This is a genomic window from Nocardioides bigeumensis (assembly GCF_039531755.1).
Classification (GTDB): Bacteria; Actinomycetota; Actinomycetes; order Propionibacteriales; family Nocardioidaceae; genus Nocardioides; species Nocardioides bigeumensis.
Map to the genome: position 1 here is coordinate 517,185 of NZ_BAAAQQ010000011.1, position 46,080 is coordinate 563,264.

Consider the following 46,080-nt stretch of genomic DNA (forward strand, 5'->3'; position numbering starts at 1 on the left):
CGCAGTTCGACGAGTGGGACCGCTACGACTTCGACGAGGACGGCGACTTCAACGAGCCGGACGGCTACCTCGACCACTTCCAGGCCGTGCACGCCGGTGAGGGCGAGGACGCCGGGGCCGACCCCGACGCCATCTGGTCGCACCGCTGGTACGTCAACGGCGACCAGTACGGCGTCACGGGCCCGACCGCGCGCGACGGCGAGAACCTCTCGGGAGGCGCGCAGATCGGCGACTCGAGGTACTTCGTCGGCGACTACACCGTGGAGCCGGAGAACGGCGGCCTGGGCGTCTTCGCCCACGAGTTCGGCCACGACCTCGGCCTGCCGGACTTCTACGACACCAACGGTGGGGAGAACGGCACCGCGTTCTGGACCCTCATGTCGTCCGGCTCGTGGCTCGGCCACGGCGAGGCCGCCGACCAGGGCATCGGCACCACTCCCGGCCTGATGGGTCCGGAGGAGAAGCTCTTCCTCGGCTGGCTCGACTACAGCGAGGTCGACGCGGGCGAGAGCGGCACCTACACGCTCAGTCCCTCGCAGAACACCGTCGACGGTCAGGACCAGGCCATCAAGGTCAACCTGCCGCCGTCCTCGCGGACCGACGACTACGTCGTCCCGCCCGCCGGCGACAACGTCTGGTGGTCGGGTCGCGGTGACGACCTCAAGCACACGCTGACCCGCGTCGTCCCTGCGGGCGGCTCGGTCACGGTGAGCGCGGACCTCTGGTACGACATCGAGGACGGCTACGACTTCCTCTATGCCGAGTACTCCGCCGACGGCGGGAACCACTGGACCCAGCTCGGCAAGCCGATCACCGGTGCCGGCACCAAGTGGGCCTCGAAGAAGTGGTCCTACAAGTCCGGCGGCGCCGAGACGCTCTTCCGGTTCCGCTACGCCACCGACGGTGGCGTCAACGAAGCAGGCGCGTTCCTCGACGACATCACGGTGAAGTCGTCGGCGGGCACGGACGTCGACGGTGCGGAGACGCCCGCCGAGGAGAGCGCGTGGACGGCGTACGGCTGGGCGCACTCGACCGGGACCGAGACGGTGAACTCCGAGCGCTACTACCTGCTCGAGAACCGCCAGTACGTCGGCTACGACGCGACGCTCGCTGAGGGTCCCTACCAGTTCTCCGAGGCGTTCACCCGGCCGAACTGGGTCGAGTTCTTCAAGTTCCAGGACGGCATGCTCGTCTGGCTGGTGGACCAGGGCTACACCGACAACAACGTCAGTGAGGCCGGCCGGCTCGGCATCGGCTACGCCCTCCCGGTGGACTCGTTCCCGAACTCGCTCACCTACGAAGACGGGACCAGCCCGAGCAACCGGCGGGAGCCGTTCGACGCGACCTTCGGCCTCGACACCGTCGACCCCACCTGCCTGCACAAGCAGGTCGCGACCGACAAGAAGGGCACCACCTTCGAGACCGTCGCGGCCTGCGCCGGTGGGGTGCCGCAGAAGAGCACCTTCGTAGACTCCGCACCGGACGCGTACTACGACGCCGACGCACCGCAGAACTCGGTGAAGATCCTCGGTACCGACCTCACGGCCGAGGTCGTCGACGAGCTCGACACCGGCTCGATCGTCGTCGACGTCGACTACCCGGCAGCCGGCTGAGCAGCCGCAAGAACGGCACGTAGACAGGAGGGGTCCCGCGCCTGACACGGCGCGGGACCCCTCGCTACGTGCGGGTAGCATTCGCGACGACCGTCGGCAGAACGAACCGAACAGGGAGACACACGTGAGTGGGACCGGACTCCACGGCGTGGACGAGCAGAAGCCCCGCGGCGGGCGTCTCCCCCGCAAGCAGCGGCGCGTCCAGCTCCTGGAGTCGGCGCTCGACGTGTTCGTCCGGCAGGGTTACCACGCCGCCGCGATGGACGACATCGCCGAGCGCGCCGGCGTCTCCAAGCCGGTGCTCTACCAACACTTCCCCGGCAAGCTCGAGCTCTACCTCGCGCTGCTCGACGCCTCCTGCGAGCTGATCGTCGACAACTGTCGCGCGGCTCTGGAGTCCACCCATGACAACCGCCTCCGGGTCGAGGCGACGATGGACGTCTTCTTCACCTACGTCGCCGGCGACTCCGGTGCCTTCCGGCTGGTCTTCGAGTCCGACCTGACCAACGAGCCCGCGGTGCGCGAGCGCGTCGACCGCGTGACCAACGAGTGTGCGGCGATGATCGCCCACGTGATCCGCGAGGACACCGGCCTGCCCGACGAGGCCTCACAGCTGCTCGCCGTCGCCCTCGTGGGAATGGCCCAGGTCAGCGCGCGGTTCTGGCTCTCGGAGAAGGGCGCCATCCCCCAGGGCGCAGCGGCCTCGCTCGTCGCAGGTCTGGCCTGGCGCGGAATTCGCGGCTACCCCCTCACCGACGAGCCCGACAAGCCCGAGAAGCCCGAGAAGCACGAGCAGCACTGAGCACCACCCACCGAGCTCACCCACCCGAGCTCACCCACCCGAGCTCACCCACCCAGCCAGCCCAGAAGGAGTCCACGTGGAGGTCAAGATCGGCATCCAGCACGCCCCGCGCGAGCTGACCGTCGACTGCCAGGAGGACCAGCAGACCGTCGAGTCGAAGGTCACCGCCGCCCTGCCAGACGGCGTGCTGAGCCTCACCGACACGCGGGGTCGCAAGATCATCGTGCCCGGCGACCGGATCGCGTACGTCGAGATCGGTGGCGGCGTCACCGGAACCGTCGGGTTCCGCTCCTGATCCTCCGCTCCTGATCCTCCACCCCTGATCCTCCACTCCTGATCCTGTGGGCCTGGTCTTCCGACCCTGATCAGCCGGCCCGGTCTCTTGGGGTGGCCCCGCTAGGGTGGTGCCTCGCCCATGGACACCCAGACCTTCGTCAGCCTCGGCCTCGTCGTCCTGTTCGTCATGTTCGGTGGTGTCTTCGCCGCCACGGAGATCGCGCTCGTCTCCTTGCGCGACAGCCAGATCACCCAGCTCTCGCAGCAGGGTCCGCGCGGCGCCCGGGTGGCCGAGGTGGCGCGCAACCCCAACCGCTTCCTGGCCGCCGTGCAGATCGGCGTCACGGTCGCCGGCTTCTTCTCCGCGGCGTACGGCGGCTCGACCTTGGCGCCCGACGTGGCGCCGTACCTCGAGAACCTCGGCCTGCCCGAGGACGCCGCGTCCACGACCGCGCTGGTCCTGATGACGCTGCTGATCGCCTACCTCTCCCTGGTCCTCGGCGAGCTGGTGCCCAAGCGCCTCGCGCTGCAGAAGGCCGCGCCGTTCGCGACGCTCGTCGCACCACCGCTCGACCGCTTCGCCACGCTGATGCGCCCGGCCATCTGGCTGCTGTCGGTCTCGACCGACGCGCTCGTCCGGCTGCTGGGCGGCGATGCCACCGCGACCAGCGAGGAGGTCTCGGAGGAGGAGCTGCGCGAGCTCGTCTCGACGCACGAGGGCCTGCGAGACGAGGAGAAGCGGATCGTCGGCGACGTGTTCGCGGCGCGCACCACGTCCCTCAAGGAAGTGATGCGCCCGCGTGGCGAGGTCGACTTCGTCGCCGCCGACGAGCCTCTCGTCGAGGCGGCGCGGCGGATCCGCGACCTCCCGCACTCGCGCTACCCCGTCATGGACGACGGCTTCGACGACATCGTCGGCTTCCTGCACGTGCGCGACCTGCTCGGCGTCGGCGACGACGACAGGCGGGTGGTGCGCGACGTCGCGCGCGAGGTGCTGCGGCTGCCGTCGACCAACAAGGTGCTGCCGACCGTCGGGGTGATGCGTCAGCGCGGCATCCACCTCGCGGTGCTGGTGGACGAGTACGGCGGCACCGACGGCATCGTCACGCTCGAGGACCTGGTCGAGGAGATCGTCGGCGAGATCCGCGACGAGTACGACCCGCCCGAGGCGGCCGAAGGCGCCCACGGTGTCTCGTCGTACGACGCCGGCCTGAGCATCGAGGACTTCGCCGAGCTCGCCGGCGTCCACCTCCCCGACGGCGACTACGAGACGGTCGCGGGACACGTCATCTCCCAGCTGGGCCGGATCGCGGAGGTCGGCGACGCCGTCGAGGTCGTGAGCAACGGACGGGCCTACCGCATCGAGGTCGCCGCGACGGCAGGCACCCGGCTGACGCGGGTCACGTTGGTGCCGGTCACGCACCCACAACCGGACACCCAGGGCGCCTGATCGCCGATCGACCCTCACACCCGTACAGGTGTTGGAGAACCGCCTGGACCCAGCGATGCTCGAAGAATGGACATGAACCTGCTCGCGGCGAACGCCAACAACTGCAAGGACGCCTGGAGCATCGGCGCCCTCCTCGTGCTGCTGCTGGGCGGTGTCATCATCGGACTGCTGGGCAAGTTCCTGGCGCCCGGCAACCGGGACAACATCCCGCTCTGGCTGACGATCGTCTGCGGCATCGTCGGCATCCTCCTCGGCAACCTGCTCTACACCTCGCTCGGCGGGAGCTGCGAGACGAAGGGCGTCGACTGGTTGCGCCACTTCGTCCAGATCCTCACCGCTGCGGTGCTGGTCGTCATCGCCGCCACCGTCACCGGTCGGTCGAAGAGCCGGGTCCTCTAGGGGTTCAGGCCCAGCCGGGCCATCCGCTCGGCGTGCCGCTCGGTCAACCGGTTGAACATCCGCCCGATGGCGGCGAGGTCGAGGCCCGGACGGTCGATGCCGCCGGCCAGCAGCGCGGTGAGGGCGTCGCGCTCGGCGGCGACCCGCTGCGCCTGGCTCAGCGCCTCGCCCATCAGCCGGCGACCCCACAGCGCCAGGCGGCCGCTGAGCCTCGGGTCGGCAGCGATGCCGGCCCGGACCCGGTCGACCACGAACTCCGACTGACCCGCGTCGGCGAGGGACGTGATGATCAGGTCGCGGGTGTCGGCGTCGAGGTATGCCGCGATCTCGCGGTAGAAGTCGGCGGCGAGCCCGTCGCCGACGTACGCCTTGACCAGGCTCTCGTACCAGTCCGACGGCGCGGTGTGCTCGTGGAACTCGTCGATGGGCTTGCGGAACGGGGTCATCGCGAGGAACGCGTCGGCGCCGATCTCGGCCAGGCGGGCCCGCAGCGGCTGCAGGTGACCGAACTCCGCGGCCGCCATCGCCGACAGCGCGACCTTGTCCTCGAGGTTGGGAGCAAGCTTGGCGTCGTCGGCGAGCCGCTCGAAGGCCGACAGCTCGCCGTAGGCGATCACCGCGAGCAGGTCGACCACGGCCTCGCGGTACGCCGGGTCGTCGAACGCGCGCGAGCCTGACGACACGGCTGATTCGACCGGAGATTCAGCCATGCCTCGACCCTACCGATAGACTGACACTCGACAGTGCCGCCCACTCGCTCGCGGGCGGCCCCTGCGATCAACCCGTGCGACACCCGCCCCAGCAGCTTCGGGGGTTGCGGCGTCGCGGCATGTGCGCGGCTGAGGAGCTCAGCCGCAGACGACGATTCGGCTGCATCTGGCTGACCTTCACCGAAAGCGACATAGCGATCACTACCTTCCGAGAGCTCGGGGTGCTCCCCGAGATTTGCGACGCGCTCGAACGCGCCGGCATCACCACCCCCTTTGCCATCCAGGAGATGACCCTGTCGGTCGCCCTGATGGGCACCGACCTGATCGGCCAGGCCCGCACGGGCACCGGCAAGACCCTGGCCTTCGGCATCCCCGTCCTGCAGCGCTCCGTCGCCCAGCACGACCCCGACTACGCCGAGCTGCCGCAAGGCAAGCCGCAGGCGCTCATCGTGGCCCCGACCCGCGAGCTCGCGCTCCAGGTCTCCAACGACCTCCACCTGGCCAGCAAGGACCGCGGCCTGCGCGTGCTGACCGTCTACGGCGGCGTCGGCTACGACACCCAGCTCGACGCGCTGCAGGCCGGCGTCGACATCGTCGTCGGCACACCGGGCCGCCTGATCGACCTGATGAACCGCAAGGCGCTCGACATCTCCCACGTGCACGCGCTCGTCCTCGACGAGGCCGACGAGATGCTCGACCTGGGCTTCCTGCCCGACGTCGAGCGGCTGCTGCGCCAGACGCCCGAGACGCGCCAGACGATGCTCTTCTCCGCGACCATGCCGGCCGCGATCGTGGCCCTGGCACGCACGCACATGCGGCACCCGATGAACATCCGCGCGGAGTCGTCCTACGACACCACGATGGTCCCGGCCACCGCGCAGTTCATCTACCTCGCCCACGACCTCGACAAGCCCGAGATCATCGGACGCGTGCTGCAGGCCGAGGACGCCGGCAAGATCATCGTCTTCACCCGCACCAAGCGGGCCGCCCAGCGGGTGGCCGACGACCTCGCCGAGCGCGGGTTCGCCACCTCGGCGCTGCACGGCGACATGGCCCAGATCGCCCGCGAGAAGGCCCTCACGAAGTTCCGCGAGGACAAGCTGCGGGTGCTCGTCGCCACCGACGTGGCGGCTCGCGGCATCGACGTGGCCGGCGTCTCGCACGTCATCAACTACAGCTGCCCCGAGGACGACAAGGCCTACGTCCACCGCATCGGTCGCACCGGCCGTGCGGGCGCCTCGGGCATCGCGATCACCTTCGTCGACTGGGCCGACCTGCACCGCTGGAAGATGATCAACAAGACCCTCGACCTGCCCTTCGACGAGCCGGTGGAGACCTACTCCACCTCCGAGCACCTCTTCCACGACCAGGGCATCCCGCCGGGCACCAAGGGTCGCATCAAGGACCCGGAGCCGCAGGCGGAGAAGCCGCGCAGCGACCGCTCCGGCCGTGGCGAGCGGTCCGGTCGTGGCGGCGAGCGGACGAGCGAGCGTCCTGCGCGCAACCGGAGCCGCAGCCGCACCCGGAGCGGTCAGCCGCTCGACGGCGGGAGCGCGGCGCCCGTGACCGCGTCGGTCGCGACTGTCGCAGCGGAGGCCGGCGACGGCGAGTCGCGTCCCGCGCGCAGCCGCAGCCGCCGACGCCGCCGCAGTGGCGGCGCAGGCGGCGAGGGAAAGCCCGCAGCCGCCGAGACCGCCTGAGCCTGGGCGGTCCGGCGTCGTTCAGGCGACGACGACGACCGTCGTCCCGAGCTCGGCGAAGTCCCACATCGCCTTGGCGTCCTTGGTGCGCTGCCTGATGCAGCCGTGCGAGGTGGGCGTGCCGAGCTGCCCGGGCGACTGCACCCGGTCGCCGTCCAGCACCGGGATGTCGTGGAAGCCGATGGCCGCGCCCGTGTCGCCGTACGCGAACCGGACGAACCACCTCATCGAGCCCGAGTCGAGGATGCCGGTGGCGTTCTCGGACCGGGAGTAGACCGTGTGGGTGCCCTGGTCGAGGTTGTCGTAGAGGCTGCCGGACACGAGGTAGGTGCGCTTGACCTCCCCGTTCTCCCCCACGAGCCAGACCCGCTGGCCGCCCTCGCTGAACACCACCCGACGGCCCTCACCGGAGTCGTGGGGCAGCATCCGGGCCGCGGCGTTGCGCTCCACCGAGCGGACGCCCAGGGCGGGGTTCGCGGGCTCGGGCGCCGCTGACTCCGACGGGTCGGCGGCGCGAGGCTTGTCGTCGGCGGCGACCGCGGGCGACTCGCCGTTCGGGATCACCCCGATGCCGCCGAGCACGGAGGTCAGCGTCACCACCAGCGCCGAGACCAGCAGCACGATGCGGCCGTAGCGGGGGCGTACGTCGTCGCGCCGGTGCGAGGTCATCGGCGCTTCCCCCTCCGGACCAGCGCCTCCGCGACCTCGCGGTAGGCCTTGGCGCCCTTGCTGGACCGACTCGTGCGCAGGATCGAGCGACCCTCCGCGGGCGCCTCCGCGAACTTGATGGTCTTGGGGATGGGCGGCTCGACGACCTCGAGGTCGTAGGTCTCGGAGATGGTCTCCAGCACCGTGCGGGCGTGGTTGGTGCGGCCGTCGTACAACGTCGGCAGCACGCCCCAGACCTCGAGGGAGCGGTTGGTGAAGCGGCGCACGTCGTGCACCGTGTCGAGCAGCTGACCCACCCCGCGGTGCGACAGCGTCTCGCACTGCAGCGGGATGAGGACACCGTCAGCGGCGGTCAGCGCGGCGACGGTCAGCACGCCCAGCGACGGTGGGCAGTCGAGCAGCACCCAGTCGTAGTCACGACCACCCGTGCGCAGGTCGTCGAGGACCGCCCTGAGCGCCTGCTCGCGTCCGGTGCGGGTCAGCAGCTCGGCCTCGGCCCTGGCCAGCTCGATGGTGGCCGGCATCAGGTCGACGCCGTCGTCGGTCGCGACGATCACCTCGGCCGGGTCGAGGCCCTTGGTGAGCACGTGGTGGACCGACAGCTCGAGGTCCTCGGGGTCGATCCCGAGCGAGAACGTCAGGCACGCCTGCGGGTCGAGGTCCACCAGGAGGACCGAATGCCCGAGCTCGGCCAGCGCGGCGCCGATCGACGCGACGCTGGTCGTCTTGGCGACGCCACCCTTCTGGTTGGCGACGGCGAGGGTGATGGACATCGGGATCATCATGCCGGACCCGGTCGCCGGTGACTGGCAGGACACAGGCATGCTGCACGGCATGGCTGAACGACTTCCCACGCCAGGAACCGCTCTGGTGACCGGCGGCACGGCCGGCATCGGCCTGGCCTTCGCCCACCGACTCGCGGCGCGAGGACACGACCTCGTGCTCGTCGCACGTGACGCGGCGCGCCAGGAGTCGGTCGCGGCCGAGCTGCGGGCGGCGTACGGCGTGGACGTGGAGGTCCTCGTCGCCGACCTGGCCGACCGCGAGCAGCTGGCGCGGGTCGAGCAGCGGCTGCGCGACCCCGAGCGCCCCGTCGAGCTGCTGGTCAACAACGCAGGCTTCGGGTTGAAGAAGCGCTTCCTCGACAACGACGTCGACACCGAGCAGGCGATGCTCGACGTGCTGGTCACCGCCGTGATGCGGCTGACCCACGCGGCGCTGGGCACGATGGTCGAACGTCGCTCGGGCGGGATCATCAACGTCTCCAGCGTCGCGGGCTACCTGCCGCGCGGTTCGTACGCCGCCGCCAAGGCGTACGTCACCAACCTGAGCCAGTGGGCCTCAGCCGAGTACAAGCCCGTCGGCGTCCGCGTCATGGCGCTGTGCCCGGGCTTCACCAAGACGGAGTTCCACGAGCGGATGAAGGTCAAGCGCGGCAGCGGCTTCATGTGGCTCGACGTCGACCGGCTCGTCGACGACGCGCTGCGCGACTTCGACAAGGGCCGGCCGATCTCGGTGCCCGGCCGGCACTACAAGGCGATCGTGACCGCCACCCGCTTCATCCCCGCGCGCGCCTTGCAGACCTATCAGTCCATCGGTCGCCGCTGACGGACCACCCGCTCGGCTACCAGACCGGTGGGGGGCCACCGAAGGGGATCTCGACCAGGGCCGGGCCGAAGGCGGAGACGTCGCGCAGGATCCAGTCGTCCTGCAGGAGCAGCAGCGCCGACGCCGGCCGCAGCACGATCCACAGCCACCGGCCGTAGGCCTCCCCCACCAGCACCGCCCGGTCGAAGTCGGCGTCGGCCTGGCTCGTCGAGACCGACCACAACGCCACCTCGTGGGAGCCGACGCGCACGTGCGCGGTCGGCGAACCCTCGCCCACCTCGGCGCCCGGGTGCGCCCCTCGGGTTCCCGCGCACCTGGCACCGATCCCCGTGCCCGGCTCCTCGGTCACCACGATCACGTCGACGGTCCCGTCGAGCTCGGAGGTGCCCGAGCAGCACGTCACCGTGGCCTCCACGAGCCCCGTCCCGCCGCCGACGACCCCGAAGTCCGTCACGTGCCAGCCGGGACTCATGGGCCACGGCAGGTAGGTCGGGAACGCCGCCGCGGTGGTCAGGTGCTCGGCGAAGGCGTCGTACGACGACGCGTCCGGCCGCCACAGTGGGCTCAGCACCCCGTGCTCGGGGCAGTGCCAGCGGCCGTCCACCTCGAGCCCCGGCGTCGTGCAGCGCGGGCAGCCCGCGGAAAGCGGGCCGACGGGTGTCCCGGGGTCGGCGTCTGGCACGGCTTCCAGGGTGCCCTAGGACGGGTCAGGAGTTCCAGCGCAACAGGACAGGGTTGTCCCGCTCGAAGCCGAGCACCGACACGGTCGCGGTGTCCAGGCGGAAGAACCTGCCCTCGTCGGGCGGCTGCTGGATCCAGCGCGCAGCGAACACCCGGAGGGCGTGCCCGTGCCCGAACAGCAGGGCCCGGCCGTCGACGCCGCGCACCCGCTCGATCACGCGGTCGAGCCGCGCCGCGACCTCCTCGGGCGTCTCCCCGCCCGGAACAGGGTGCTGCCACACCGTCCAACCCGGCACCGTCTCCCGGATCGTCGCGGTGGTGACGCCTTCGTACTCGCCGTACCCCCACTCGACGAGGTCCTCGTCGACCTCGGCGTCGGGGAACCCCGCGAGCTCTGCGGTACGCCGCGCGCGCTGGCGCGGACTGGTCAGCACGAGCGCGAAGTCGGTGCCCTCGAGCTTGGCCGGCAGGCCGCGGGCCACCTCCTCGCCGACGTCGGTCAGCGGCAGGTCGGTGGTCGACGTGTGGCGGCCGTCGCGGCTCCACTCCGTCTCGCCGTGCCGCACCAGCCAGACCTCTTGGGACCCTTCGTCGTCCGCCACGACCCGAACCTAGTGCACGCGTGCTCCTACGCCGGAGCCTCGCCCCCGCGGCCGGGCCAGTTCCGATCCGGCTGCGGCACCGGGCGACCGGGCTGCTCGCCGCCGCGGGCGTCCAGGTAGCTGTCCTTGGGCACCATCACCTTGCGGCGGAAGATGCACACGACCTTGCCGTCCTGGTTGTAGCCGATGGTCTCCACGTGCACGACGCCGCGGTCGTCCTTGGAGGTCGACTCCCACTTGTCGAGCACGGTCGTCTCGCCATAGAGCGTGTCGCCGTGGAAGGTGGGCGCGACGTGGCGCAGCGACTCGATCTCCAGGTTGGCGATCGCCTTGCCAGAGACGTCGGGGACGCTCATGCCGAGCAGGATCGAGTAGACGTAGTTGCCGACCACGACGTTCTTGCCGAACTGCGTGGTCTCCTCGGCGTAGTGGCTGTCGAGGTGCAACGGGTGGTGGTTCATGGTGAGCAGGCAGAACAGGTGGTCGTCGTACTCGGTGACCGTCTTGCCCGGCCAGTGCTTGTACGTCGCCCCGACCTCGAACTCCTCATAGCTGCGTCCGAACTGCATGGGGCACATCGTGCCGCCCCGGAGGTGTCCCGGTCAGCAACCAGTGGATCTTGTCACGCAGTTGCTAGGAGCCGCCGCCGCCCGCCTTGCGGCGGTGCATCTTGGGCGCGCTCCCCACGACCTCGGACCCGTGGGCCTTCTCCTTGGCCTGCCCGGCGGGGTTGATGCCGCCGTGCGACTTCTTCCGGTCGAGTGCCTCCCGCATCTTGGCCTTGAGGTCGTCCCTGGGATCTGGGCTGTTCGAGTCCTTGGCGTCCGGCATGCCTCCACCTTCGCAAACCCTCCCAAGCCGCGTCGAGGGATTTGCCGGGAACCGAGCCGAAGTCCCACTCGTCACATCCCCATGAAGCGACTCCTCGTCTCCCTCGCCGCGACGGTCGTGCTCGTCCTCAGCGGCTGCGGAGGGGCCTCCGACGACGACACCGCCACCGATCCGGACGCCTCGGGCGAGTCCGGTGCACCTCAGGAGTCGCCCTCGCCGGAACCGGAGATGATCGGCGACTACCCGGCGTACCCGCACGCGGACTACTCCTACGAGCTCGAGGTCCAGTGCTTCTGCCCCGTCGGCGGCCAGCCGATCCTGGTCACCGTCTCGGACGACAGGGTCACCGACGCGGTGTTCACCACGAAGGCGCCCGGCATCGAGAAGGGCAGTCAGGCCAAGGAGGACTGGCTGCGGCTGACCATCGACGACGTGCTGCGCGAGGCCGCGGACCCGTCGTACGACAAGGTCGAGGTGGAGTGGCCTGACGGCGCGGACCACCCCGACCGCGTGGCCATCGACCGGATCACCAACGCCATGGACGACGAGGTCACCTACGTCATCAGCAACGTGCAGCCGGCCTGATCGACTAGAGCTTGTAGTCCTCGAGCAGCCTGCGGCCGATGATCATCCGCTGGATGTCGGCGGTGCCCTCGCCGATCAGCAGCATCGGCGCCTCACGGTAGAGCCGCTCGATCTCGTACTCCTTCGAGAAGCCGTAGCCGCCGTGGATGCGGAAGGAGTCCTGGACGACCTCCGCGCAGTACTCGGAGGCGAGGTACTTGGCCATGCCGGCCTCGAGGTCGTTGCGCTCGCCCTTGTCCTTCAAGCGCGCGGCCCGGACCATCATCGCGTGCGCCGCCTCGACCTTGGTGGCCATCTCCGCGAGCCGGAAGAGCACGGCCTGGTGCTCGGCGATCTTCTTGCCGAAGGTCTCGCGGGTCTGGGCGTAGGCGACGCCGAGCTCGAAGGCACGGTTGGCGACACCGCAGCCGCGGGCGGCCACGTTGACGCGGCCGACCTCGACGCCGTCCATCATCTGGTAGAAGCCGCGCCCCGGCTGGCCGCCGAGGATCTGCTCGGCGGAGATCCGGTGGCCCTCGAACACCATCTCGGTGGTGTCGACGCCCTTGTAGCCCATCTTCTCGATCTTGCCGGGGATGGTGACCCCCTGCGCGGTCTCGCCGAAGCCGGACTCCTTCTCGACCAGGAAGGTCGTCATCTTCTTGTAGACCGACGCGCCCTCCTCGGCGTCCTCGTCGGTGCGCACGAGCACGGCGACCAGGTTGGCGGAGCCGCCGTTGGTCAACCACATCTTCTGACCAGTGATCTCGTAGCCGTCGCCGGTCTTGACGGCCTTGGTCTTGATCGCGGCCACGTCCGAGCCACAGCCGGGCTCCGACATCGAGAACGCGCCCCGCACCTCGCCCTCGGCCATCCTCGGCAGGTACTTCTGCTTCTGCTCCTCTGTGCCGTGCTGCAGCAGCATGTGGGCCACGATGAAGTGGGTGTTGATGATGCCGCTCACGCTCATCCAGCCGCGTGCGATCTCCTCCACGGCCAGGGCGTACGTCAGCAGCGACTCGCCCAGCCCGCCGTACTCCTCCGGGATCGTCAGCCCGAACACGCCCAGCTCCTTGAGACCCTCGACTATCTCTGCGGGGTACTCGTCGGCGTGCTCGAGCTCGGTGGCCACGGGGAGGATCTTGGCCTCCACGAACTGCCGCACAGCCTTGAGGATCTCGGTCTGGTCGTCGGTGAGACCGTCGGTCTGGCAGAGCCGGCCCATGTGGATTTCTCCTTCAGCGAGTGTCGCCAGAACGCTACCCGGCGGTCACTCCGCGCGAACCTGCTCGCGCGTATGGGAAGCACCACATGGGACGAAGCCGCGTCGTGGCGTGTCGAGACAGGTGACGAGCAGCGGGCCGCGTCCTGTCGTGCTGAGACTGGGTGAGATGCCTGCGGCCCGCACTGGGAGCGGGTGGTCTCGCTCAGCCGTCCATGCCGCCGACGGGCGCGTTCTCCGCGGTGACCAGGGACTTGGCGAGCTCCTCGAGCGACGCCTGGTCAGAGCCGACGAGCAGGACGGTGGAGTCCTCGAGCGCGAAGCTGAGACCGGCCCTGGAGCCCGTCCATGCCTGCCACTCCCCGGTGCCCCACTTGCGGAGATCGACCACGCCGGACTGGGTGGCGTCCGCGCCCACGTGCTCCGTGGCGAGCGCCTCGGCGTCGGCCTGCTCCTGGATCAGGAGCACCTCGCCGGAGGGTGCGGTGAGGTTCATGTTCCACGTCATCGCCTGCTTGTCGAAGCTGCCCGAGACGACGCTCCACCCGTCGGGGGCCACTCCCGGCACCATGGCCGCGAGGCCGGCGGCGCTGGCCTTCACCGCGTCGCGCTGCCACTTCTCGTCCAGGCTGGCGTCGTCGGAGGTGTCGGCCTCGGTGGGCTCGCCGGAGCCTTCGGTGCCGGCCGACGGCTCGGCCCCCGCAGGGGTGGAGCCGCTGGGCGAGTCATCGTCGCCGAGAACCTGGGTGGCCACCACGATCCCGGCGAGCACGATCATCACGACGGCGAACCCGCCGAGAACAGCGCCGCTGCGCCTGCGCGAACGCGGAGCCGGGTCGGTTGCGCTCGTGAGGTGCTCGTCCGTGGGCTGTTGAATGGCCATGCCCTATTCTCCCCCTGCCGTCAATGGTCCGTGCGGTTTCGACGGCTCAGGTGGTCGAGTGGTTCCCTCGGCAGCCGATCTCAGTCGTCTTCCCACGTGGGCCCGGCGCCGACGTAGCCGTCAGGCTCGACCGTGACCGTCTTGCGCGGGACGATGGTGCTGACCATCCGGCCGTTGACCTCGCTGAAGACGCGCCAGTTGCTGTACGTCGTGGTGTAGGCGTCGCGCGAGTGCGGCGGCTTCCACATGAAGTTCCAGTTCTTGAGGTACTTGTCGACGGTCTTGGTGCCGCGGATGGTGAAGATGATCTCGTCCTGGGGGGTGCCGAGGCTGGCCCAGTTGGACGAGCCGGTGAAGACGATGTCCGTCGCAGGGTTGTTCATCCACGAGCCGCGGATCACGAGGTACTTCTGGTGCGTGTAGCGCTCGACCTCCTCCAGCGGGTCCTCTTCCTTGTCCGGGTCGAGGTCGAAGCCGGTCGAGCGCAGCGGGATCCGGCCTCGAGGGGTCGGGGCGCCGATCTTGCCCTTGGTGTAGAAGCCCATCAGGCCGTACTGCACCTTGAAGTCGCAGCCCTCGGCGTACATGTTGCGGATCTTGTCGGCGATGTAGTCACCACGGTTGCCTCGCATGGTGTGCATCGAGAGCCGCAGGATCGTGCGCTTGGTCTCGCCCGTCACGGGGTCGGCGTAGGTGCACTGCACGTTGTTGAGGATCTGCATGATCACGTCGTCGGCCTGCGTCGAGACCTTCGGGAAGACCCAGTTGTAGTGCTTGTTGGTGGCCAGGTCGCAGACCGGGCTGGTGTCGCAGAACTCGTACGGCGGCTGGCGCACGTCGTAGTCCTTGCGCATGTCGTTGAACAGGTCGACGAAGTATTGGTAGAGCACCGGCTGCTCGCGCCCGGTCCACAGGTCGTTCCACTGCCACCGCACCGCGTTGAGCGTCATGTTGTGAGAGCCCAGCATCACGACGTTCTCGCTCTTGCCGGTCTTGGAGAAGAGGTAGAACTTCGAGTGGAGGTTGTTGTACTCCGTCTTCTGCGCCCGGCAGCCCGAGTCGCAGCGGTAGAGGAAGTTGGCCTTCTTGGTCTTGCGACCCAGGACGGCCGCGATCTTCCGCTGGGCGAACGGCACGATGTGGTCGTTGAGCAGCACCTGGACCTTGACGCCGCGCTTGTGGGCGCGGATCAGCGCGTCGGCGACCTGGATGCGGTCCAGGGAGTAGGCCGAGATGCGGATGCGCTCGCCCTTCTTCACGTGGTTGATCGCCTTGAGGATGTGCCGCTCGATGCGGAAGCGCGCCTCGGGCGGACCCATCGGGTTGTTGAAGAGGGGGCCCTTCTTCGGCCGGTACCTCTTCTTCGGCTCCTTCGGGTCCTTGTCCTTCGGGTCGGCCTGCGTCGCCTCGACGGTCTGATCGGAGACGTCGGACTGGTCGCTGGTGTCGGACGCCGAGGACTGGTCGCCGGTGTCGGACGCGGAGGACTGGTCGTCGGTCACGCCGAAGGACGCGGGGTGCGCTGGCAGCAGCACGGCGAGGAAGCTCACGAAGAGCAGTCCGGCCAGCGTTCGGCCAAGGCGATTGATCAACAGCATGTGTGTGCGTTCTCCGAAGGTAGGGGCGACCAGCGGAGACGCCGGCCGGCGGGTGGTGTGCTCACCGCGTGAAAGTCTTGACACCGGGGCTGCTCAGACCCGATTGCGGATGTCGGTCAGCATCATACCGACCAGTCCGCCCGCAGCCCGCATCAACTCGTCCTCGGTGACGGTGTCCAGGCGGCGCCCGGAGCGGGTTTCGGGGCGCGGTCGCAGACCGTCAAGGTCACCGACGACGGTGTAGCCGCGGGAGCTGATGTGATCGATGGCACGCAGGCTCCGACGCGCGCAGGCGTCGAATTGTTCGTCGGTGAGGGCGACTCGTTCGCCCGACTGTCCGGCCAGCTTCTGCTCGGCGAGGTAGCCACGGATCCACACGCCACGGTCGACCGGCGAGGAGAAGCCCTCGATCCCGGTGTTCAGCCGGCGGAGCAGCTCTGTCTGCACAGCGCCCAAGGTCGCGTTGACCGGCCGCTCCGGCGGCGTGAACGCGGCCGCGTCGACGTCGAGCACCTGCGCGAAGTTCTCCCAGTGGCGGCGGGGGCCCTGGCTGCGGTCCGGCACGGGGAGCACGTGCACGTGCTCGGGGCGGAGGCTGCCGGCCCAGCGACCGAGCACCTGACGCAGCCCCCACGCGCGCCAGCTGAACTCGACTCCCCCACCGCGGGCGCCGCCCAGCAGCTCGTCGAGGGTGACCGAGCTGCCGTTCTTGACCGCCTCCTGCCAGCCCGACAGCAGCATGCTGCCCGCGTCGCGCGCGGTGACCACGAGGTGCACCTCGGCGTCGGGGAAGGTCGACACCGCCCGCTGGGCCTGCTTCTTGCTCGCCGTGCAGAAGAACTCGTGGGTGAGCAGCACGGTGTCGTCATGGCGCTGCGCCTCGCTGACCAGCCGCTTCCACGCACCGGACGCACGCGGGTCGCGGCGGTCCAGGCGCCGGCCCTGCAGGTCCAGGGCCGCCCACAGGTGCTCGCGGTGCCCCGACCCGGGCAGCAGGATGCCGCTGCGGCGCAGCTGTCGAGCACCGTCCCAGAGCACCGTCTGGAGGTAGGTCGTCCCGGTCTTGGGCAGGCCGATGTGGAAGAAGACCCTGCGCGGTCCGGCGCGGCCCGACCGGCCGCTCAGAAGAACTCCGCGCGGTACTTGTCGAGCAGCCGCCGCAACGTCTCCTCGTCACGGGCCTCGACGGGCAGCAGGAGCTCGGTGACGATGTCGGTCAGCTCCGCGAGCCGGACGTTGAGCGCGCGACACTCCTGCACCTCCCGCTCGAGGGCCGCCACGCGGCGGCGCAGCTCGGAGTCGGTCCCGGGGATGCCGCGGTCCCACAGGGTCTTCGCCTTCTTGACGGTCGCCTTCATGGTCGGCCTTCCTGCTCGGGGGACTTGTCGACGGGCTGGTCGACGGTTCTGTCGAAGCGGGCCACCACCCGGCACACGCGCGCCGCCCGCGGGTGGTCGCTGACGTCGTACAGGTGCTCGCTCTCGATGGTGGCACCTGCGGCGGCCAGCTCGCCGAGCACCTCGCGACGTCGCCGCCTCTTGCGGACACCCGCGTCCTTGGCGTAGCCGTCCTTGCCGCGGCGCACCAGGAACTCGACGTGGAGCCGGCCGTCGGTGCCGGCCAGCATCATCCTGGCGGCCCGCCAGGTCTGCTGGCGACCGCGGGCGGTCAGCGACTCGACCAGGTGCCGGACCACCACCACGCGCGGACCCGGAAGGCGTGCCGCCCAGGCCGAGACGGCCAGCAGCTGGCGCGTCTCGAGGACGTTGAGCTGCTGGAACTCGACCAACGGGTCCTCAGCGGTCTCGCGCGCGACGTCCGCGTAGCCGCGCGGCACCGCGTCCAGGCCCACGGCCCGGCGGCCCTGCGACGCGACGAAGCGGACGTCCTCGCCCCGGCCGCAGCCGAGGTCGACGTACGTCGCGAACCCACCGCCGTCGATGACCTCGCGGGCCAGGGACGAGGGCTCGCGGAGCCGGCGCCGGTGCGGCTTGGAGTAGTAGCGGTCCCAGTGCGCCCGGCCCACCCGCATGCCCCGGAACCAGCCGTCGAAACGGCGGATCGTGGAGGCGGGCGTGCTGAAGCGGAACGCCGGGTCCGGCGAGCGCCACCCGGCGCCGTAGGCCAGGGTCAGGAAGCGGTCGGGGTCGGCGGCGACGGGGAACGGGCGGCCCGAGAGGTACGCCGTCGTCGTGGGGTAGATCCACTCGCGCCGGAACGGCGTCGCGACCTCGCCCATGAGGTAGAGCACGCCCTCGCGCATGAACCCGGCGAACACGTCCAGCCCGCGGTCGTGCCCGTCGGTCTCGCGCACGTGCACCTTGAAGGCGCCACCGGAGTAGCGGGTGACCGGAAAGCCCAGCTCGGTGAGCCGGCGCTGCAGCCGGAACGACTCGCGCATGACGTCGACGGGGTGGTCGTGGGTGCTGACGTAGCCGAGGTCGGCGTCGGAGTCGTGGCCCAGCACCTGGCCCTCGCGCACCGCACCGAGGGCCGTGCCGTAGGCGAGGAAAGGGTCGACCCCGGCGGCCTCCAGTGCCTTGAGGACCTCCTCGATCGCGTTGAGCAGGGGTGCGATCTGCTCGTCGCTGCGGGTCTCGAAGGTCCGCACGAGCTTGCCCGACTTGTCGATGCTCAGCGGCTCGCCACCCGGCGCCGTGACGCTGATCCGGCTCGCGCCGGCACCGAACCGCACGGTGTCGCGGTGCAGGACGTCGTGGGTGTCGCTGTCGACGAGGGCGATCGACGCCACGCCGTCGAGGTACTTGAGCAGCGGTGCGGGCCACGGCACGAACCAGCGGCCGCGTTCGAACGAGCCGTCGCGGTGCAGCCAGAACGACCAGACCCGCCGGTCGTCGAAGGTGACGTCCACGACCACCTCGCGCGGGCTGAACGCGCGCACGCCGTCGGTCCCGACCGAGGCGTGGCTCAGCCGAAGGAACCTCACCGCGCCATGATAGTCAGCGGCGCGGCTGAGGGTTCAGCCACGCAGCCAGAGGTTCTCGAAGCCGGCGACGTACTGCGCGCCGATGGCCTCGTCGCTGATCGTCACGACCATGTCGTCACGGGTCAGGGCCACGTCGCTCCAGTTGCTCGAGCCGGTCACCACCCGCGTGGTCTGCGGGTCGGCGTCGAACCCGCCCGAGACGATCAGCAGCTTCTGGTGCGTGCGGATGCCCGGGTGCGTGCCCGTCGAGACGGGGATCAGGGCGCTCTCCAGGATCGACCGGACGAACGGTCCGTAACCGACACCCAGCACGACACGGACCGCGCAGCCCGCGGTGGCGAGCTCGGCGACCTTGATGGCCAGCGTGCGGCCCCGGACGTCGTTCCAGGCGTGGGCCGAGATGAGGATCTGGGTGGGCACCATGACGCCCGGCGTCGGCGTGTAGGGGTCGATCTCCTCCGACGGCACCAGGCATCGCACCCGGCTGAGGATGTTCATGATCGGATCGGGGGTGACCAGCGGGTCCATCGGCGTGAACTGGATCTCGGCCGTCGGCGTCGCGCGCATCATGTAGCTCGGGTCGACGGGGACGTCGTTCTTGAGCTGGTCGAACCAGCGGGCGAACGCGGTGTAGAACACCTTGTCGCCGACGGAGGTGTAGAGGTCGTTCCACTGCCTGTCGGCGTTGTAGCGGGTGAGGTTCACCGAGCCGACCATCGTGATGAACTGCGCCGTGCCGGCCTTCTTGAAGGAGAAGTACTTGGCGTGCATCTGGCCCTTGACGCCCCGGCAGCTGTTGGCGCAGATCACCGCATAGCTCGGCCGGCTGACGTCGGCGCCGAGGATGCCCTGGAGGCGGCGCATCGGGGAGTAGATGTTCTCCCCGGCGAAGACGAGCTTGAGGCGGACACCGCGCTGGTACGCCGCCACGAGCGCGTCGGCGACGTCGGGGTGGGCGAACGAGAAGACCGCCATCTTGATCACCGAGTGCGGCGGCGCGGAGTTGATGGTCTTGATGATGTGGTTGATGATCCGGCCGCGTGCCCACACCCCGCCCGTGGGGTCGTTGAAGGTGGCGCCCGTGACGGGCGTGTAGTTGCCCCGCACCCGGGAGGCCTTGACGCCCACACCCGCCTTGGTCATGCCGGCCTTCGGGGCGGCCTTGGCGAGGGGGGCGGTGGCGAGCGCGACCGTGCCCGAGGCCACCGGCTCCTGCACGGCGCCGGCGCTCGGCACCAGCAGCAGGGCGCTGAGCAGGGACAAAGGGGCCAAGGCGCGCACGAGCGTCTGCATGAAAGGGGCCTTTCGGGGAAGAAAGTGGGAGTCAGACTGACAACTTCCGTCCCCTATGTCACACCAGTCACACGGGTGCGGCAAGCGGAATCGTGTCATGACAACGGTGTAATTACCTGAGCGGACTCAGCCTCCGGGGGGCCGGCTGCAGGCTCTTCGCCTCCGCGCGACGCTCGCGGGAGAAGATCCGGTGCTGCTGCAGCCTCATCCTCCTGGCCTGCTTGGGGGTCAGCTCCGGGGCGAGGTAGACGTCGGCCCTGACGACGGGGTGGTCGGTCATCCGCGGCACCGGCGCACCCCGGTCGGCGTAGTAGTTGGAGAACGCGAGGTCCTCACTGCCGAAGATCCAGTCGACCTGCATGGCCGACGGAGGAGCACAAGCGGAGCCGGTCGAGCCACCGTTGGCCGCCACCAGATCGGTCTGGCCGGTCATCGAGCAGAAGACGCCGGCGCGATCGTTGAAGTCGCCGGTGAAGATCACCGGAAGGCCCGTCTCCGAGCGCAACCGGTTGGCCAGGCCGATCTGGATCCCCATCCCGACGGCCCGCCACCGGCCGTTGTTGCCGAGGTTGGGGGTGTCGGCGGGGTTGTGGAAGTTGGCGAACCAGATCTGGCGGCCCGACGCGTTGTTCTGGAGGCGGACGTAGGGCATCTGGATGTAGCCGCCGCCGGCGTACGGCACGCCGACGCTCTGGGCCTCGACCAGGGTCCAGCTGTTGGTGTTCCAGGCGATGGAGAAGCGGATCGACTTGGGTCCGAGCTCGCGCCCCGGCCACACGGCGTACTCCGGCGCCAGTGCGCTGAACGTGGAGTACTGCGGGTCCTCGAACTCCTGAAAGCCGACGACGTCCGCGCCGATGGCGCGCAGGTAGCCGACGCCGGTGGCCATCCGGCTCCCGCCGGAGGCGAAGCCTCTGTGGGACCCGCCCCCGACCGTGTGCGACGCGCCGAGGACGTTGTAGGACGCCACGCGGAAGCTGGTCGGAACCAGCATGGAGGAGATCCGCTCGGCCAGCCTGGCCTTGCGGCGCAGCTGGTCGTGGTGGAGCCGGCGCTGGCGGGCCTTCTCGCGTCGCTCCGCCGCCGTCATCTTGGCGGGGGGCAGCACGTCGACGTCGGGGCCGGTGCGGCGCGGCTCCCGGGGCGTCGACGGCGCCGCGGCGGTGCCGATCTGTTCGGGCGGGATCACGCCGTCGAGCGGGAGCCGATCGGGCTGGGCGATCACGATCACCGAGGTGGTGAGCACGACCAGGCCGGCGATCGCGGACACGACCAGCAGGCGTCGTCTCGTGCGTCCCTGCAGGGTGCGCCCCTGCGGGCGGGCGTGACGACCCTGCCTCGAGTCACCGAACCTCGCCACAGACGCCTCTCAACGCGCACACGATCACTTACTGGCACTTACTGGCACTTACTGGCACTTACTGGGGAAGACATCAGGGTAGCCGGACCACGCCTCGTCGGCCCAACGAACGCCGGACGAGCGTCAGCCTCGTCCGCGGTCGCGCGCGGCCCGCCACCCGGACCTGCGCGTCACCGTCCCGGACCTCGGAGGCGGTGCCTCCGGCGGGGCCGCCGAGGGCAGTGGGAAGCGCTGCAGCACCTCGGCCAGCGCGCCCGACGTCACCTCGAGGAGCGCGGACTCGTCCACGTCGTCCGGGTGCGGCGTGCCGTCGGGAGGCGGCAGCGGACGGAGGTCGCCCAGGTCGCCGCTCACGGGATGGCCGGCAGCGCGGACCGTCGCGGACCACCGGTCGGTCGCCTCGGACAGGAGCGGGACCAGGGCGGCAGGCGTACGAGGTCGCTCGCCGTGCCGGCGGGCCAGGGCGTCCTCGGCCAGCACCCTCTTGACGATCTGCGAGTACGCCGGCTGGGGGATGCTGCCCGCGAGCGCGGCGTTCACACGCCGCAGGACGGCGATCTCCGCTCGCCCGAGAGAGGCGTTGACCGCGTTGGGCGGCACCCGCCCGGGATCGACGGCGTCGGCGGGTACGCCGGCCGCGTCGGCGAACCGGTGCCAGAGCTTGGAAGGCGCCGCACCCGGGGGCGGGCACACCACGAGGTGCACGCGCTCGAACGGGACGGCGGTCGACCATCGGCCCAGCGCCGCGGCGAAGTCCTGCGCGTGCCAGAAGTGCGGCCGCTCGGCCCCGGCGCGCACCAGGTCTTCGGACAGGTCGGCGCGGAACTGGTCGCGCTCGAAGTCGGCGAAGGAGCGCACGTCCCCGAGCTTGACCTCCTCCTGCCAGTGCGCGGTCGCCTGCCGCCCGAGGTCGCGCGCGGTGACGACGACGTGGACCTCGAGCCCCTCGAGCGGTGTCAGCGCCGCGGCGATCTCGTCCTCGTCGGCGCCGCCCAGGATCTCGTGGCTGATGATCGTGGTGCCGTTGTGCTCGCGAGCGCGGGCACACAGGGCGGCCCAGCTGCCCTCGATGGCGTCCTGGTCGAGCCCGAACTTCTCGTGGCTGCCGCGCACCTCGACGGCCGCGTGGAACATCCCACCCGGTCGCAGGAACGGGTAGAGCACGCCGCGTTCGCGCAGCGAGTCGCGGTGCTCGGCGAGGAGTCCCTGCAGGTAGGTCGTCCCGGTCTTGGGGAGGCCCACGTGCAGCACCACCCGCTGACCCGAAGCCGTTGCCACGGGCCCATCGTGTCACCCGATCGGGAAGCGACCGGAAAGGTAGCGTGTGCGGACGTGAGCACCACCCCCACGCGCGTCTTCGCGGCCCGGCTCGTCGGGCTGCCGATCTTCGACCCGCAAGGCGACCAGGTCGGCAAGGTGCGCGACCTCGTGGTGTCCCTCCGGGGAGCGACCCGCGCGCCGCGGGTTCTCGGGCTCGTCGGCGAGGTCTTCGGTCGACGCCGCATCTTCGTGCCGATGACGCGCGTGACGCACGTGGACAGCGGGCAGGTCTACACGACCGGGCTGCTGAACATGCGCAGGTTCGAGCAGCGCCCCACCGAGACGCTCGTGGTCGGCCAGATGTTCGACCGCACGGTCACCATCCGCTCGTCGCGGGTGACCGGCACGGTCTTCGACGTGGCCATGGAGCAGGCCCGCAACCGCGACTGGGTGCTGAGCCGCGTGGCCCTGCAGGAGCCCGCCAAGGGTCTGCGCCGTCGTGGGCAGACCCACGTGGCGGAGTGGGACGACGTCGACGGCTTCGCCACCAAGGAGGAGACCCAGGGAGCCACCCACTTCCTCGCCGCCCTGAACGAGATGAAGCCGGCCGACGCCGCCAACGTGATCCGCGACCTGCCGCGGGATCGGCGCTCCCAGGTGGTGGCCGCCCTGGACGACGAGCGGCTGGCCGACGTCCTCGAGGAGCTGCCGGAGGAGGACCAGGTCGAGATCCTCGCGCACCTCGAGGCCGAGCGGGCCGCCGACGTCCTCGAGGAGATGTCGCCGGACGATGCAGCCGACCTGATCGCCGACCTGCCTCCCGACGTCGCCGCCGCGCTTCTCGAGCTGATGGAGCCCGAGGAGCGCGAGGACGTGCGCCGGCTGATGGAGTACGGCGAGGAGACCGCCGGCGGCATGATGACGCCCGAGCCGGTGATCCTGCCCCCCGACGCCACCGTCGCGGAGGCCCTCGCGCACGTGCGCCGCGAGGAGCTGCCGACCTCGCTGGCCGCGCAGGTCTACGTGTGCCGGCCTCCCCTGGAGACGCCGACCGGCCGGCTGCTCGGACTCGCCCACATCCAGCGACTGCTGCGCGAGCCGCCCTCGACGCTCGTCGCTGGGATGCTCGACAAGGAGACGACCTACATCAAGGCCGACGCGTCGCTCCAGGACGTCGCCGTGCACCTGGCCTTCTACAACCTCACCGCGGCGCCCGTCGTCGACGACGAGGGCCGCCTGCTCGGCGCGGTCACCGTCGACGACCTGCTCGACCACCTGCTGCCCGACGGCTGGCGCGACCGCAAGACCGGGAGCTGGTGATGGCGGACGAGCGACCTCGCGGCAACCGGCTGGACACCCCGGTCGAGTCGCGCCGCGCGCTGATCGTGCGGCCGTCGTACGACAGCGACACCTTCGGGGTCTTCGCCGAGCAGTTCGCCCGCTTCATGGGCACCGCACGGTTCCTCGTCTACATGACGCTCTTCGTCCTGGTCTGGGTCGGCTGGAACGCCGTGGTCCCCGACGACTGGAAGTGGGACGCCTACCCCTTCATCTTCCTCACCCTGATGCTCAGCCTGCAGGCGTCGTACGCCGCTCCGCTGATCCTCCTCGCGCAGAACCGGCAGGAGTTCCGGGACAAGGTCGTGGCGGAGCAGGACCGGCAGGCCAACACCCGCGCCCACGCGGACATGGAGTTCCTGGCCCGCGAGGTGGCCTCGCTGCGGATGGCGATGGGCGAGGTCGCCACCCGCGACTTCCTCCGCTCGGAGCTGCGCTCGCTGCTCGCCGAGCTCGAGGACGCACGGGACAAGACCGAGGGTTCTGCGGACGACCCTGCCCACCACGGGGTCTCGCCGGCCGGTGCCGAAGCGAAGGATCCTGGCCCGCCCGCCTAGACTTCTGCGCATGGTTTCAGCCGACGTCGAGCAGGCGCACCCCGAGATCTGGGCGGCCCTGGCCAGGGTCCAGGACCCCGAGATCAAGCGCCCGATCACCGAGCTCGGAATGGTCGAGTCCATCGCGCTCTCCGAGGCCGGCGTCGCCGCGATCACCGTGCTCCTCACGGTGTCCGGTTGCCCGCTCAAGGACACCATCACGCGTGACGTCACCGGCGCCGTGAGCAAGGTCCCCGGAGTCACGTCGGTGGACCTCACCCTCGGCGTGATGAGCCAGGAGCAGCGGGCCGAGCTGCAGCAGAGCCTGCGTGGTGGCAAGCCGGCCAAGGAGATCCCGTTCGCGCAGCCCGGCTCGTTGACCCGCGTCATCGCGGTCGCGAGTGGCAAGGGCGGCGTCGGCAAGTCGTCGGTCACGGTCAACCTCGCCCAGTCGATGGCGGCGCAGGGGCTGAAGGTCGGCGTCCTCGACGCCGACATCTACGGCCACAGCGTCCCGGCGATGCTGGGCGTCGCCGACACCCGGCCCACGCAGGTCGAGGAGATGATCATGCCGGTGCCGACGGCGTCCGGCGTCTCGGTCATCTCCATCGGCCAGCTCAAGCCGCGGCGCGACCAGGTCGTCGCCTGGCGCGGGCCGATGCTCGACCGGGCCCTCGTGCAGATGCTCGCCGACGTCTACTGGGGCGACCTCGACGTGCTGCTCCTGGACCTGCCGCCCGGCACCGGCGACATGGCGATGTCGCTCGGCCAGCACCTGCCGTCCGCGGAGGTGCTCGTCGTCACGACCCCCCAGGAGGCCGCCTCCGAGGTCGCCGAGCGGGCCGGGACGATGGCCTCGATGATGCACCAGCGGGTCATCGGCGTGATCGAGAACATGAGCTACCTCGCCTGCCCGCACTGCGGTCCCGAGCACAAGATCGAGGTGTTCGGCTCCGGCGGCGGCGACCAGGTCGCGGCCACGCTGTCGCGCCGGTTCGGCTACGACGTGCCGGTGCTCGGCCGGATCCCGCTGGAGCCGTCGCTGCGCGAGGGTGGCGACGCGGGCAAGCCGGTCGTCGAAGCCGACCCCACCGCCCCCGCTGCTCAGGAGCTCGTCAAGATCGCGTCCGGTCTCGTCGGGCGCGGACGAGGTTTGGCAGGAATGCACCTCGGGCTCACCCCGACCAGTAAGTTCTGACCTGTGTTCGGCGTCGGACTGGCTGAGATCGCCGTCATCATGTTCGTCGCCGTGCTCGTCTTCGGGCCCGACAAGCTGCCCGACCTGGCCCGCCAGGCGGCCCGCTTCGTCAAGGTGGCCGGCCGGATGGCGCGCGATGCGCGCGACGAGCTGCGCACCGAGCTCGGCCCCGAGTACTCCGACCTCGAGCTGCGCGACCTCGACCCGCGGACGATCGTGCGCAAGCACATCTCGGAGGCGATGAAGGAGATCGACCTCGACGACGACGACGACGGCGAGCACAGGACCCAGGACGAGATCGCGGCCCGTCGTCGCCAGCGCGAGCAGCGCGAGCTGGCTGAGGGCGAGCTGCCGCCGTACGACGCCGAGGCGACCTGAGGTCGGCGGGTCTCGACTCAGCCCGACCTGCTCGCTTCGCTCGTACTGTGCACGCCAGCCAGGGCGGAGCAGGCGACGAGCAGCCGGCCAGCGCCGGTCTGCGCCTCGACGAAGTCCGCGCCGACCCGATGGAGCACGACGTCGTGGGCCGCGCCGTCACGGAGCCTGACCACGCAGCGGCGGCCGTCCTCGGCCAGCTGGCGCAGCGCCGAGCCGAGGCCCAGCTTGGCAACGGGCGACCAGGCGACCTCGGGGAGCGACCGCTCGCTGGCGCCCCGCACGAGGGCGATCGCGCCGAGGGACAGCACCCAGTCCTGACGAGGAAGTCCGGGGGCTCCCTTGTTGATGCTGACCGCGCACCAGTCCGGGCCCACGCGGTCCAGCCGCCCCGCGACCGCTCCCACGCCCGTGACGTGCAGCGCCACGTCGCCACCGACGGAGGCGGCCAGACGACTGGCCAGCGTGACGGCGGCGTACTCGGCGCGACTGCGATCGGCGAGATCGATGTGCCGTTCGAGGTCGTAGGCCGCCTCCGCCTGGGCCTCGAGGTCGTCCATGAGGTCGAAGATCTGCCTGGAACCGGTGGGGTCACCCGCGTCGGGTGATTGTTGCCACATCACCATCCCATCATGCCTGTGTACAACTGGTTGACATGACATCGAGTTGTCCCGTGAACTAAAGCAACCGCAGGTAAACGAAAGGTTCTCGGGATGGGTCGAGCTTCTGGGGCGCGTTGTGGCGCCGTCTGGTCAACCGCGACGATCGTCGCCGTCGCGTTGCTGGCGTGGCTGCGGCCGGACCGGGCGGTCGCCGCGCGCCCCGGATCGCTCGAGGAGGCCCTGGCCCAGGGCGGCGCCCTCACGGCCGCCGCGTGCGTGGTGTGGCTGTGGTGCGTGACGACCCTCGCGGTCGGCGAGGCCGTTGAGCTCCGCTCCCCGGCTGCCGCGCCCCGCTCGCTCGTCTCCCGCCTCGTGCTCCTCGCCTGCGGAGTCGCGCTCAGCGGGGCGGTCGCCGTCCCGGCGCAGGCCGCCGAGCCACCTCGTCCGACGCGTCACGCGGCCGCCGACGCCCTGCACGGGCTCGCGCTGCCAGACCGGCCGACCGGGGGCGGCTCTCGGCTCGCGCCGACGAGGCGGACGAGGCCGGCGATCGAGTCGACGGCCGATGCCGGCACCCTCGTGGTCGTCCAGGCCGGGGACACCCTGTGGTCCCTCGCGCGTGGCTTGCTGCCGAACGGCGCGGGCGACGCCGCGATCGACGCACTCTGGCGTCGGATCCACGCCGCGAACCTGGAGGTGGTCGGACCCGACCCCGACCGGATCCGTCCTGGGCAGCGGCTCGTCGTGCCGGGGGTGGCCCGGTGAGCGCGCTGGGGGTCGAGGAGATGCTCCGTCGCTACGACGGGGTGGTGCCGCTGTCGAGCATCCAGGGCACCCTCGCGCTCGATCTGTCGCGACAGCCGGGACCGACCCTCAGCCTGCCGTGCGCGCCGACGGCCGGCGTGGTCGACATCGAGGAGCCGCTGCGCCGCCGCGTCGAGCAGTGGGCCCAGCGCTATGCCCAGGCGGCAGTCGAGATCGTCGGGGGTGACCGGCCCGCGTCGCAGCTGGTGCGCTGGACGAGCCGCGACGTGTACGCCGACCTGTGCCGACGCGCCCAGCTCGTCGCGCGTGCCGCCGGCCGACCCGCGGGGCAGGGCAGGGCCTACGCGGCGATCCGGCCCCAGGTGGTCAGCGTGCGCGCCAGCTTCGTCACCCGGGAGATCTGCGAGGTCAGCGTCCGGGTGCGCCACGGCGAGCGCTTCCGCGCCGTGGCCGCCCGCTTCGAGGTCCTGCAGGGCAGGCTTCAGTGCACCGCCCTCGACTTTGCGTGACCAACCGACCGTGAGGAACGAACGGTCGGTGTGGGGTCACGCAGGTCGAGGGTCTCGACTTGTCGCTCGCTGCGCTCGCTGCTCGACCACCGGGGGGCGGGTCGGGACACGGTGAGACGAACGCCGACGGTGGGGACACCTGGCAGCCCCCCAGCGGGTCTCGTGACGGTCTCTGCGCGACCTCCCCGACCAGCGTGTGGTCAGTTGACGCGCGCGGTGAGGCCGGTCGGGCCGCCGGGGGCGCCGTGGCAGCGCTTGTACTTCTTGCCCGAACCACAAGGGCACAGCGCGTTGCGACCGACCGCGGCACCCGTGTCGGCACCCGAGGCCGACGCCGAACGGACCTCGGCCTCGCCGTCCTCGCTGGGCGCGGAGTACGACAGCTGCTGCGGCTGCTTCGGCCGTTCGAGACCCTTGGCCCGGATCTGCGGACCCGCGGCCGCCGGGGCGGCCGCGCCAGCCGGCTTCTCGAAGACGGAGGGCACCTCCTGGCGCATCGGCTCGAGGTCGACCGACTCGTCCACCTCGTCGGTGCCGTCGTCCTCGTCGTCCTCCACCTCGACCTCGAGGTTGAACAGGAAGCCGACCGACTCCTCCTTGATGCCCTCCATCATGGTGGCGAACATGTCGAAGCCCTCACGCTGGTACTCCACGAGCGGGTCGCGCTGGGAGTAGGCCCGGAGGTAGATGCCCTCGCGCAGGTAGTCCATCTCGTAGAGGTGCTCTCGCCACTTGCGGTCGAGCACCGACAGGAGCACGCGCCGCTCGAGCTCGCGCATGACCTCCTCACCGACCTCGGCCTCGCGGGCGTCGTACGCCGACTGCGCGTCCTTCTGCAGCGCCTCCACGAGCGCCTCGCGGGAGAGGTTCTCGCGTCCGCCGGCCTCCTTCTCCAACGCCTCGTGCGACAGCGAGATCGGGTAGAGCTGCTTGAGCGCCACCCAGAGAGCGTCGAGGTCCCACGACTCGGCGAACTCCGCCGTCGCACCGTTGACGTAACCTGCGACGACGTCGTCGATGAAGGTGCGCACCTGCTGCTCGAGGTCGGCGCCCTCGAGCACCTCGCGGCGCTCGGCGTAGATCACCTCGCGCTGGCGGTTCATCACGTCGTCGTACTTGAGGACGTTCTTGCGGGACTCGAAGTTCTGCGACTCCACCTGGCCCTGCGCGCTCGCGATCGCGCCGGTGACGCGCTTGTTCTCGATCGGCACGTCGTCGGGGACCTTCATCACCGTCAGCACCCGGTCGACCCACTCGGACTTGAAGAGCCGCATCAGCTCGTCCTGGAGGGACAAATAGAAACGGGACTCGCCCGGGTCGCCCTGGCGGCCGGAACGACCACGCAGCTGGTTGTCGATGCGGCGCGACTCGTGCCGCTCGGTGCCGACGACGTAGAGGCCGCCGAGCTCGCGGACGTCGTCGTGCTCCGCGGCCACCTGCGCCTTGATCTTCTCGACCATGGCGGGCCAGGCGGCGTCGTACTCCTCGGCGTTCTCGACCGGGTCGAGGCCCTGCTTGCGCAGCTCGTCGTCGGCGAGGAAGTCGACCGAGCCGCCGAGCATGATGTCGGTGCCTCGGCCGGCCATGTTGGTGGCGACGGTGACCGCGCCCCGGTGACCGGCGAGCGCGACGACCTTCGCCTCGTCGGCGTGCTGCTTCGCGTTGAGCACCGTGTGCGGGACGCCGCGGCGCTTGAGGAGGCCCGACAGGTGCTCGGACTTCTCGACCGAGACGGTGCCGACCAGGATCGGCTGCCCGGCGGCGTGGCGCTCGGCGATGTCCTCCACGACGGCTTCGTACTTCGCCTCCTCGGTGCGGTAGACGAGGTCGGGCTGGTCCTTGCGGACCATCGGCTTGTTGGTCGGGATCGGGACCACGCCGAGCTTGTAGATCTTGTCGAACTCGCTGGCCTCGGTCATGGCCGTGCCGGTCATGCCGGAGAGCTTGTCGTACATGCGGAAGTAGTTCTGGAGCGTGACGGTCGCGAGCGTCTGGTACTCCTCGCGGACCTCGACGCCCTCCTTGGCCTCGATCGCCTGGTGCAGGCCGTCGTTGTAGCGGCGGCCAGCGAGCATGCGACCGGTGTGCTCGTCGACGATGAGCACCTCGCCGTCGATGACGACGTACTCCTTGTCGTTGTGGAACAGCTCCTTGGCCTTGATGGAGTTGTGCATGAACGAGATGAGCGGGGTGTTGACCGAGTCGTAGAGGTTGTCGATGCCGAGGTGGTCCTCGACCCGGGTGATGCCGGGCTCGAGCACGGAGATGGTGCGCTTCTTCTCGTCGACCTCGTAGTCGACGTCGCGCGTCATCTTGGCGGCGATCTTGGCGAACTCGCCGTACCACCGGACCTCGTCCTGCGTGGGGCCGCTGATGATCAGCGGGGTCCGCGCCTCGTCGATGAGGATCGAGTCGACCTCGTCGACGATGGCGAAGTTGTGCCCGCGCTGCACGCACTCCTCGATGGAGCCCGCCATGTTGTCGCGGAGGTAGTCGAAGCCGAGCTCGTTGTTGGTGCCGTAGGTGATGTCGCAGGCGTAGGCCTCGCGGCGGGCGTCGGGACGCATCTGCGGCAGGATCACGCCGGTCGTCAGACCAAGGAAGTGGTGCACGCGGCCCATCCACTCGGCGTGGTACTTCGCGAGGTAGTCGTTGACGGTGACGACGTGCACGCCCTTGCCCGACAGGGCGTTGAGGTACGCCGGCAGCGTGGCCACCAGGGTCTTGCCCTCACCGGTCTTCATCTCGGCGATGTTGCCGAGGTGCAGCGCCGCGCCGCCCATGATCTGCACGTCGTAGTGCCGCTGGCCGATGACCCGCTTGGCCGCCTCGCGCACCGTCGCGAACGCCTCGGGCATCAGCTCGTCGAGGGTACTGCCGTCCTCGTAGCGCTTCTTGAGCTGGTCGGTCATCGCGCGCAGCTCGTCGTCGCTCATCGCGACGAAGTCGTCCTCGATGGCATTGACGGCCTTGGCGATGGTCTCCAGCTGGCGGAGGATCTTGCCCTCGCCGATGCGGAGCAACTTGTCGATGATGGCAGGCACTGTGCGAAGACTCCTGGAGTGTGCGGGCACGCTGACGCACCCTCGGGGGGCGCCCCGCCACTCTACCCAGCGCCCCTCAGGCGTCCCTATCGGCGCGTGCCCGCCGGGTCAGCCTCGGGGCTTGCGGTCGTACCACCTCTGGTGGCGCACGGTGACCGAGCCGAGACCGACGCTGCCACGCAGGACCAGCAGCGGCGAGCCGGTGGAAGGCTGCTCGGCGACGGTGCTCTTGACACTGCCGATGCCGCGCCCGACGCGGTCGATGTCGGCCGCCCAGCCCTCGGGCACGATGATCACCACGCTGCCCGCCGAGGGGACCACCTCCACGTCGACCACCGGGAACTCCGTCGTGGCTGCCCGACAGTCCAGCTTGATGCTGCCGAGGCTGGCGCTGAGCCGGAGGAAGCCTGGCACCACCCATCGGCCACGTTTGCGGGTGCTGCCGCTGCCGGCCGACAGCAGCATGGGGTCGGCGGCGGCGTACCCGCTCGCGGCCGGGAGAGTCGGTGCTGGGCCGCGGACGACGATGCCGGAGCTCCCCGGTCGGACCGGGCCGAGGTCGGCGACCAGGACGTCGAGGTCGGACTGGGTGCGCGCCGCGAGGGCGGCCTCGACCCGCTCGTCGAGCTCGTCGAGGTCGATCCGACCGAGACCGGCCGCGTCACGCAGCCTCTCGACAGTGCGGTCGCGCTCGGCGTGGCCGATGCGCGGCTCCGGGGATTGCGACACAGGAAGACTCTAGAGGCGGTCCCGGTCCAGACATTCGTGTCACTGTCCATTGACATCAATAGTACTTTGATGTGAACTGTAATTGACATGAAAACGACGCGTGCCTACACGATGACCGGACGCGCCAGGGCAGCCGAGCAGACCCGCAGCCGGATCCTGGACGCGACCGCCGACCTCGCCGGGGAACGGCTCGTCGCCGACATCTCCCTCGAGCTGGTGGCCCAGCGAGCCGAGGTCAGCGTGCAGACGGTGCTGCGTCACTTCGGCAGCCGGGCGGGGCTCTTCGAGGAGGCGCAGCGGTACGCCGAGAGCCGGATCGTCGACGAGCGGCGCGCCCCGGCCGGCGACGTCGGGTCCGCAGTGCGCGCCATCGTCGCCCACTACGAGCTGCGGGGCAGTGCCGTCCTGCTCATGCTCGCGCAGGAAGGGACCGAGGCACTCATGGCGTCGGTGACCGCCAGCGGCAAGAAGCTGCATCGCGCGTGGGTCGAGACGACCTTCGCGCCGCACCTCGCCGACGCGGAGGACCCCGACGAGCTCACCGACCTGCTCGTGGTCGCGACCGATGTCTACACCTGGAAGCTGCTGCGGCGTGACCGCGGCCTGAGTCGCGCCCGCACCGAGCAGCGCATCGACCGTCTCGTCCGGGCCCTGCTCGACACCCACTAGGAGAACCCCGATGTCCGAGCTCCTCTTCGTCACCTGGGACGGCGGCGGCAACGTGCCGCCGGCACTGGCCATCGCCCGAGTGCTGCAGGGGCGCGGGCACACCGTGCGATTCCTGGGGCACGAGAGCCAGCGCGCCGCCCTCGTCGAGGCAGGCTTCGAGGTCGAGGCGACCTCGCGCACGCGGACCTTCGACCGCCTGGGCGACACCAGCCCGCTCACCATGCTGCGCACCCTGGGCGACCGCGGCGCCGGCCACGACCTGCTGGCCGCCCTGGCACGACGCCCGGCGGACCTGGTCGTCGTCGACTGCCTCACCTTCGGCGCCCTCGACGCGGCGCGCGCGTCGGGCACGCCGTACGTCGTCCTCGAGCACCTGCACGACGCGGCGTACCGCGCGATGCTCGCCGGACCGCTCGGCCTCGTCGTGCGCCTGCGTCGGCTGCGACCGTCGCTGGCCCTGAGCCGGGCACGCGCGCGCATCGTCACGAGCCTGCCGGTGCTCGACCCCCTCCCGTCCGACGGGAACTTCGTGCAGGTGGGTCCGGTCGCCTCGTGGTCGCCGCGCTCGCAGCCGGTCGGAGCGGAGGAGCCCGCCGTGCTCGTCAGCCTCAGCACGTTCGGCTACCCCGGGATGCGCGAGGCGCTCCAACGGATCGTGGACGCCACGCACGACCTGGGTGCCCGCGTCGTGGTCACGACGGGACCGGCCATCGAGCCCGCCGAGCTCGCGGCGCCGCCGACGGTCGACGTGCGGCGCTTCGTCCCGCACGCCGAGCTGATGGGGTCGGCGTCGCTGTTCGTCGGCCACGGAGGTCACGGCAGCTCGATGGCGGCGCTGGCCCACGACCTCCCCGTGGTCCTGATGCCCATGGACCCGAACGCCGACCAGGTGACGGTGGCCCGGAGCGTGCAGGCTGCCGGAGCGGGCCGATCGGTGCGCAAGGGCGCCTCGCCCGACGACCTGGCACCCGTTCTGGCCGAGCTGCTCGCCGACGGGGCGCACCGGTCGGCGGCGGCTGCGCTGGGCGACGCGGTGCGGGCGATGCCGGGCGACGTGCTCGGCGCCGACGCGGTGGAGGCCGCGCTCAGCCGCGCGCCAGCCGCCTGAACACGACGTCGGGGTCCCAGTGCCCCGGGTCGTCGGTGGCGGCCCATTCGTCGACCTGCCCCCTCGCCCAGGTCGCCCACTGCAGCACCGCCTCCTCCTGACCCTTGACCAGCGCGAGCCCGATCGCGCCGAGGTGCGCGCGCTCGGGGAACGCCGGCTCCGCGAGCCAGATCTCGGCGAGCTCGGTCACCTCGGCGAGGCGCTCCTCGGCCTCGGTCGCGATCCGCTCCAACGTGGTGCGCAGCTGGTCGAGGGTGCCCGCATCGGCGAAGAACACCTTCACCATGGCCTCGAACTCGGTCGTCCGGGGAGCGGGCGGCTCGTCGAGCCAGTCGCGCAGCGCTGCGCGTCCCGCGTCCGTCGTCGAGTAGACCGTGCGCGGGCGCTTGCCGGTGCTCTCCTGGCTCGCATGGGCGAGGCCTGCGGAGACCAGCCGCTTGGGCTCGTCGTAAAGCTTGCGCTCCGCGCGGGGCCAGAACCACCTGAGGCTGCGCTGCACCTGCTTGGCCAGCTCGTACGTCGTCCAGGAGCGCAGCCCCAGCAGGCCGAGGATCGCGTGTCCGGTCGTGGAGGGCGGCGGGGAGGGCGGCGGGGAGGGCGGCGGGGAGGACGCGGGCATGACGCATCTTGACATACTGCCTTAGGCAGTATCTACTCCTCCTCTAGATACTGCACAGGGCAGTAAAAGAGAGGAGCTCCACCGTGACCACCACCTCCGCCGCGCCGTCCACGACCTCCCCCCTCGCCCACTCCGACAACGGGGTCGCCGCCGACCTGCCCGCGCTTCTCCACGTGCCCGGCTGGTGCGGCGACCGCGACGTGTTCGACGCCCTCCTGAGCCGCAACCCAGGACGCCGCGCGGTCTCGGTCGACCTGCCGGGCCACGGCGACTCGGCCGACCCGGTGACCGGGGGCGGCGACTTCGGGTACGCCGAGGTGCTCGACGCCCTCGTCGCCACGATCGACCACCTCGGGCTCGACCGGGTGGTGCCGGTCGCACTCTCCCACGCCGGCTGGGCGGCGATCGACCTGCGCGAACGGCTCGGGGCCGACCGGGTCCCCGGCGTCGTGCTCCTCGACTGGATGGTGCTCGGCACTCCCCCGGGCTTCGCCGACGCGCTCTCGGGCCTGCAGTCGCCGGCGTGGTCCGACGTCCGCGCCGGGCTCTTCGGCATGTGGACCAGCGGCCTCGACGTACCGGGGCTGCACGAGTACGTCGCGTCGATGGGCACCTACGGGCAGCCCCACTGGAGCCGTGCGGGACGCGAGATCGCCGCGCGGTTCGGCGACTGCCCCGTCCCGCTCGCCGCGCTCCAGCCCTGCCCGACGCTGCACGTCTACGCCCAGCCGGGCGACGACGCCGTGCTGGCCGCGCAGCGGGACTTCGCGTCCTCGCACCCGTGGTTCGAGGTGGTCAGGCTCGACGCCCGCAGCCACTTCCCGATGTTCGAGGTGCCGGACCGGATGGCCGAGGTGATCGAGACCTTCGCGAGCCGGCTGGGCTGCTGACCCGTCCTGCAAGCGGACTGCAAGGAGCCTGCAGGCGGCTGCGTCGACCTTGGGAGCACCACCCACCCGAGGAGACCACGATGACCACACGCCGTAGGACCCAACCCACCCAGCCCTCCCAACCCACCCAGCCCGGCCCCATCGACACCAGCGAGATGCCGACGGTGCACACGTTCTTCCGCCGCGAGTTCCGGCTGGCCGGCGGGGTCGTCCGCGGCGTCGCCGCCGGCGACTCGGCCCGCGCCGCCGAGGTGAGCGAGCACCTGGAGTACGTCGCCCGCTGCCTGCACCACCACCACACCGGCGAGGACGAGCTGGTCTGGCCGCTCCTGCTGGAGCGGGTCCCGGAGGAGCTCGCCCCCATCGTCCACCTGATGGAGAGCCAGCACGAGCGCCTGGACGCCCTGCTCGGGGAGGTCGAGAGGCTGCGCACCCAGTGGCAGTCGACGGCCGACGTCGAGGCGAGAGGCCGCCTGGCCGACACCCTCGACCTCGTCCACGCCCACCTCACCGAGCACCTCGACGCGGAGGAGGAGCGGCTGCTCCCCATCGCCGCCCGCACCCTGACGTACGACGAGTGGCACGCGGTCGGCGAGCGGGCGCGCCGCGAGAACCCCCGCAAGGAGATGTTCCTGACCTTCGGGATGATCCAGCACGACGGTGACCCCCAGGTCGTCCAGCGGATGCTGAGCACCGCTCCCCCGCCCGTCCGCGTGATCGTCCCGCGGCTGGCCCGCCGGGCCTTCCGCAAGCACGCGCAGCGCATCCACGGCACCCCTACCCCCTGAGCGACGCCTGACGAACCGCCCGCAGGGCCGGCCTCAAGACGTCCGCAAGCCGACCTCAAGTGGCCGACAAGCGGCTGCCCCGAGGGTCGACCCGACCGACCACGACAGACACGACCAGCAGAAGGAACCCGACATGCGCACCACGACCACAGCCCGGACCACGAGAGGTCTGACGGCCGGCACCCTGCTGGCCGGGCTGGTGGCCCTCGTCCCGAGCGCCGCCGATGCCTCCGCCTCCGACTCGATGACGTTCGGCGCCGGACGCGAGTCCATCAGCGCCGGCGCCAACGCGATGATCATGATCGACGGCTCGATCCGCTACGAGAACAACTGCCGCCGCGTCGCGGCGCGCAACACCTTCGAGGAGGACTGGATCTACCCCGCCACGGACGTCTACATCGTGCCGACCGGGTCGATCCTCTACGGCCAGGAGCTCAAGGACGCCGGCGGCGAGGGACCCAACACCATCGTCGGCACCGGCAGCGGCGCCTTCCTCGGAGAGCTCATCGCGGTGACCACACCCAGCGGCACCCTCGGCGACGGCGACTTCGACGTCGTCTTCGACACCTGCCAGGACGGCATGGTCGACACCGCGGACACCATCTTCAGCAACGTCATCCACATCGACGTGCCCGACGGCGACGTGCCGCCGGTCGACCCGTCGATCCGCCGGCTCAAGGACGCCGCCCGCGAGGAGTACGCCTCGTGGATCAAGACCCACGTCGCACTGACCATGCTCTTCAAGCTGGACGACGCCAAGTCGATCGCCGCCTGCCTGCTGGCGCCCAACCCGGCCTGCCTGCTCGAGGTGCTCGCCGTCATCCAGGACGTCGACCACTCGCGGGCACCCTTCGAGGACTGGATCGAGGGCATCGTGCTCGGCGAGGTGATGCAGACCGCGAAGAAGTGGGGCGCCATCTGGAAGGACCCGGCCGACCCCGACTTCGACACGCTGCCCGGCCTCACGGCCCCGGCCACGCCGGAGATCCCGGCCAGCGGGCGCGCCGTGGCCGACGCCGTGGGCGCGCTCGCCGAGCCGCTGGGCCGCGAAGGCGTGCTGGCCGAGGAGCTCCTGCACGCGCTCGAGCGCTACCAGGGCGCCCAGGAGGCGGGCGACGAGGCGTGGGCCCTGGTCCAGGCGCGGGCCGTCCGGGACGTCGCGGACACGCTGGACGCCCACCTGGCCGAAGACTCGGCCGCCGAGGACCTCCGCGCGGCGATGACGCCCCGTCTGGCTGCGCTGGTCGCCGCTGCCGAGGAGGGCGAGGCCCAGGTGCGCCGCATCCAGACGCAGGGCCTCACCCCCACGGAGCAGCGTCACCTCACCAACCAGGGTCTGGACGTCGGCGAGATCAACGACGTCGAGGCGGCGTACGTCGCCCAGGGCGTGCTGCACGCGCCCAGCGAGGCTGACCTCCGGGCCACCCTCGACGACCTGGTCGCCGCGCGCACCGAGACCCGCGCTGCCCTCCAGGAGACCGCTGCTGGCTGGGACGAGCTCGTCGATGCTCTGGAGTCGTCCGGGTCCGACGTGTTCCCCAGTGCCGCCGCCGGCGGCCCCTACCGCACCGACGGCTCCGGCCTCGTCCGGCTCGACGCGAGCGCGTCGAGCGCCGGCCGCGACGGCGCCAGGACGGTGTCGGCCGACTGGGACCTCGACGGGGACGGTCAGTACGACGACGCCTCGGGCTTCACCGTCGAGACCACCGTGGGGACGACCCGGACCGTCGCCGTGCGGGTGACCGATGCCGACGGCAAGGCGGGCGTCGACCTGGCGCACGTGTCCCGCACCGACGGCGACCGGCCCCCCGTCGTCAGCGCCGCGACACCGGACCCCGCCGTCACCGTGGTGTCGGGCGCGTCCACGTCGTTCAGCGTGTCCGCGACCGACCCCGACGGTGACCCGCTCACCTACCAGTGGACCCACCGCGGCGAGGTGGTCACCGGCGCGACCGGGTCGACGTACTCCCTGACCGCCGACGAGCTCGGCGCCGGTGCGCTGACAGTCCGTGCCACGGGCAAGGACCGCAGTGCCGTCCACACCTGGATGGTCACCGTGGTGGGCCCCGACGCCGACGGCGACGGTTGGTCGCGAGGACCGGACGCGGACTGCGACGACACGCGAGCCGACGTGCACCCGCAGGGCTACGAACGCCCGGGCAACGGGCGCGACGACGACTGCAGCGCCGCGACCCCCGACGCCCCGCTCGGCGGTCCGCTCGGCCGCGTGGAGGCGTGGGGTCACCCCTCGGGCATCGGCCTCCCGCCCCGCCCGAACGCCGACCTGCCCTACTGGTCGCCCGTCCCGGTGCCGTCCCTGGGCGAGGTGCGCGCCATCACCTCGGTCTACCGCGGCGGCTTCGCCGTGGACGACGACGGGGCGTTGTGGGGTTGGGGTGAGAACTTCAACGGTCGCATCGGCGACGACACCCAGACCAAGCGGTGGTCGCCCGTGCCCGTGCTCGGCATCGGCGGCGGCTCCGGGACCCAGCTGACGGGCGTGCGGTCCGTCGCCGGTGAGGGGACCTTCTCCCTGGCGCTGATGGGCGGGGGCAACGTCGCGGCGTGGGGGGCGAACGCCCTCGGGCAGCTCGGCACGAACGACCCGGAGGCGATGGGTCTCCACCCGCGTGTCGTGGTGGACGGATCGGGCGTCCCGATCGACGACGTGGTCCAGGTCGAGACGGGCGAGAACGGCTCGCTGGCGGTGCTCGCGGACGGGCGTGTCATGGACTGGGGCGTGGTCAGCTGCGACGACGCGTTCGCGGACACGACTCGACGCACGGCTGCGGTGAACCCCCTGTACGGCGACGACGTGCTGCAGGTCGCCGCGGGTGACCACGGCGGTTCCTACGTGCTCAAGCGCGACGGCAGCGTCTGGTCGTGCGGCGGCTACGACGACGCGCTCGGCCGGCCGTTCACCCAGGACGACCAGAACGACCTGCGGCCGGTGACCGGCCTCGGGTCCGGCATGGTCGACATCGCGATGGGCAAGAGCACGGGAGCGGCCCTCGACGAGGACGGCGGTGTGTGGCTCTGGGGTCGCAACACCAACCACGAGCTGGACGTCATCGACGAGCCCGCGACCGGGGTGCAGAAGCTGCCGGAGAAGGTGACGAGCCTGCCGGCCGGACCGCCGATCGTCGACATCGAGCTGGACACGACCAGCACCCTGCACGCCACCCGCGCCGACGGGTCCGTGCTGGTCTGGGGCGTGAGCACCAACGGCAGCGCCGGCACCGGTGGCACCGGGAGCGTGCTCAGTCCAGAGATCCAGCAGGTGCCGCTGGGCGATGTCGTGCCAATGGACGTCACGGGCTCGGTGTGGAACGGCCTGGCGCTGGTCCGCCCGAAGTCCGACCCGGACTTCGAGCCGGCCGTCCAGTGGGTCTCGGCCGAGGTCGCGGACGCGACGATCGGTGAGGCCACCGGAGGGTCGGCGACGCTGACCCTCAGCGAGGCGGCTCCGGTGGCGCTCTCGGTGGCCTACCAGCTCGCGGACCAGCCGGTCCGCGAGGTGGAGATCCCCGCCGGTGCGACGACGGTGACGCTCCCGATCTCGGCGGCCGACGACGCGCTCGACGAGAACGACGAGCAGCTGGCGCTGACCGTCGTGTCGATCTCGCGGGGCGTCCGGATCGACCGCGGCACCGCCGTGGTGACGGTCATCGACGACGACGCGGCTCCGGTCGTGTCGGCGGGCGACGTGACGGCTCCCGAGGGGGACACCTCGCTCACGGACGTCACGGTGCCCGTGCGGCTCGACGCCGCCAGCGGCAAGGACGTCGAGGTGCTGTGGGCCGCTGTCGAGGCTGGGGTGCAGGTCGGCTCGGGCCACGTGCTGATCCCTGCCGGGGACCGATCGGTCGACGTGCACGTCCAGGTGCCCGGCAACACCACGCCGGGTCCGGGCAGGTCCGTCGTGGTCACGCTCAGCGAGCCGGTCAACGCCCGGTTGGGCGGCGACGGGACGGTCACGCTGACCGACGACGACCCGGTGCGCCTCGAGGTGACGGCCCCGGCCGTGACCGAGGGCGACAGCGGGACCACCCCGGCGGCGTACTCGCTGCGGGTCGAGGGGCTGCCGGCTGGCGAGACCCTCGAGGTCCCGTGGGTGGTCGTGCCCGGCACGGCCGAGCTCGGCACCGACGTCCTGGCCGGCGACGGCAGCGTCACGCTCAGCGCGGTCACGCCGGAGCGCCAGGCGGTGGCCTCGGTCGTGGGTGACACCCGCGCCGAGCCACTCGCCGACGAGGTCTTCGGGCTGTCCCTCAACGAGGGGAAGTCCCTGAAGACCAGCACTGGCCGTGAGGTCCTGCTGCTCGAGGTGCCCAAGGCCGTCGTCACCGACGACGACGCGGGCCCGACCGTCGACGCGGGACTCCCGCTCGTGCTCGACGAGGGCGGCAGCGTCACGGTCAAGGGCACCTCGTCGGCACCCGCCACGTGGTCGGTCATCGGCGGCGGCTGCACGGTCGCGGCGCCCGGCTCGCTGGAGACGACGCTCTCCTGCACGGCCAGCGGCGAGGCCGAGCTCACGCTGACCGCGGACGACGGGGTCAACGACCCCGCCACCGCGACGGTCGGGGTGACGGTGCGCAACGTGGCGCCGTCGCTGCGGATCACCGCGCCCGCCCCGGGCACGGTCGTCCCGCTCGGCCAGGCGGTCTCGCTCACGGCGGTCGCGACCGACCCGGGTGACCCGGTGACCTGCTCGGTGACCTGGGGCGACGGCTCGGCGCCGCAGCCGCTCACCGACTGCGCCGGCACGCACACCTATGCCTCGACGGGGTCCTTCACCGCCACGGTGACGGCCTCGGACGGGCAGGGCGGCGACACCACCGCGACGGTGGCGGTGACGGTCCAGGGCGGCACGACGCCGCCGGCGTACCCGTTCGACGGGTTCTACGCGCCGGTGGACAACCCGTCGGTCGTCAACGTCGTGAAGGCCGGCTCGGCGGTCCCGGTGAAGTTCAGCCTCGGGGGCAACCGCGGGATGGACATCTTCAGGGCCGGGTTCCCGGCCTCGTCCCCGCACCCGTGCGGAACGACGGGAACGGCCGACGAGCTGGAGCAGACCGTCTCGCCGGGTGCGTCGGAGCTGACGTACGACGCCGGCAGCCAGCGCTACCAGTTCAACTGGAAGACCCAGAAGAGCTGGACGGGCAGCTGCCGGACGCTCGTGGTGACGCTCACCGACGGCCGGACCAAGACGGCCGAGTTCAAGTTCAAGTAGGAAGGCCGAGGGTGGCCAGGGACGCTTCGGACCTGGCCACCCAGAGCTCGAGGCCGGCGTCCTCGTGGGCCTTGCGGGCCAGCAGCAGGTGCTCACGGGCGGCCCCGGTGTCGCCCGCGGCCGCCGCGAGGTCGCCGAGCACCTGGTGGTTGCTGCCGAGAAAGGCGACCGGGAGGGTGCCGGCGCACTGGCCGGCGTACGGCGTGAGCGCCTCGCGCAGCGCCGCGACCGCCACCTGGTCACCCAGAGCCGACCAGATCCGGGCACGCACCGCCACGTAGGTCGTCCACAGGTAGTCCCAGGGCGGCTCCGGCAGGGCCGCCCAGGGGCCGATCACCTCCCGTGCCTCGTCCAGTCGGCCCGCCTCCACCAGGGCGAGGGCGTGCAGCTCCCGGAACAGCGGGTAGAACGACGCCGCGGCGCGAAGGTGGGGCTCCAGCTCGGGCAGGCGGCCCTCGACGAAGCGCAGCACGGCTCGCTGGCACAGTCCGATGCCCTCGCCTGCCACCGCGAGCGTCGCCTGCAGCGCCTCCAGCTCGCCGATGACCGCGTCGGCGTCCGCCAGGTCGCCCGCCATCTGCCGCAGCGTCGAGCGCGACCAGCCGATGATCAGCAGGTTTTGCGGGAGCCGGTGCTGTCGGGCCAGCTGCTCGGCGCGGTCGAGGTCGGCGCGGGCGCCGTCGAGCTGGAGCAGGTCCGCCCGGTCGGCGGCTCGTGTCGCCAGGCTGCCGGCCAGCACCGCCGGCTCGCCCAGCTCGGACGCCAGCTCGATCATCTCGTCGTGCAGGGTCAGCCGGTGGTGCACGAGATCGGGACGCAGCATCGCCTGGACCGCGAGCCACAGCACCCGCAGCCGGGTGGCGTCCCGGTGTCCGCGGCGCACGGCCGCCACGGCCGCGTCGGCGAGCTCGGTGGCCCGCCCCTGCATGCCGGGCTTGTAGAGGAGCTCGAAGGCCAGCGCCCCCTGTACCACCGGGTGGGCGGGGTCCTCGGTGGGCAGGCGGTCGAGGACCCGCGACCACAACGAGATCGCCTCGTCGTCCCACGAGCCCTGCGTGCGCCAGCCCCACACGCTGTCGACGGTGATCGTCTGCAGGATCCGAGCGGCCGCCTCGACGTCGTCCCGCTCGAGCGCGGACTCGGCAGCGGCGGCCACCACCGGCCACGCCTCGATGGGCCGGCCCAGCTGGACCAGGGCCACGGACCGACCGACCAGCGTCGCCTCACGCTCGGGGCCGGTGACGGCCAGGTCGAGCTCCTGGAGGTCGGCGGCCTCGCCGAAGAGACGCAACGCCTCGTCGTGCGCGGACTGCGCCGCCGCCGCCTGGGCGGCTCGCCGGGCGAACACCCAGGCGGAGCGGACGTGCGCCGGTCCCGCGAGCCGATAGTGCTCCGCCAGCTCGCCGACGTGGTCGAGCAGCCGTCCGGCGTACCGGTCCTCGAGGGCGAGCGCCACCGCGGCGTGCGTCCGCGCCCGCGCCGGAGCCGCGAGCCCGTCGTAGATCGCGTCGCGGACCAGGGCGTGCGTGAACCGGTAGCGACCCGGCTCCTCGACGTCGACGAGTCCGCGCATGAGGGCGGCCTCGACCGCCTCGTCGACCTCCTCGACGCCGGAGTCCGCCGCCCGACCCACGACGACCACGTCGAAGGAGCGACCCATCACCGCGGCGGTCGACAGGACGCGTGCGGCGTCTCCGTCGAGGTCGCTCAGGCGCTGGCGTACGACGTCACGCACCCCGCCCGGCACGGCTGTCCAGGCGGACGCATCGCGTGAGGTGAGTGCGCCCTCGCCGACCAGCAGCCGCACCAGCTCCGTCACGTGGAAGGGGTTGCCGTCGGTTCGTTCAGCGAGCGCGCTGGCGACCTCGTCGGTGACCGCGACGCCGGAGTGCTCGGCGACCCAGGCCGCGATGGCCTCGGGCGGGAGCCCGGTGAGCTCGACGCGGACGGGGTCGAGCCGGGCGATCGCCGCCAGCGCCTCGGCCAGGGCGGGACCGATCTCGGCCTCGGCCGACCGGGTGGCCATCACGACCACCAGCGGCAGGGTGTCGAGCTGGGTCGCCAGCCGGCGGAGCAGCCGCAGGCTCTCGGCGTCGGCCCAGTGGACGTCGTCCAGCACCAGCAGGGCCGGCCCTCCCGCGCGCACGGCCTCGCGCACGACGTCGGCCTGCCGGAAGCTCGCGGACGCGGCGTCGACGACGTCACCTCCGTCGAGCAGGCCGGCATCACCGGTCAGCTCGGTCAGGGCGTGGCGCCAGCCCCAGAGCGGCGGGCTCGCCTCGGGCTCCCACCCACCGGACCCGACCCGAAGACCCAGCGAGCGGGCCTGGTCGACGACAGCGTCGGAGAAGCGGGTCTTGCCGATGCCCGGCTCACCGCTGACGACGACCAGCCTGCCCCGACCACCGGCGGCATCGCGCAGGACGGACGTGACGACATCGAGGGGGGCCTCGCGGCCGAACAGGCCGGGAGCGGGTGCGACCGCCGCCTCGCCGACCGAGGGCGGGTGCGTCGCCGCCGGGGCGGCCGGCTCCGGCGCCCGCTCGACCTCGTCGAGGCTGGGGTCCTGACGCAGCACCAGGTCCTCGAGCCGGCGCAGCTCGGGACCGGGGTCGACGCCGAGCTCGTCGGCGAGGTGGTCACGCGCCCGGCGAAGGGCGGCCAGGGCGTCACCCTGCCGGTGTGCGCGGTAGAGCGCCCGGGCCAGCAGAGCCCAGAGCCGCTCGCGGAGAGGGTGCTCGCGGACGAGCTGCTCGAGCTCGCCCACCGCTTCGGACACGGCGCCGGTCACGAGGCGTGCCTCCCAGAGGTCCTCTACCGCGCCGAGCCGGAGCTCGTCCAGCCGGGTCACCTCGGCATCCAGGGACGGGGCGGCCGTGCCGGCGTACGCCGCACCACGCCACAGGCCCAAGGCCTCGGTGATCAGCGCATCGGCTGCCTCGGGTCGGGAGGTCAGCACGTCTCGCGCTTCGCGCACCAGGGCCGCGAACCGCCGTGCGTCGACGTCGTCGGCCGCCAGGTCGAGGGAGTAGCCTCCGGCGTGCGTCCGCAACCGCTCGGAGGGCCCGCGCACCGCTCGGTCGGGCTCGAGCGCGCGGCGCAGTCGCGCGACGTGGGACTGCAGCGACGCCTCGACCCTCGACGGGGGGTCCTCGCCCCACATCTGGTCGATCAGCTGCTCGACGGTCACCGGGCGGCCGCTCGCCGCGATCAGCAGGGCCAGCAGCGTGCGCGGCTTGGGACCGCCGAGGTCGATCGGCGGGCCTGCGTCGGTCACCACGACCTCAAGGTCCCCCAACACCCGCACGCGCATGGCGTGGATCCTAGGTGGAAGGGGGATGTGCGCGGGGTCAGACGCGTGCCGGGTCAGACGCGTGCGGGTGCAGGTGTCGTGGCGACCCGGGCCGGACGCGGAGCACCGGTCCATCCGGTCAGCAGCGCCCAGGCCGCTGAGCTGATCGCGGCGGCCGCGAAGACCGCGCTCACCTCGGTGTCAGGCAGCAGCAGGGTCAGCGGGACCGAGACGGTGTGCAGGACCCCGAAGGCCAGGCCTGGTAGGGCGGCCACCTTGCGCCATCCCTGCCAGGCGACGAGCTGGGTGAGGGCGAGCATGGCGACGGCGACCCCGGTGACGGGGTAGAGCACGATGCTCAGCAGGACGTGGGCGTACGCCACCGGCGCAGCAGCTCGCCGGTCAGCGAGTCGTGGGCGTCGCCCTGGGGGTGACGCGGGCCGCCGATCAGCATGGCGGCGCCGGACAGCACGAGGGCGATCCGCCAGCCGTTCGTCCGCAGTGGGCTCGTCGTGGTGGTCATCTGGGGTTTCCTTCCGCTCCGGGTGTGGGCACCACGGTCGGTCTGCCCTCTTGCAGACGCCTTGTGAGCTGCTGACAGTCCGTCCCGATCGGCCTGGGCGTCACCCAGATCGCCAGGACGACCAGCAGGGTGCTCAAAACGACGAAGGCCGTGGTCGGCAGCCACGCGGGATCGAGCGTCAGGATCGTCACAGCATGGCCTTCCTCGGGTGGTGGTGTTGTCACCACCGTCGAGGGCAGCCCTTGCAGGCTCCTTGTGGGTCGCTGTCAGGCCGTCTGCAAGTGACGTCGACGCCTGAGCGGCCTGGTGCCGTGGTGGTCGCGGAGGTATCGCATGCCGTGGGGGTCGGTCCAGCGCCAGCCGATGTCGAGGGGCAGGCGTTCGTAGGTCCAGGCGGTGTGGGTCTTGAGCCGGTGATGTCGCCGGCAGAGTGGGGCGAGGTTGTGGTCGCAGGTCTCGCCGCCCTCGGCGTAGGGCGTGCAGTGGTCCTTGTCGCACTGTCGGGCTGGGCGGGAGCACCAGGGGAACACGCAGGTGGGTTCGCGCAGGGCGACCCGCAGGGCCATCCGGGCGCCGACCTCGTACCGGTCGACGCTCACGGGCTGGTTGAGGTCGATGACCTTGGTGACCCTCACCTCCGTCTCGGCCCGGCCGCACCAGCTGGCGACCTGTTGGGCCAACACCGGGCGGCCCGCGCCACCGGTGGTGGTCTCAACCCGGGCGACCTCACCCCCGAGCGCACCGTGCAGGGACTGCTCGGTGACATGGACGAACAGGTGCACACCCCGCCGTGACCGCCTCGCGGCCCTCCCCGACCCCGCCCCCGGCGTCTCCGCGCCGAGCGTCTCCTCGGCGGGTGTCTGGGTGCCGGGTGTCTGGGTGCCGGCGGCGAGCAGCGCGGCGGCGTGGGCGGGGTCGGCGAGCACCCCGACCGCCCTGGCGCGGCGGGCCTCGAACGGCTCTTGGGCATGGGCGGGTTCGAGGCAGTGGGCGACCTCGGTCACGGTGGTGTCGAAGTCGTGCAGGTCGGCCCACGGGGCCCGGATGGTCATGTCCGCGACACCGGTGTGGTTGATCGACTCCTCGTGCAACGTCACCCCGGTCGCGTCCAACGCCTCGAGCTGGGCCAGCTCTCGCTCCTCGGCGTGCAGACGCAGCATCGCCTCGTCGATGAGCCGGTCGATCGTGGTGGTGCCGACCTTCTCCGCCACCGGGCCGACGTGCTCGTCGAGGTAGTCCGACACATCGGCCGGGCGCGCGTAGACCGCCCGGGCGATCCGCCGCGCCCGCCACGCGGGCACCTCCAACGCTTGGACGCGGGCCCAGACCTGGGGGAGCCGGTGCCGCAGCACCAGCGCCTCACGGATCAGCCCTTCCCCGCCCTGGGTCGA

General features: G+C 71.3%; 44 protein-coding genes (1 of these 44 cut by a window edge). 19 read left to right on the forward strand and 25 right to left on the reverse strand.

Annotated elements, in window-relative coordinates; translation table 11 throughout:
- The 5 genes from ABD295_RS11530 to ABD295_RS11550 all read left to right on the forward strand — a co-directional run.
- Positions 1–1,613 carry the 3' portion of an immune inhibitor A domain-containing protein gene (locus tag ABD295_RS11530; RefSeq protein ID WP_344303864.1) on the forward strand. 715 nt of this gene lie to the left of the window's left edge, so 1,613 of the gene's 2,328 nt are visible here — the last part of the coding sequence; the start codon falls outside the window, past its left edge; its stop codon occupies positions 1,611–1,613.
- A gap of 124 nt (positions 1,614–1,737) precedes the next feature.
- A complete protein-coding gene (locus ABD295_RS11535) occupies positions 1,738–2,415 on the forward strand; it encodes a TetR/AcrR family transcriptional regulator (protein ID WP_344303865.1) in 678 nt (225 codons plus the stop codon).
- Between the two features lie 76 nt (positions 2,416–2,491).
- Positions 2,492–2,710 (forward strand): DUF3107 domain-containing protein, encoded by a 219-nt coding sequence (locus tag ABD295_RS11540; RefSeq protein WP_344303866.1) that lies wholly within the window; start codon positions 2,492–2,494, stop codon positions 2,708–2,710.
- 120 nt (positions 2,711–2,830) lie between these two features.
- Complete coding sequence (locus ABD295_RS11545) at positions 2,831–4,141, forward strand: hemolysin family protein (protein ID WP_344303867.1); 1,311 nt, start codon at positions 2,831–2,833, stop codon at positions 4,139–4,141.
- 66 nt (positions 4,142–4,207) lie between these two features.
- Entirely contained in the window at positions 4,208–4,540 is a 333-nt protein-coding gene (locus ABD295_RS11550; RefSeq protein ID WP_344303868.1) for a GlsB/YeaQ/YmgE family stress response membrane protein, read from the forward strand.
- On the opposite strand, the gene ABD295_RS11555 is transcribed toward ABD295_RS11550, so the two are convergent.
- The gene (locus ABD295_RS11555) at positions 4,537–5,250 is read right to left on the reverse strand and encodes a ferritin-like fold-containing protein (RefSeq protein WP_344303869.1); all 714 of its coding nucleotides are present in this window, start codon (positions 5,248–5,250) and stop codon (positions 4,537–4,539) included. The two genes, ABD295_RS11550 and ABD295_RS11555, sit on opposite strands and share 4 nt — an antisense overlap.
- Positions 5,251–5,369: 119 nt before the next feature.
- On the opposite strand from ABD295_RS11555, the gene ABD295_RS11560 reads away from it, so the two are divergent.
- The gene (locus ABD295_RS11560) at positions 5,370–6,950 is read left to right on the forward strand and encodes a DEAD/DEAH box helicase (protein WP_344304053.1); all 1,581 of its coding nucleotides are present in this window, start codon (positions 5,370–5,372) and stop codon (positions 6,948–6,950) included.
- Positions 6,951–6,971: 21 nt separating this feature from the next.
- Here the strand turns inward: ABD295_RS11560 and ABD295_RS11565 are convergent, their stop codons facing one another.
- Positions 6,972–7,619, reverse strand: a complete 648-nt coding sequence (locus ABD295_RS11565; protein ID WP_344303870.1) for a L,D-transpeptidase — start codon at positions 7,617–7,619, stop codon at positions 6,972–6,974.
- Positions 7,616–8,392 (reverse strand): ParA family protein, encoded by a 777-nt coding sequence (locus tag ABD295_RS11570; RefSeq protein ID WP_344303871.1) that lies wholly within the window; start codon positions 8,390–8,392, stop codon positions 7,616–7,618. Before ABD295_RS11570 ends, ABD295_RS11565 begins: the two co-directional genes overlap by 4 nt.
- Here ABD295_RS11570 and ABD295_RS11575 point away from each other — a divergent pair.
- The gene (locus ABD295_RS11575) at positions 8,385–9,227 is read left to right on the forward strand and encodes an SDR family NAD(P)-dependent oxidoreductase (protein ID WP_344303872.1); all 843 of its coding nucleotides are present in this window, start codon (positions 8,385–8,387) and stop codon (positions 9,225–9,227) included. The two genes, ABD295_RS11570 and ABD295_RS11575, sit on opposite strands and share 8 nt — an antisense overlap.
- 16 nt (positions 9,228–9,243) lie before the next feature.
- Here the strand turns inward: ABD295_RS11575 and ABD295_RS11580 are convergent, their stop codons facing one another.
- From ABD295_RS11580 to ABD295_RS11595, 4 genes are all read right to left on the reverse strand, one after another.
- Positions 9,244–9,909, reverse strand: a complete 666-nt coding sequence (locus ABD295_RS11580) for a DUF6758 family protein (protein WP_344303873.1) — start codon at positions 9,907–9,909, stop codon at positions 9,244–9,246.
- Between the two features lie 25 nt (positions 9,910–9,934).
- Positions 9,935–10,510 carry a histidine phosphatase family protein gene (locus tag ABD295_RS11585; protein WP_344303874.1) on the reverse strand — a complete coding sequence of 192 codons (576 nt, stop codon included), beginning with the start codon at positions 10,508–10,510 and terminating at the stop codon, positions 9,935–9,937.
- A 26-nt stretch (positions 10,511–10,536) separates the two neighbouring features.
- Complete coding sequence (locus tag ABD295_RS11590; RefSeq protein WP_344303875.1) at positions 10,537–11,079, reverse strand: MaoC family dehydratase; 543 nt, start codon at positions 11,077–11,079, stop codon at positions 10,537–10,539.
- A gap of 64 nt (positions 11,080–11,143) precedes the next feature.
- Positions 11,144–11,341 carry a DUF5302 domain-containing protein gene (locus tag ABD295_RS11595; protein ID WP_344303876.1) on the reverse strand — a complete coding sequence of 66 codons (198 nt, stop codon included), beginning with the start codon at positions 11,339–11,341 and terminating at the stop codon, positions 11,144–11,146.
- Positions 11,342–11,422: 81 nt separating this feature from the next.
- Between ABD295_RS11595 and ABD295_RS11600 the strand changes: the two genes are divergently transcribed.
- Positions 11,423–11,926, forward strand: coding sequence for a DUF6174 domain-containing protein (locus tag ABD295_RS11600; RefSeq protein WP_344303877.1), 504 nt, complete (start codon positions 11,423–11,425; stop codon positions 11,924–11,926).
- Positions 11,927–11,930: 4 nt separating this feature from the next.
- On the opposite strand, the gene ABD295_RS11605 is transcribed toward ABD295_RS11600, so the two are convergent.
- The 9 genes from ABD295_RS11605 to ABD295_RS11645 form a co-directional block, all read right to left on the reverse strand.
- Entirely contained in the window at positions 11,931–13,130 is a 1,200-nt protein-coding gene (locus ABD295_RS11605; protein WP_344303878.1) for an acyl-CoA dehydrogenase family protein, read from the reverse strand.
- Positions 13,131–13,332: 202 nt separating this feature from the next.
- On the reverse strand, positions 13,333–14,010 hold the full coding sequence (locus ABD295_RS11610; RefSeq protein ID WP_344303879.1) for a DUF4245 family protein: 678 nt from the start codon (positions 14,008–14,010) through the stop codon (positions 13,333–13,335).
- An 80-nt stretch (positions 14,011–14,090) separates the two neighbouring features.
- Positions 14,091–15,608, reverse strand: coding sequence for a phospholipase D-like domain-containing protein (locus ABD295_RS11615; protein ID WP_344303880.1), 1,518 nt, complete (start codon positions 15,606–15,608; stop codon positions 14,091–14,093).
- Between the two features lie 93 nt (positions 15,609–15,701).
- Positions 15,702–16,646, reverse strand: coding sequence for a hypothetical protein (locus ABD295_RS11620; protein WP_344303881.1), 945 nt, complete (start codon positions 16,644–16,646; stop codon positions 15,702–15,704).
- Between the two features lie 83 nt (positions 16,647–16,729).
- Entirely contained in the window at positions 16,730–16,966 is a 237-nt protein-coding gene (locus tag ABD295_RS11625) for a DUF6752 domain-containing protein (protein ID WP_344303882.1), read from the reverse strand.
- Complete coding sequence (locus tag ABD295_RS11630; protein WP_344303883.1) at positions 16,963–18,555, reverse strand: class I SAM-dependent methyltransferase; 1,593 nt, start codon at positions 18,553–18,555, stop codon at positions 16,963–16,965. Before ABD295_RS11630 ends, ABD295_RS11625 begins: the two co-directional genes overlap by 4 nt.
- Positions 18,556–18,588: 33 nt before the next feature.
- On the reverse strand, positions 18,589–19,848 hold the full coding sequence (locus ABD295_RS11635; RefSeq protein ID WP_344303884.1) for a phospholipase D-like domain-containing protein: 1,260 nt from the start codon (positions 19,846–19,848) through the stop codon (positions 18,589–18,591).
- 112 nt (positions 19,849–19,960) lie between these two features.
- A complete protein-coding gene (locus tag ABD295_RS11640; protein WP_344303885.1) occupies positions 19,961–21,118 on the reverse strand; it encodes an endonuclease/exonuclease/phosphatase family protein in 1,158 nt (385 codons plus the stop codon).
- A gap of 213 nt (positions 21,119–21,331) precedes the next feature.
- On the reverse strand, positions 21,332–22,486 hold the full coding sequence (locus tag ABD295_RS11645) for a hypothetical protein (RefSeq protein WP_344303886.1): 1,155 nt from the start codon (positions 22,484–22,486) through the stop codon (positions 21,332–21,334).
- 54 nt (positions 22,487–22,540) lie between these two features.
- Here ABD295_RS11645 and ABD295_RS11650 point away from each other — a divergent pair, with 54 nt between their 5' ends.
- The 4 genes from ABD295_RS11650 to ABD295_RS11665 are packed head-to-tail and all read left to right on the forward strand — an operon-like array spanning position 22,541 to position 25,918.
- The gene (locus tag ABD295_RS11650; RefSeq protein WP_344303887.1) at positions 22,541–23,788 is read left to right on the forward strand and encodes a magnesium transporter MgtE N-terminal domain-containing protein; all 1,248 of its coding nucleotides are present in this window, start codon (positions 22,541–22,543) and stop codon (positions 23,786–23,788) included.
- A complete protein-coding gene (locus ABD295_RS11655) occupies positions 23,788–24,363 on the forward strand; it encodes a DUF1003 domain-containing protein (protein ID WP_344303888.1) in 576 nt (191 codons plus the stop codon). Before ABD295_RS11650 ends, ABD295_RS11655 begins: the two co-directional genes overlap by 1 nt.
- 10 nt (positions 24,364–24,373) lie before the next feature.
- The gene (locus ABD295_RS11660; protein WP_344303889.1) at positions 24,374–25,540 is read left to right on the forward strand and encodes an Mrp/NBP35 family ATP-binding protein; all 1,167 of its coding nucleotides are present in this window, start codon (positions 24,374–24,376) and stop codon (positions 25,538–25,540) included.
- Between the two features lie 3 nt (positions 25,541–25,543).
- The gene (locus tag ABD295_RS11665; protein ID WP_344303890.1) at positions 25,544–25,918 is read left to right on the forward strand and encodes a sec-independent translocase; all 375 of its coding nucleotides are present in this window, start codon (positions 25,544–25,546) and stop codon (positions 25,916–25,918) included.
- 17 nt (positions 25,919–25,935) lie between these two features.
- On the opposite strand, the gene ABD295_RS11670 is transcribed toward ABD295_RS11665, so the two are convergent.
- A complete protein-coding gene (locus ABD295_RS11670) occupies positions 25,936–26,475 on the reverse strand; it encodes a hypothetical protein (protein WP_344303891.1) in 540 nt (179 codons plus the stop codon).
- 153 nt (positions 26,476–26,628) lie between these two features.
- Here ABD295_RS11670 and ABD295_RS11675 point away from each other — a divergent pair, with 153 nt between their 5' ends.
- Both ABD295_RS11675 and ABD295_RS11680 read left to right on the forward strand, forming a co-directional pair.
- Positions 26,629–27,282 carry a LysM peptidoglycan-binding domain-containing protein gene (locus ABD295_RS11675; RefSeq protein ID WP_344303892.1) on the forward strand — a complete coding sequence of 218 codons (654 nt, stop codon included), beginning with the start codon at positions 26,629–26,631 and terminating at the stop codon, positions 27,280–27,282.
- A complete protein-coding gene (locus ABD295_RS11680) occupies positions 27,279–27,791 on the forward strand; it encodes an Rv3235 family protein (RefSeq protein ID WP_344303893.1) in 513 nt (170 codons plus the stop codon). The genes ABD295_RS11675 and ABD295_RS11680 overlap by 4 nt, the downstream gene beginning before the upstream one ends.
- Positions 27,792–27,991: 200 nt before the next feature.
- On the opposite strand, the gene secA is transcribed toward ABD295_RS11680, so the two are convergent.
- Complete coding sequence (secA, locus tag ABD295_RS11685) at positions 27,992–30,835, reverse strand: preprotein translocase subunit SecA (RefSeq protein WP_344303894.1); 2,844 nt, start codon at positions 30,833–30,835, stop codon at positions 27,992–27,994.
- Between the two features lie 108 nt (positions 30,836–30,943).
- Positions 30,944–31,564 carry a DUF1707 SHOCT-like domain-containing protein gene (locus ABD295_RS11690; protein ID WP_344303895.1) on the reverse strand — a complete coding sequence of 207 codons (621 nt, stop codon included), beginning with the start codon at positions 31,562–31,564 and terminating at the stop codon, positions 30,944–30,946.
- Positions 31,565–31,651: 87 nt separating this feature from the next.
- Here ABD295_RS11690 and ABD295_RS11695 point away from each other — a divergent pair, with 87 nt between their 5' ends.
- Both ABD295_RS11695 and ABD295_RS11700 read left to right on the forward strand, forming a co-directional pair.
- Positions 31,652–32,233, forward strand: a complete 582-nt coding sequence (locus ABD295_RS11695; protein ID WP_344303896.1) for a TetR/AcrR family transcriptional regulator — start codon at positions 31,652–31,654, stop codon at positions 32,231–32,233.
- A gap of 10 nt (positions 32,234–32,243) precedes the next feature.
- Complete coding sequence (locus tag ABD295_RS11700) at positions 32,244–33,341, forward strand: nucleotide disphospho-sugar-binding domain-containing protein (RefSeq protein WP_344303897.1); 1,098 nt, start codon at positions 32,244–32,246, stop codon at positions 33,339–33,341.
- On the opposite strand, the gene ABD295_RS11705 is transcribed toward ABD295_RS11700, so the two are convergent.
- The gene (locus ABD295_RS11705; RefSeq protein WP_344303898.1) at positions 33,319–33,960 is read right to left on the reverse strand and encodes a PadR family transcriptional regulator; all 642 of its coding nucleotides are present in this window, start codon (positions 33,958–33,960) and stop codon (positions 33,319–33,321) included. The genes ABD295_RS11700 and ABD295_RS11705 overlap by 23 nt on opposite strands.
- 83 nt (positions 33,961–34,043) lie before the next feature.
- Between ABD295_RS11705 and ABD295_RS11710 the strand changes: the two genes are divergently transcribed.
- The 3 genes from ABD295_RS11710 to ABD295_RS11720 all read left to right on the forward strand — a co-directional run bounded on the left by ABD295_RS11710 (position 34,044) and on the right by ABD295_RS11720 (position 40,874).
- Entirely contained in the window at positions 34,044–34,850 is an 807-nt protein-coding gene (locus ABD295_RS11710; RefSeq protein ID WP_344303899.1) for an alpha/beta fold hydrolase, read from the forward strand.
- Between the two features lie 80 nt (positions 34,851–34,930).
- On the forward strand, positions 34,931–35,638 hold the full coding sequence (locus ABD295_RS11715) for a hemerythrin domain-containing protein (protein WP_344303900.1): 708 nt from the start codon (positions 34,931–34,933) through the stop codon (positions 35,636–35,638).
- Between the two features lie 133 nt (positions 35,639–35,771).
- Positions 35,772–40,874 carry a PxKF domain-containing protein gene (locus tag ABD295_RS11720; protein ID WP_344303901.1) on the forward strand — a complete coding sequence of 1,701 codons (5,103 nt, stop codon included), beginning with the start codon at positions 35,772–35,774 and terminating at the stop codon, positions 40,872–40,874.
- Here the strand turns inward: ABD295_RS11720 and ABD295_RS11725 are convergent.
- The 5 genes from ABD295_RS11725 to ABD295_RS11745 all read right to left on the reverse strand — a co-directional run.
- The gene (locus ABD295_RS11725; RefSeq protein ID WP_344303902.1) at positions 40,867–44,187 is read right to left on the reverse strand and encodes an ATP-binding protein; all 3,321 of its coding nucleotides are present in this window, start codon (positions 44,185–44,187) and stop codon (positions 40,867–40,869) included. The two genes, ABD295_RS11720 and ABD295_RS11725, sit on opposite strands and share 8 nt — an antisense overlap.
- A gap of 53 nt (positions 44,188–44,240) precedes the next feature.
- Positions 44,241–44,549: a hypothetical protein gene (locus tag ABD295_RS11730; RefSeq protein WP_344303903.1), complete on the reverse strand. Its 309-nt coding sequence runs from the start codon at positions 44,547–44,549 to the stop codon at positions 44,241–44,243.
- Positions 44,525–44,689, reverse strand: coding sequence for a hypothetical protein (locus tag ABD295_RS11735; protein ID WP_344303904.1), 165 nt, complete (start codon positions 44,687–44,689; stop codon positions 44,525–44,527). Before ABD295_RS11735 ends, ABD295_RS11730 begins: the two co-directional genes overlap by 25 nt.
- Entirely contained in the window at positions 44,686–44,880 is a 195-nt protein-coding gene (locus ABD295_RS11740) for a hypothetical protein (RefSeq protein ID WP_344303905.1), read from the reverse strand. Before ABD295_RS11740 ends, ABD295_RS11735 begins: the two co-directional genes overlap by 4 nt.
- 75 nt (positions 44,881–44,955) lie before the next feature.
- On the reverse strand, positions 44,956–46,080 hold a 1,125-nt coding region (locus tag ABD295_RS11745; RefSeq protein ID WP_344303906.1), incomplete at its 5' end, for an HNH endonuclease signature motif containing protein.

What these genes read in the sequence shown, in the direction of transcription:
- ABD295_RS11545 (WP_344303867.1), top strand. Translation starts at nt 2,831, where the DNA reads ATGGACACCCAGACCTTCGTCAGCCTCGGCCTCGTCGTCCTGTTCGTC.
- ABD295_RS11550 (WP_344303868.1), top strand. Translation starts at nt 4,208, where the DNA reads ATGGACATGAACCTGCTCGCGGCGAACGCCAACAACTGCAAGGACGCC.
- ABD295_RS11555 (WP_344303869.1), bottom strand. Translation starts at nt 5,250, where the DNA reads ATGGCTGAATCTCCGGTCGAATCAGCCGTGTCGTCAGGCTCGCGCGCG.
- ABD295_RS11560 (WP_344304053.1), top strand. Translation starts at nt 5,370, where the DNA reads ATGTGCGCGGCTGAGGAGCTCAGCCGCAGACGACGATTCGGCTGCATC.
- ABD295_RS11565 (WP_344303870.1), bottom strand. Translation starts at nt 7,619, where the DNA reads ATGACCTCGCACCGGCGCGACGACGTACGCCCCCGCTACGGCCGCATC.
- ABD295_RS11575 (WP_344303872.1), top strand. Translation starts at nt 8,385, where the DNA reads ATGGACATCGGGATCATCATGCCGGACCCGGTCGCCGGTGACTGGCAG.
- ABD295_RS11570 (WP_344303871.1), bottom strand. Translation starts at nt 8,392, where the DNA reads ATGTCCATCACCCTCGCCGTCGCCAACCAGAAGGGTGGCGTCGCCAAG.
- ABD295_RS11590 (WP_344303875.1), bottom strand. Translation starts at nt 11,079, where the DNA reads ATGCAGTTCGGACGCAGCTATGAGGAGTTCGAGGTCGGGGCGACGTAC.
- ABD295_RS11595 (WP_344303876.1), bottom strand. Translation starts at nt 11,341, where the DNA reads ATGCCGGACGCCAAGGACTCGAACAGCCCAGATCCCAGGGACGACCTC.
- ABD295_RS11600 (WP_344303877.1), top strand. Translation starts at nt 11,423, where the DNA reads ATGAAGCGACTCCTCGTCTCCCTCGCCGCGACGGTCGTGCTCGTCCTC.
- ABD295_RS11605 (WP_344303878.1), bottom strand. Translation starts at nt 13,130, where the DNA reads ATGGGCCGGCTCTGCCAGACCGACGGTCTCACCGACGACCAGACCGAG.
- ABD295_RS11610 (WP_344303879.1), bottom strand. Translation starts at nt 14,010, where the DNA reads ATGGCCATTCAACAGCCCACGGACGAGCACCTCACGAGCGCAACCGAC.
- ABD295_RS11615 (WP_344303880.1), bottom strand. Translation starts at nt 15,608, where the DNA reads ATGCTGTTGATCAATCGCCTTGGCCGAACGCTGGCCGGACTGCTCTTC.
- ABD295_RS11625 (WP_344303882.1), bottom strand. Translation starts at nt 16,966, where the DNA reads ATGAAGGCGACCGTCAAGAAGGCGAAGACCCTGTGGGACCGCGGCATC.
- ABD295_RS11635 (WP_344303884.1), bottom strand. Translation starts at nt 19,848, where the DNA reads ATGCAGACGCTCGTGCGCGCCTTGGCCCCTTTGTCCCTGCTCAGCGCC.
- ABD295_RS11655 (WP_344303888.1), top strand. Translation starts at nt 23,788, where the DNA reads ATGGCGGACGAGCGACCTCGCGGCAACCGGCTGGACACCCCGGTCGAG.
- ABD295_RS11660 (WP_344303889.1), top strand. Translation starts at nt 24,374, where the DNA reads ATGGTTTCAGCCGACGTCGAGCAGGCGCACCCCGAGATCTGGGCGGCC.
- ABD295_RS11670 (WP_344303891.1), bottom strand. Translation starts at nt 26,475, where the DNA reads ATGGACGACCTCGAGGCCCAGGCGGAGGCGGCCTACGACCTCGAACGG.
- ABD295_RS11675 (WP_344303892.1), top strand. Translation starts at nt 26,629, where the DNA reads ATGGGTCGAGCTTCTGGGGCGCGTTGTGGCGCCGTCTGGTCAACCGCG.
- ABD295_RS11695 (WP_344303896.1), top strand. Translation starts at nt 31,652, where the DNA reads ATGAAAACGACGCGTGCCTACACGATGACCGGACGCGCCAGGGCAGCC.
- ABD295_RS11700 (WP_344303897.1), top strand. Translation starts at nt 32,244, where the DNA reads ATGTCCGAGCTCCTCTTCGTCACCTGGGACGGCGGCGGCAACGTGCCG.
- ABD295_RS11705 (WP_344303898.1), bottom strand. Translation starts at nt 33,960, where the DNA reads ATGCCCGCGTCCTCCCCGCCGCCCTCCCCGCCGCCCTCCCCGCCGCCC.
- ABD295_RS11715 (WP_344303900.1), top strand. Translation starts at nt 34,931, where the DNA reads ATGACCACACGCCGTAGGACCCAACCCACCCAGCCCTCCCAACCCACC.
- ABD295_RS11720 (WP_344303901.1), top strand. Translation starts at nt 35,772, where the DNA reads ATGCGCACCACGACCACAGCCCGGACCACGAGAGGTCTGACGGCCGGC.
- ABD295_RS11725 (WP_344303902.1), bottom strand. Translation starts at nt 44,187, where the DNA reads ATGCGCGTGCGGGTGTTGGGGGACCTTGAGGTCGTGGTGACCGACGCA.
- ABD295_RS11735 (WP_344303904.1), bottom strand. Translation starts at nt 44,689, where the DNA reads ATGACCACCACGACGAGCCCACTGCGGACGAACGGCTGGCGGATCGCC.